General features: G+C 70.8%; 51 protein-coding genes (2 of these 51 cut by a window edge). 20 read left to right on the forward strand and 31 right to left on the reverse strand.

Features of this window, described 5'->3' with window-relative positions; translation table 11 throughout:
- From Ate02nite_RS29215 to Ate02nite_RS29225, 3 genes are all read left to right on the forward strand, one after another.
- Positions 1-746 carry the 3' portion of a glycosyltransferase gene (locus Ate02nite_RS29215; protein WP_203811042.1) on the forward strand. It extends 232 nt beyond the left edge of the window, so only the last 746 of its 978 coding nucleotides appear in the window; its start codon lies off the left edge, out of view; the stop codon is at positions 744-746.
- Positions 743-1,543, forward strand: coding sequence for a glycosyltransferase family 2 protein (locus tag Ate02nite_RS29220; RefSeq protein WP_203811043.1), 801 nt, complete (start codon positions 743-745; stop codon positions 1,541-1,543). Before Ate02nite_RS29215 ends, Ate02nite_RS29220 begins: the two co-directional genes overlap by 4 nt.
- Before the next feature lie 94 nt (positions 1,544-1,637).
- A complete protein-coding gene (locus Ate02nite_RS29225) occupies positions 1,638-3,839 on the forward strand; it encodes a putative bifunctional diguanylate cyclase/phosphodiesterase (protein ID WP_203811044.1) in 2,202 nt (733 codons plus the stop codon).
- Here Ate02nite_RS29225 and Ate02nite_RS29230 read toward each other — a convergent pair whose 3' ends face one another.
- The 5 genes from Ate02nite_RS29230 to Ate02nite_RS29250 form a co-directional block, all read right to left on the reverse strand.
- Complete coding sequence (locus tag Ate02nite_RS29230) at positions 3,840-4,820, reverse strand: aldo/keto reductase (RefSeq protein WP_203811045.1); 981 nt, start codon at positions 4,818-4,820, stop codon at positions 3,840-3,842.
- A gap of 69 nt (positions 4,821-4,889) precedes the next feature.
- Positions 4,890-6,677 (reverse strand): protein-arginine deiminase family protein, encoded by a 1,788-nt coding sequence (locus Ate02nite_RS29235; RefSeq protein WP_203811046.1) that lies wholly within the window; start codon positions 6,675-6,677, stop codon positions 4,890-4,892.
- 57 nt (positions 6,678-6,734) lie between these two features.
- Entirely contained in the window at positions 6,735-7,754 is a 1,020-nt protein-coding gene (locus tag Ate02nite_RS29240) for a LacI family DNA-binding transcriptional regulator (protein WP_203811047.1), read from the reverse strand.
- A 19-nt stretch (positions 7,755-7,773) separates the two neighbouring features.
- Positions 7,774-9,237: a glycoside hydrolase family 43 protein gene (locus Ate02nite_RS29245; protein ID WP_203811048.1), complete on the reverse strand. Its 1,464-nt coding sequence runs from the start codon at positions 9,235-9,237 to the stop codon at positions 7,774-7,776.
- Positions 9,234-10,877, reverse strand: a complete 1,644-nt coding sequence (locus tag Ate02nite_RS29250) for a type 2 periplasmic-binding domain-containing protein (RefSeq protein WP_203811049.1) — start codon at positions 10,875-10,877, stop codon at positions 9,234-9,236. Before Ate02nite_RS29250 ends, Ate02nite_RS29245 begins: the two co-directional genes overlap by 4 nt.
- Positions 10,878-11,086: 209 nt before the next feature.
- Between Ate02nite_RS29250 and Ate02nite_RS29255 the strand changes: the two genes are divergently transcribed.
- On the forward strand, positions 11,087-13,087 hold the full coding sequence (locus Ate02nite_RS29255) for a cellulase family glycosylhydrolase (RefSeq protein WP_203811050.1): 2,001 nt from the start codon (positions 11,087-11,089) through the stop codon (positions 13,085-13,087).
- Between the two features lie 44 nt (positions 13,088-13,131).
- Here Ate02nite_RS29255 and Ate02nite_RS29260 read toward each other — a convergent pair whose 3' ends face one another.
- Positions 13,132-13,284, reverse strand: a complete 153-nt coding sequence (locus Ate02nite_RS29260; RefSeq protein WP_203811051.1) for a PNPOx family protein — start codon at positions 13,282-13,284, stop codon at positions 13,132-13,134.
- Positions 13,285-13,392: 108 nt separating this feature from the next.
- Here Ate02nite_RS29260 and Ate02nite_RS29265 point away from each other — a divergent pair, with 108 nt between their 5' ends.
- Both Ate02nite_RS29265 and Ate02nite_RS29270 read left to right on the forward strand, forming a co-directional pair.
- On the forward strand, positions 13,393-14,043 hold the full coding sequence (locus tag Ate02nite_RS29265) for an SDR family oxidoreductase (RefSeq protein ID WP_203811052.1): 651 nt from the start codon (positions 13,393-13,395) through the stop codon (positions 14,041-14,043).
- A gap of 59 nt (positions 14,044-14,102) precedes the next feature.
- A complete protein-coding gene (locus tag Ate02nite_RS29270) occupies positions 14,103-14,966 on the forward strand; it encodes a TIGR03620 family F420-dependent LLM class oxidoreductase (protein WP_203811053.1) in 864 nt (287 codons plus the stop codon).
- A gap of 42 nt (positions 14,967-15,008) precedes the next feature.
- Here Ate02nite_RS29270 and Ate02nite_RS29275 read toward each other — a convergent pair whose 3' ends face one another.
- From Ate02nite_RS29275 to Ate02nite_RS29285, 3 genes are all read right to left on the reverse strand, one after another.
- Entirely contained in the window at positions 15,009-15,203 is a 195-nt protein-coding gene (locus Ate02nite_RS29275) for a hypothetical protein (protein ID WP_203811054.1), read from the reverse strand.
- 100 nt (positions 15,204-15,303) lie between these two features.
- The gene (locus Ate02nite_RS29280) at positions 15,304-16,185 is read right to left on the reverse strand and encodes an aldo/keto reductase (protein ID WP_203811055.1); all 882 of its coding nucleotides are present in this window, start codon (positions 16,183-16,185) and stop codon (positions 15,304-15,306) included.
- A 66-nt stretch (positions 16,186-16,251) separates the two neighbouring features.
- Complete coding sequence (locus Ate02nite_RS29285; RefSeq protein WP_203811056.1) at positions 16,252-17,637, reverse strand: MFS transporter; 1,386 nt, start codon at positions 17,635-17,637, stop codon at positions 16,252-16,254.
- Between the two features lie 100 nt (positions 17,638-17,737).
- Here Ate02nite_RS29285 and Ate02nite_RS29290 point away from each other — a divergent pair, with 100 nt between their 5' ends.
- Both Ate02nite_RS29290 and Ate02nite_RS29295 read left to right on the forward strand, forming a co-directional pair.
- Positions 17,738-18,649, forward strand: a complete 912-nt coding sequence (locus Ate02nite_RS29290) for a helix-turn-helix transcriptional regulator (protein ID WP_203811057.1) — start codon at positions 17,738-17,740, stop codon at positions 18,647-18,649.
- Between the two features lie 56 nt (positions 18,650-18,705).
- Positions 18,706-19,566, forward strand: a complete 861-nt coding sequence (locus Ate02nite_RS29295) for a tetratricopeptide repeat protein (RefSeq protein WP_203811058.1) — start codon at positions 18,706-18,708, stop codon at positions 19,564-19,566.
- A 14-nt stretch (positions 19,567-19,580) separates the two neighbouring features.
- On the opposite strand, the gene Ate02nite_RS29300 is transcribed toward Ate02nite_RS29295, so the two are convergent.
- From Ate02nite_RS29300 to Ate02nite_RS29335, 8 genes are all read right to left on the reverse strand, one after another.
- Positions 19,581-20,264, reverse strand: a complete 684-nt coding sequence (locus Ate02nite_RS29300; protein ID WP_203811059.1) for a flavodoxin — start codon at positions 20,262-20,264, stop codon at positions 19,581-19,583.
- 22 nt (positions 20,265-20,286) lie between these two features.
- A complete protein-coding gene (locus tag Ate02nite_RS29305) occupies positions 20,287-20,454 on the reverse strand; it encodes a hypothetical protein (RefSeq protein ID WP_203811060.1) in 168 nt (55 codons plus the stop codon).
- Positions 20,455-20,572: 118 nt separating this feature from the next.
- Positions 20,573-21,784: a sensor histidine kinase gene (locus Ate02nite_RS29310; RefSeq protein ID WP_203811061.1), complete on the reverse strand. Its 1,212-nt coding sequence runs from the start codon at positions 21,782-21,784 to the stop codon at positions 20,573-20,575.
- Positions 21,781-22,464, reverse strand: coding sequence for a response regulator transcription factor (locus Ate02nite_RS29315; RefSeq protein WP_203811062.1), 684 nt, complete (start codon positions 22,462-22,464; stop codon positions 21,781-21,783). Before Ate02nite_RS29315 ends, Ate02nite_RS29310 begins: the two co-directional genes overlap by 4 nt.
- Before the next feature lie 7 nt (positions 22,465-22,471).
- Positions 22,472-23,344 carry a S1C family serine protease gene (locus Ate02nite_RS29320; RefSeq protein WP_438871266.1) on the reverse strand — a complete coding sequence of 291 codons (873 nt, stop codon included), beginning with the start codon at positions 23,342-23,344 and terminating at the stop codon, positions 22,472-22,474.
- A 70-nt stretch (positions 23,345-23,414) separates the two neighbouring features.
- Positions 23,415-24,368 (reverse strand): VWA domain-containing protein, encoded by a 954-nt coding sequence (locus tag Ate02nite_RS29325; RefSeq protein WP_203811064.1) that lies wholly within the window; start codon positions 24,366-24,368, stop codon positions 23,415-23,417.
- Positions 24,365-25,330, reverse strand: a complete 966-nt coding sequence (locus Ate02nite_RS29330; protein WP_203811065.1) for a DUF58 domain-containing protein — start codon at positions 25,328-25,330, stop codon at positions 24,365-24,367. Before Ate02nite_RS29330 ends, Ate02nite_RS29325 begins: the two co-directional genes overlap by 4 nt.
- A complete protein-coding gene (locus Ate02nite_RS29335) occupies positions 25,327-26,343 on the reverse strand; it encodes an AAA family ATPase (RefSeq protein ID WP_203811066.1) in 1,017 nt (338 codons plus the stop codon). The genes Ate02nite_RS29330 and Ate02nite_RS29335 overlap by 4 nt, the downstream gene beginning before the upstream one ends.
- A gap of 242 nt (positions 26,344-26,585) precedes the next feature.
- On the opposite strand from Ate02nite_RS29335, the gene Ate02nite_RS29340 reads away from it, so the two are divergent.
- A complete protein-coding gene (locus tag Ate02nite_RS29340) occupies positions 26,586-27,377 on the forward strand; it encodes an META domain-containing protein (protein ID WP_203811067.1) in 792 nt (263 codons plus the stop codon).
- Positions 27,374-30,199, forward strand: a complete 2,826-nt coding sequence (locus tag Ate02nite_RS29345) for a TIR domain-containing protein (RefSeq protein WP_203811068.1) — start codon at positions 27,374-27,376, stop codon at positions 30,197-30,199. Before Ate02nite_RS29340 ends, Ate02nite_RS29345 begins: the two co-directional genes overlap by 4 nt.
- 44 nt (positions 30,200-30,243) lie before the next feature.
- Here Ate02nite_RS29345 and Ate02nite_RS29350 read toward each other — a convergent pair whose 3' ends face one another.
- The 9 genes from Ate02nite_RS29350 to Ate02nite_RS29390 form a co-directional block, all read right to left on the reverse strand.
- On the reverse strand, positions 30,244-31,449 hold the full coding sequence (locus Ate02nite_RS29350) for a pectate lyase (protein ID WP_203811069.1): 1,206 nt from the start codon (positions 31,447-31,449) through the stop codon (positions 30,244-30,246).
- Positions 31,450-31,599: 150 nt separating this feature from the next.
- On the reverse strand, positions 31,600-32,310 hold the full coding sequence (locus tag Ate02nite_RS29355) for a GGDEF domain-containing protein (protein WP_203811070.1): 711 nt from the start codon (positions 32,308-32,310) through the stop codon (positions 31,600-31,602).
- Entirely contained in the window at positions 32,274-32,741 is a 468-nt protein-coding gene (locus tag Ate02nite_RS29360; protein WP_203811071.1) for a hypothetical protein, read from the reverse strand. Before Ate02nite_RS29360 ends, Ate02nite_RS29355 begins: the two co-directional genes overlap by 37 nt.
- A gap of 122 nt (positions 32,742-32,863) precedes the next feature.
- Positions 32,864-33,652: a hypothetical protein gene (locus Ate02nite_RS29365; RefSeq protein ID WP_203811072.1), complete on the reverse strand. Its 789-nt coding sequence runs from the start codon at positions 33,650-33,652 to the stop codon at positions 32,864-32,866.
- Complete coding sequence (locus tag Ate02nite_RS29370; protein ID WP_203811073.1) at positions 33,649-34,140, reverse strand: hypothetical protein; 492 nt, start codon at positions 34,138-34,140, stop codon at positions 33,649-33,651. Before Ate02nite_RS29370 ends, Ate02nite_RS29365 begins: the two co-directional genes overlap by 4 nt.
- Positions 34,140-35,057 carry a hypothetical protein gene (locus tag Ate02nite_RS29375; RefSeq protein ID WP_203811074.1) on the reverse strand — a complete coding sequence of 306 codons (918 nt, stop codon included), beginning with the start codon at positions 35,055-35,057 and terminating at the stop codon, positions 34,140-34,142. The genes Ate02nite_RS29370 and Ate02nite_RS29375 overlap by 1 nt, the downstream gene beginning before the upstream one ends.
- Positions 35,058-35,061: 4 nt before the next feature.
- Positions 35,062-35,436, reverse strand: a complete 375-nt coding sequence (locus Ate02nite_RS29380; RefSeq protein WP_203811075.1) for a hypothetical protein — start codon at positions 35,434-35,436, stop codon at positions 35,062-35,064.
- 70 nt (positions 35,437-35,506) lie between these two features.
- On the reverse strand, positions 35,507-36,427 hold the full coding sequence (locus Ate02nite_RS29385; protein WP_203811076.1) for an amidohydrolase family protein: 921 nt from the start codon (positions 36,425-36,427) through the stop codon (positions 35,507-35,509).
- A 13-nt stretch (positions 36,428-36,440) separates the two neighbouring features.
- Positions 36,441-37,100 (reverse strand): GntR family transcriptional regulator, encoded by a 660-nt coding sequence (locus tag Ate02nite_RS29390; RefSeq protein ID WP_203811077.1) that lies wholly within the window; start codon positions 37,098-37,100, stop codon positions 36,441-36,443.
- 112 nt (positions 37,101-37,212) lie between these two features.
- On the opposite strand from Ate02nite_RS29390, the gene Ate02nite_RS29395 reads away from it, so the two are divergent.
- The 5 genes from Ate02nite_RS29395 to Ate02nite_RS29415 all read left to right on the forward strand — a co-directional run bounded on the left by Ate02nite_RS29395 (position 37,213) and on the right by Ate02nite_RS29415 (position 41,241).
- A complete protein-coding gene (locus Ate02nite_RS29395; protein WP_203811078.1) occupies positions 37,213-37,401 on the forward strand; it encodes a hypothetical protein in 189 nt (62 codons plus the stop codon).
- Positions 37,398-38,495 carry a VOC family protein gene (locus Ate02nite_RS29400; protein WP_203811079.1) on the forward strand — a complete coding sequence of 366 codons (1,098 nt, stop codon included), beginning with the start codon at positions 37,398-37,400 and terminating at the stop codon, positions 38,493-38,495. Before Ate02nite_RS29395 ends, Ate02nite_RS29400 begins: the two co-directional genes overlap by 4 nt.
- A gap of 76 nt (positions 38,496-38,571) precedes the next feature.
- Positions 38,572-39,513: a fumarylacetoacetate hydrolase family protein gene (locus tag Ate02nite_RS29405; RefSeq protein ID WP_203811080.1), complete on the forward strand. Its 942-nt coding sequence runs from the start codon at positions 38,572-38,574 to the stop codon at positions 39,511-39,513.
- Positions 39,513-40,955, forward strand: a complete 1,443-nt coding sequence (gene mhpA, locus Ate02nite_RS29410; protein ID WP_203811081.1) for a bifunctional 3-(3-hydroxy-phenyl)propionate/3-hydroxycinnamic acid hydroxylase MhpA — start codon at positions 39,513-39,515, stop codon at positions 40,953-40,955. Before Ate02nite_RS29405 ends, mhpA begins: the two co-directional genes overlap by 1 nt.
- Positions 40,956-40,992: 37 nt before the next feature.
- Positions 40,993-41,241 (forward strand): AMP-binding enzyme, encoded by a 249-nt coding sequence (locus tag Ate02nite_RS29415; RefSeq protein ID WP_438871265.1) that lies wholly within the window; start codon positions 40,993-40,995, stop codon positions 41,239-41,241.
- A 793-nt stretch (positions 41,242-42,034) separates the two neighbouring features.
- Here the strand turns inward: Ate02nite_RS29415 and Ate02nite_RS29420 are convergent.
- The gene (locus Ate02nite_RS29420) at positions 42,035-45,838 is read right to left on the reverse strand and encodes an SGNH/GDSL hydrolase family protein (RefSeq protein WP_203811083.1); all 3,804 of its coding nucleotides are present in this window, start codon (positions 45,836-45,838) and stop codon (positions 42,035-42,037) included.
- A gap of 232 nt (positions 45,839-46,070) precedes the next feature.
- Between Ate02nite_RS29420 and Ate02nite_RS29425 the strand changes: the two genes are divergently transcribed.
- Both Ate02nite_RS29425 and Ate02nite_RS29430 read left to right on the forward strand, forming a co-directional pair.
- Entirely contained in the window at positions 46,071-46,763 is a 693-nt protein-coding gene (locus Ate02nite_RS29425) for a serine/threonine protein kinase (RefSeq protein WP_239147783.1), read from the forward strand.
- Positions 46,753-48,216, forward strand: coding sequence for a serine/threonine-protein kinase (locus tag Ate02nite_RS29430; protein ID WP_203811084.1), 1,464 nt, complete (start codon positions 46,753-46,755; stop codon positions 48,214-48,216). The genes Ate02nite_RS29425 and Ate02nite_RS29430 overlap by 11 nt, the downstream gene beginning before the upstream one ends.
- Before the next feature lie 2 nt (positions 48,217-48,218).
- On the opposite strand, the gene Ate02nite_RS29435 is transcribed toward Ate02nite_RS29430, so the two are convergent.
- On the reverse strand, positions 48,219-48,803 hold the full coding sequence (locus Ate02nite_RS29435) for a hypothetical protein (protein WP_203811085.1): 585 nt from the start codon (positions 48,801-48,803) through the stop codon (positions 48,219-48,221).
- 177 nt (positions 48,804-48,980) lie between these two features.
- On the opposite strand from Ate02nite_RS29435, the gene Ate02nite_RS29440 reads away from it, so the two are divergent.
- A complete protein-coding gene (locus Ate02nite_RS29440; protein ID WP_203811086.1) occupies positions 48,981-51,608 on the forward strand; it encodes a CHAT domain-containing protein in 2,628 nt (875 codons plus the stop codon).
- Complete coding sequence (locus Ate02nite_RS29445; RefSeq protein WP_203811087.1) at positions 51,605-52,363, forward strand: hypothetical protein; 759 nt, start codon at positions 51,605-51,607, stop codon at positions 52,361-52,363. Before Ate02nite_RS29440 ends, Ate02nite_RS29445 begins: the two co-directional genes overlap by 4 nt.
- 3 nt (positions 52,364-52,366) lie before the next feature.
- Here the strand turns inward: Ate02nite_RS29445 and Ate02nite_RS29450 are convergent, their stop codons facing one another.
- From Ate02nite_RS29450 to Ate02nite_RS29460, 3 genes are all read right to left on the reverse strand, one after another.
- Positions 52,367-54,559, reverse strand: a complete 2,193-nt coding sequence (locus tag Ate02nite_RS29450) for a CATRA conflict system CASPASE/TPR repeat-associated protein (RefSeq protein ID WP_203811088.1) — start codon at positions 54,557-54,559, stop codon at positions 52,367-52,369.
- A complete protein-coding gene (locus Ate02nite_RS29455; RefSeq protein ID WP_203811089.1) occupies positions 54,537-54,878 on the reverse strand; it encodes a CATRA system-associated protein in 342 nt (113 codons plus the stop codon). Before Ate02nite_RS29455 ends, Ate02nite_RS29450 begins: the two co-directional genes overlap by 23 nt.
- 80 nt (positions 54,879-54,958) lie before the next feature.
- Positions 54,959-55,228 carry a hypothetical protein gene (locus tag Ate02nite_RS29460; protein WP_203811090.1) on the reverse strand — a complete coding sequence of 90 codons (270 nt, stop codon included), beginning with the start codon at positions 55,226-55,228 and terminating at the stop codon, positions 54,959-54,961.
- Positions 55,229-55,278: 50 nt separating this feature from the next.
- Between Ate02nite_RS29460 and Ate02nite_RS29465 the strand changes: the two genes are divergently transcribed.
- A protein-coding gene (locus tag Ate02nite_RS29465; RefSeq protein ID WP_203811091.1) for a CHAT domain-containing protein crosses the window boundary here: on the forward strand, positions 55,279-56,604 show its 5' portion. Its footprint extends 1,179 nt past the window's final position; only the first 1,326 of its 2,505 coding nucleotides appear in the window; its start codon is at positions 55,279-55,281; its stop codon lies off the right edge, out of view.

Consider the following 56,604-nt stretch of genomic DNA (forward strand, 5'->3'; position numbering starts at 1 on the left):
CGCCGCTCGGCCACGGCGGGCATGCCCGCCGGCTCGCCGCCATCGCGGGCGCGATCGCGGCCCGGCGCTTCGACCGGTTCGTCGTGGACGTGTCGGTCGAGGTAGCCCTTCTGGTGCGGCTGCTCGGCGTCCCGACTGTCGTGGTCACCCAGCCCGGCGATCGCAATGACCCCCCGCATCGGCTCGCGTACGCGACGGCGGCGCGGGTGCTGGCCCCGTGGCCCGCGGGCGTGCACCGATCCCCGGCGACGCACCTGGTCGAGGTCGGCGGCATCTCGCGGTTCGACGGCCGTACCCGTGCGGTCGAACCGGACCCCGGCACCGTGCTCGTGCTGGGCGGCGGCGTGCCCGACGAAGACCTCGCCGGCGCGGCCGCCGCGACCCCCGGGATCCGCTGGCAGTACGCGGGCCGTTCGGCGTCGACCTGGATCGAGGACCCCTGGGAAGCGCTGCAGCGGGCCGAGGTCGTCGTCACCGCCGCAGGACAGAACAGTGTCGCGGACATCGCCGCCGCCGGCGCCCGGGCGGTCGTCGTGCCGCAGCCTCGGCCGTTCGACGAGCAGGCGGCGACCGGCCGCATCCTCACCGAGCGCCGCCTCGCCGTGGTCGAGCCGTCGTGGCCCGATGACCAGGCGTGGCCCGGGTTGCTCGACCGGGCCCGCGCCCTGCGGCCCGACTGGGCGCAGTGGCGGGTCAGCGGCGCCGCGCAACGGGCCGCCGCAGCGATTGCCGAGGTAGTCGCATGATCACCGTCATCACTCTCTGCTCGGCGGCCCGGCTCGACCACGTGCGCCGGCAGCAAGAGTTGCTGGCGACCGAGCCGGTACGCCGCATCCTGGTCTGGCTCGACGCCGGCCCGCCGCCGTCCTCCCTGCCGGAATTCGCCGGTGCCGACCTGGTGCACGTGCCACCCGGCCGGCAGGGCCTCCGGCTCGCCGCCGGACGCAATCGCGGTGCGCTCGCCGCCGGCGCCGGCCTACTGGTCTTCCTCGACGCCGACTGCCTCCCCGGCCCGCAGCTGCTCGCGCGGTACCGCGTCGCGGCGGCCGCGCACCCGGGCGCCCTGCTGTGCGGCCCCGTCACCTATCTGCCGGAGGGGGTCCGGCCGGACCGGGACGCGCTGCCGGCCTGGACCGCGCCGCACGCGGCCCGGCCGACCCCGCCGGACGGCGAGAACGTCGTCGCCGGACCGGACGACCATCGGCTGTTCTGGTCGCTCTCCTTCGCGGTGACCGCGGAGACCTGGGGCACGCTCGGCGGCTTCCACGAGCTCTACGAGGGGTACGGCGGTGAGGACACCGACCTCGCCTGGACCGCGCGGAAGGCCGCCGTCCCCCTCGTCTGGGTCGGCGGTGCGCACGCCTACCACCAGTACCACCCGACCTCCTCGCCGCCTTGGCAGCACCTCGACGACATCCTGCGCAACGGCCGCCTGTTCGCCGACCGGTGGGGATTCTGGCCGATGCAGGGCTGGCTCGACGCGTTCGCCACCGCGGGCGCCATCGAACGAACACGAGCGGGGTGGCAGCGCCCGGCGGCCTGATGGGCCACTTCGGACCGATCACATCTTGAACACGACCACCGGAGCGTGTGAGACTGCGCCGCGTGAGACTGTGGTGACGAGCCAGCAACGACAGGTGTCCGCGCTGGTCGCGTTGTGCCTCGCGGCCGGCGTGCCGATTTTCCTGTTGTCGGGCACCGCGGTCGCGCCGTACACGCAATTGGGCAGCAGCCTTCTCGCCTGCCTGGCCGCCATCCCCTGTCTCGCCGCGGCCCGCAGGGGCGACGGCGACGCGCGTCCCGGCTGGCGCCTGCTCGCCGCCGGGTGCCTGAGCTGGGGCCTGGGCAACTTCTACTGGTCGTGGAACGAACTGGTCGTGCACGCGGAGGTGCTGTTCCCCTCCCTGGCCGACGTCGGCTACCTGCTGTTCCCGCTGCTGGCCACGATCGGGCTGTGGCTGATCGCCGGCTGGACGTCGATCGGGTCCCGGCTGACCGTGCTGCTCGACGGCCTCATCGTCGGCTGCGCCCTGTTCGTGATCGGCTGGTCGCTGACGGTCCGTGAGGTCTGGGAGGCCGGCTCCGACTCGGCGCTCGCGTTCGTCGTGTCGATGGCCTACCCGGTCTTCGACATCGTGCTGGCGACCGTCGTGGTGCTGCTCGCCGCCCGCACCCGGCGCGGCAGCCGCCACATCGGCCTGCTGCTGCTGTTGGGCCTGGCCGGGATGACCGTCAGCGACGTGCTGTTCGCCCTGGACACCTCGGCCGGCACCTATTCCTCCGGGCAGAACTCGGACGCCGGCTGGTTCATCGCGTTCGCCGCCTGCGCGGCGGCAGGCTGGCTGGCCACCCGGCAGCCGATGACGTTCGACCACACCGGAGTGATGGCCCGCTGGCAGACCGTCCTGCCGTACGCCCCGTTCGGGCTCGCGGCGTTCGTGGTCGCCGGCCAGACCCTGCTCGGGGTCGGCGTCGACGCGCCCGAGGCGGTCTCGCTGATGATCGGGTTCGTCCTCATCCTGCTGCGGCAGCTGTCCACTCTGCTGCACAACTCGACACTGACCCGCACCCTGCGCTACCAGGCGTACCACGACCCGCTGACCGGGCTGGCCAACCGCGCGCTGTTCATGGAACGGCTCGAGGGCGCGCTCGGCGCCGGGCAGTCGGTCGCGATCGTCTACCTCGACGTCGACGACTTCAAGATGATCAACGACTCGCTCGGGCACGACGCCGGCGACATCGTGCTGCGCACCGTGGGCGAGCGGCTGCGCGCCTGCTTCGCCGGGCCGGACACCATCGCCCGGTTCGGCGGCGACGAGTTCGCCGTGCTCACCGGCCGCGTCCACGACCTGCCCGCGCAGGCCCAGTGGCTGCTCGGCCTGCTGCACGAGCCGGTCGAGGTCGGCGCCCGCACGGTTCGGCTGGGCGCGAGCATCGGCGTCGCCCTCTCCGACGGCTCGGCCGGCTCGGAGGACCTGCGCAAGAACGTCGACCTGGCCATGTACGCGGCGAAGGCGCAGGGCAAGGACGGGTACGCGATGTTCGCGCCGTCGATGCGGGACGGCTTCGACCGGGAGGTGATGTGGCGTACCGAATTGCAGCAGGCCCTGGCCGACCGCACGCTGCACGTCGCCTACCAGCCGATCGTCGCCCTGGGCGAACGCCGCGTGGCGGGCGTCGAGGCGCTGGCCCGCTGGCAGCACCCGCAGCACGGCATCGTGGCACCGGACGAGTTCATCCCGGTCGCCGAGCGGGCCGGCCTGATCGCGGAGCTCGGCCTGCTCGTGCTGCGCCGGGCGTGCGCCGAGTTCGCCGCGTGGCCGGGATCGCAGTCGACGTACCTGTCGGTCAACGTGTCACCGTCGCAGATGCTCGACGCCTCGTTCCCGTCGAAGGTCGCCGCGACGCTGTACGAGGTCGGGCTGCGACCGACGCAGCTGGTGCTCGAGGTGACCGAGAACGCGCTGGCCGACGAGTCCGAGGTGATCGGCACGCTGCGGCGCCTGCGCGAGTTCGGCATCCGGATCGCCATCGACGACTTCGGCACCGGTTACGCGTCCCTGCGCTACCTGCACCGCTTCCCCGCCGACATCGTCAAGATCGACCGCACGTACGTCCAGGACATCGCCCGCGATCCGGCCGCCGTCCACATTCTCGGCACCCTGTGGCAGCTGTTCGGCGCCCTCGGCCTCACCGCCGTCGCCGAGGGCATCGAAGACCCGGCCCAGGCCGCGATGCTTGTCGAGCTGGGCTGCGAGGTAGGCCAGGGTTTCCTGTACGGACACCCGGGCCCGCTCAACTCCATCACCGTCGAACTCGCCCCCGCGGAACGGACGTGATCAGCGGTCGACGGCCGACATGTTGGCCTCGTCGTGCCGGGCCCCGGCCGCCGGCTCGAGCGCGTCCAGACGCTTGAGCTGGTCGTCGGTCAGCTCGACGGCGTCGGCGGCGGTGTTCTCCTCGACGCGGGCGACCCGCCTGGTGCCGGGGATCGGGACGATGTCGTCGCCCCGGGTGAGCAGCCACGCCAGGGCGGTCTGGGCCGGGGTGGCGCCGATCTCCGCGCCGATGGCCGTGACCTCGTCGACGATGGCCAGATTGCGGCGGAAGTTCTCCCCGGTGAACCGGGGGTTGGTCGTGCGCCAGTCGTCGTCGGCGAAGTCCTCGACCGTACGGATCTGCCCGGTCAGCAGGCCGTGCCCGAGCGGCGAGTACGGGACGAAGCCGATGCCGAGCTCGCGCAGCAGCGGCAGGATCTCGGCCTCCACGTCGCGGGTCCACAGCGAGTATTCGGTCTGCAGAGCCGAGACCGGCTGTACGGCGTGGGCCCGGCGGATGGTGTCCGGCGACGCCTCGGACAGGCCGAAGTGCAGCACCTTGCCCTGCTTGATCAGCTCGGCCACCGCGCCCGCGGTCTCCTCGATCGGCGTGTTCCGGTCGACCCGGTGCTGGTAGTACAGGTCGATGTGGTCGGTGCCGAGCCGCTTGAGCGACCCTTCGACGGCGGTCCGGATGTTGCCGGCGGTGCTGTCGTTCACCCCGGGCCCGCCGTTGGCGTGCGAGACGAGACCGAACTTGGTGGCGATCTTCACCTGGTCGCGGCGGCCCTTGACCGCCGCGCCGACGATCTCCTCGCTGAGGAACGGGCCGTAGATCTCCGCCGTGTCGATGTGGGTCACCCCCAGCTCCAGCGCGCGGTGGATGGTGCGGGCCGACTCGGCGTGGTCGAGCCGGCCCTCACTGGTGTAGACGCCGGCCATGGTCATCGCGCCGAGGCCGATCCGGGACACGTTCAGGCTGCCGAGGTGTGCGTTCTTCATATCGCTAGCCAACCGCCGTTCGCGGGTGGGGAGAAGTCACTGCTGAAGGGTGTACCGGCAGCCCACCACTCAGGCGGGGTACGCCCGGAACGTGTTGGTGGCGCAGTGGATCTCGCCCTCGGAAAGGTGCTCGTCGAGCAGGTCGTCGGCGTAGGTCACCTGGTAGCCGAGCCGGCCCAGTGCCTTGTCGAATGCGGCGGCGAAGACGTCCGTACCGTTCAGCAGCGGACCGTAGGGCTTGGGGGCGACGTAGCGGGTGTTGCTGACGACCAGGCCGTTGATGAGGTTGGGGATCTCGGCCGAGGCCGCGCGCAGAGCGTTCAGCGCCACCTCGTCGCCGGCCTGCTGGGTCATGAACCAGTCCAGGTTGCGGGCGGTGAACAGCATCGGGATCCGTACGACCCGGTCCGGGCCGAGGCCGAGCCTGGCCAGGTTCTCGGTGATCTTGGCGGCCGCGATCCGGTTGGTGTCGACGAACTGCTCGTCCGCCTGGAACTCGGCGATGGTGCGCTTGTCCAGCAGGAACTCGCTGTCCCCGGCGTCGGGCAAGCCCGGGTGCAGCACCTGGCCGGCCGAGGTGACCTTGGTGAGCAGATCCAGGCCGGCCTGCGGGTCCGCGACGATCGCCTGCCATCCGCCGGCGGCCGGCAGGAACTGGACGAACTCGTCGAGGTGGCCGACGGCCAGGAAACCGGTGTCGACCATGACCACGTCCTGGGCGCCCTGCGACCGCAGGAAGGTGACGATCTCGGCGGACGGCGTACCGCCCATGACGATGGTCCCGTGCGGATGGCCGGGCGTCGGGGGCATGGTTTCCAGGTTGCCCATCGAGTCGTAGGTGCTGTCGTCGAGGGTGCCCACCCCGGCCGGCACCCCCGGAACGTGCGCGACGGCCACGTCCGGGCCCTTGAGGTCGGTGTAGGTGACGCGGGCCGCCTGCCGGTGCAGGTCGCTGACCGACGGCAGCAGCACCCGCATGCCGTGCGGGCGCCCGTCGAGGCCGGGCATCACCTGGTAGAGGGGCTCGAACAGGTCCTGCGTCCACTTGTCGTCGCCGGTCTTCAGACTGGTCAGCGGAACGTTCTTCGGTAGCACGGCCGCAACTGTCTGGCGCCAGGCCGGGCCGGCGGTCAGCACCCGCTCCAGCTTCTGGGTGTTGAGCTGGGTGAGTGCGGGTGCGGCGTGCATGCGTACGGCATGGGTGGTGTTCTTGCCGTTGGCGCTCACGCCCAGCGTGACCACCGCGGTGCCGTCCCAGATCGTGCGGTCCCGGACCACGTCGCGGCCTTCGACCCCGAGCTGGACGCCCGTGCGCAGCTCGGCGGCGGTCAGCGTGGTCGCCACCTCCCACCGGGCGCGTTTGACGAAGACCCGGATGTTGCCGGTGACGCTGATCCGGCCGGTGGCCGACGACGGCGCGCCCGGCCACGGGGTCACCCGCAGCCGGGCCAGGTCCTGCTCGTCGGCAGCGCCGTTGACGACCTCGTCGGCGGCGTCGTTGCAGGCGGCCATCTGCCGGTCGGCCAGGTTCTGCTCGAGCCGGTGCGACTGCCGCAACACCACGAACTTCGCCTCGGCCCCGGCCGGGTCCTGGTCGTAGTCCTTCATCAGGTCGTCCTTGGCCTGCTGGAACCGGGCATCGTTGGCCGCTTCCCGGGCTACCGCGTCCTTGGTGATCTTCCGGGCGGCCGGCCGGCAGCGGCCGGCGTCGTCGTCGATGTTGGCGAGGAAGACCCCGCCGGGGGTGACCAGACTCAGGTTCGCGTCGGCCGACTCACCGGCGAACGCCGCCAGCGGCACCGCCGCGAGAGTCAGACCGACCGCGCCGACCAATCCGAAAATCGTGCGTCTTCTCATGGCCGCGATCTTGGCCAGGAACTGTCAGAAACCCGTGAGGCGGCCGTAGTGGTCCGGTCAGCGCCGGCGCGAAGCCGGCGGGGCGGTGCTGTTGCGGACGGTGAGGGTGGTGGCCAGTTCGAGGCGGGGCTGCCGGGCCTTCTCGCCGCGGCCCAGGGTGAGGGCCAGCTCGGTGGCGGCCTGGGCCATGTCGAACAGGGGCTGGTGCACGGTGGTGAGCGGCGGGTCGGCCAGGCTGGTGATGGGCAGATCGTCGAAGCCGACCACGCTCAGGTCGGCGGGGATCCGCAGGCCGAGGGAGCGGGCGGCCTGATAGACGCCGAGGGCCTGCAGGTCGTTGCAACAGAAGACGGCGGTCGGGCGGTCCGGGCGGCGCAGCAGGTCGAGGGCGGCGGCCTGGCCGTGGTCGCGGGTCAGTTCGGTGGGCACGATCAGGCTCGGGTCGATCGGCAGGCCGGCCGCCTCGATGGCGGAGCGGTACCCGTCCAGGCGGGCCCGGCAGCACAGGATCGCGTCCGGGCCACCGATCATGGCGATCCGCCGGTGGCCGAGCTCGATCAGGTGCCGGGTGGCCGAGCGGCCGCCGCTCCAGTTGGTGGCGCCCACGAAGGGAACGTCATCGGGCAGTTCGCCGGTGGGGTCGAAGACCACGAACGGGATGCCGCGGGCGCGCAGCTGGTCGCGTTCGCCGTCGGACAGCTGGGCGACGCTGACCAGGCAGGCCGGCCGGCGGGCCAGGGTGTCGTCGATCCAGTAGCGGATCGTGCTGCTCTGCGGGCCGAACTCGGTGAGAATGACGCCGATGCCCTGCTCCCGGGCGACCCGCTGTACGCCGCGGATGATCTCCAGGCCCCACTGGTGTTCGAGCTGGTCGAAGACGAGTTCCATGGTGTTGTTGCGGGTGACCACGGGTTTGCGGTAGCCGTACTCGCTGATCAGGGCCTCGACCCGGGAGCGGGTGTCGGCGGCGACGCCGGCCCGGCCGTTGATGACCTTGGAGACGGTGGGGACGGACACCCCGGCCGACTCGGCGATGAACGAGATGGTCACCGGCGTGTGCGATGCGGTCCCTGACACCGAGGCCCCCTATCCGACGTCAGGCAAGGATAGACGGCGAGTAATCGAACCAGTCGAAGGCGACGGTCCCGGCGGTGGCGTACATCCCGATGACCCGGCCGGTGAAGCCGCCGGCCACCTCGGTGGACAGGTATCGGCCGTCGAGCTCGGCGAGCACCTCGAACTCGCCGCCGGGATGCTCGATGCCCAGCCGGACGGTGTCCGGGCCGGCGAGCGGGTCCCAGTCGCCGGACGGGGTCGCGATCACGTCGATCCGCAGGCATGAAGCCGACGCCGGAACCGTGGCGACGGTGGTCCGCACCGAGCCGATCCGGGCGAGCACCCGGGTCTCGCCGTCGCCGGTCTCGACCTCGTAGTGGTGGCGCTCGTCCAGCCGTACGGCCAGACCGCCGACGCCCCCGGCGGCGTCGATCGCCGCCCGCACCCGGCAGGAATGGTGTTGCTGGCGGCGGCCGACAAAGGCGTCCTCGAGGGACTCGCCGCGTGCGTGCAGGACCAGGTAGCCGGGCTTGTCGGTCAGCGACAGCCCGGGCCGCGACCGTACCGAGATCCACTCCGGCCCGAGGGTGCCGGCGTCGAAGTCGTCGCGGGCCGGCGCGGCCGGGAACGGCCGCAGCGGCCACGGCGGATCGGCCATCACCGGGGTGACCGCGCCGATCACCGGCCAGTCGTCGGTCCAGGTGACCGGCGCCAGGAAGGTCTCCCGGCCGAGCACGTGCCAGCCGGGGGTGCCGCCCCGCGGCCGGGCCCCGAGGAAGACCACCCACCAGGACCCGTCCGGTGCCTGGACGAGGTCGCCGTGCCCGGTGTTCTGGATCGGCCGATGGGTGCCGCGATGGGTCAGGATCGGGTTGGCCGGGCACGGTTCGAAAGGTCCGTCCGGGGCGGGACCACGGGCGATCGAGATGGCGTGCCCGCGTTCGGTGCCGCCTTCGGCGATCATCAGGTACCAGTACTCGCCGATCCGATAGAGGTGCGGCGCCTCGGGCGCCTGCGCGTCCGCGCCGCCGGACCACAACCGCCGCGGCTCACCGACGGTCTGCCCGGTCGCCAGGTCGAGACGGACCTGCCAGATCCCCCAGTACGTGCACCAGCAGTTGCCCTCGTCGTCCCAGGTCAGGTCGGGGTCGATGCCCTCGACGCCGGTGATCCGGACCGGATCGGACCAGGGGCCGGCCGGATCGTCGGCGGTGCAGAGCAGATTGCCGCCGCCGGGGGCCACGTTCGTGACGATCAGCCAGAAGCGGCCGTCGTGGTGGCGCAGCGTCGGCGCGTACAGGCCGCCGGAGGCCGGCGTCGAGGGCGGCAGGTCCGGCTCCAGCGCGTTACCGATCTGCTCCCAGTGCACCAGGTCGCGGCTGTGCAGGATGGGCACGCCCGGCCAGTACTCGAAGCTGGAGCAGGCCAGGTAATAGTCCTCCCCCACCCGGCAGACACTCGGATCGGGGAAAAATCCAGAGATAACCGGATTACCGTACGTCATTGGCCGGTCCCGTTCTTGTCCCGAATTCCCTCGTAGAACTTCCGCATCTCGTCCCCGCCCTGCTTGCGCCACGCGTTGACCGCGTCGGTGAAGGCACTGATCGGTTGGCGACCGGTGCGCACGTCTTTCATCGTGTCATCGACCTGCTGGCCGATCGACGCGTACTGCGCCGGCTCGGTCACGTTCATGGCGAAGAACATCGGCTTGACCGCGCACTTGACCGCCCGCGCCTGCCAGGCCGCGTAGTCCTTGGCGACCTGGGTGAAGCCGTTCTTGACCAGGGTCACCTGCGGCCCCGAGGCCAGGAACTGGAAGCTGGTGGCCACGTCCTTCGCGCCGCGCTCGGTCAGCACCGGATTGCCCGCGCTGATCGTGTGGTCCAGACCCGAGGCGCCGAAATTCACCAGCAGAAATTCCTTCGAGCCGTACGGCGCGGCCAGGAAGTTGGCGATCGCGAGGCACTCCTGGACCTGGGCCGCGGACAGGTTGCGGTTGAGGTAGCTGAACCAGCCGGAACCCGGGCCGAGCTGGATGAGAGGCGTACCGCCGGTGGCGTCGAAGACGTCGAAGAGCTGCCGGTCGTAGCCGGGGTTGGCGGCGGTTCCGCCCTTGGCGTCGTCGCCGTCCATCGCCCCGGTGCCGCCGGCGCTGATCGCGACCTTGCCGGCCCAGAACCGTTGCTGGCCGTTCCCGGTGTTGCCGGCGAGGGCATCGGGATGCACGTACCCGGCCTGGGCGAGCTTCGCCGCGAAACTGAGCGCCTCGGTCATCTCCGGCAGCTCGTACTGATGCAGCAGCTTCCCGCTCGGGTCGGCGTTCCAGGTGCTGACCACCCGGAACGGGAACAGCAGGAACGGCCAGAGGTCGTCGAACGCCCAGCGGCCGGCCTTGGCGTCGGTGAGCTCCCTACCCAGGCTCAGCAGGTCGTCAGCGGACCGCACTCGCGCGTCGACCAGATCCCGGCGGTAGAAGAGGTAACCGGGGAAGTTGTTGGGCGACGAGTACGACGGAATCCCGTACAGCTTGCCGTTCCACACCCCGGCCTGCCACGCCGCGGTGGGGATGGCGGCGAGGTTCGGGTACTTCGCGATCTTGTCGCCGGCCAGGTAGGGGGTGAGGTCGGCGAACCGCTCGACGGCGGAGCCCATGTTCAGTTTCTGGTTGGCCCAGGACGGGATCTGCGTCCAGTCCGGCAGCCTGTCCGAGGCGAACAGCGGGGGCAGCGTCTCCACGTAGGAGTTGCCGTCGGCCGGCTGCATGGTCAGGGTCGCGCCGAGCGCGGCGTTCACCGCGTCGTAGTACGAGTTGCCGTTCGACGGCGGGATGGCACCCCAGAGCGGCGTCCGGGTGGAGTAGGTGCCGCCGGATCCGGGCGGGCCGCTGACGGTCGCGACGGGATCGGCCGGGTATTGCAGGAACGCCGGGTCGGAGGCCGCGCCGTGCGTGCCGGCGACGCCGGGGATGTCGGGCTTGATCGACTGACCGGGCCGGTATTGCGGGAGCGCCCGGCGTAGTTGATCCGCACCCGTGGTCCCCAGCTGTTCGGCGCGGTCATCAGCGCCACACCCGGCGGCGCCGGCGATGGCGACCGCCGCGACACCACCGAGGAGTCCGCGCCGAGAGATGCCTTCTACGGTCATGGCTCAGAAACTTTCTCTAGGTGGATAGATAGTTTCTGGCCGTGACCGTAGTGATGCTGGTCGATGACGTCAACCGATAGAGATATTGACGCTTATCGACGTGGAGCGTAGCTTCCGTCGCAAGAAAGTTTCTCTGCGCTGTGGTGGAACCGGGCAGCGTCATCGCCGGCGGAGGGCGCCGCCGCTCACCTTCCGACATGAGGTTTGTCATGATCTTGCAGCGCAGAATTCTTGTCCTCGGCGCCGTCGCGGCCCTGCTCGCCGGCGGAGTCGCCACCGCGACAAGCGCCCAGGCGGCCGCCGGATGCCGAGTCACGTACGCGGTCCCGTCCCAGTGGCAGGGTGGCTTCACCGCCAACGTCGCCGTCACCAACCTCGGCGACCCGGTCAACGGCTGGAACCTGACCTGGGCGTTCGGCGCCGGGCAACGGGTCACCCAGGCCTGGAACGCCACCGTCACCGCCGCCGGCAGCCAGGTAACCGCGGCCAACGCCAGCTACAACCCGGCCATCGCCACCGGCGCGACCGTCTCCTTCGGCTTCAACGGCTCCTGGACCGGCAGCAACCCGGCCCCGGCCGCGTTCACCCTCAACGGCGTGGCCTGCACCGGAACGGCTTCAACACCGCAACCCGCCGGCCCCGCCGAAACCGTCGCCGCGATGCAGCCCGGCTGGAACCTCGGCAACACCCTGGACGCCATCCCCGACGAGACCGCCTGGGGCAACCCGCTGACCACGCAGGCCCTGCTTCACCACGTACGGTCGCAGGGCTTCAACAGCATCCGGCTCCCGATCACCTGGAGCAACCACCACGGCGCCGCACCCGCGTACACGATCGACGCCGCCTGGCTCGCCCGGGTGCGCCAGATCGTGGACTGGTCACTCGCCGAGGGCTTCTACGTGATGATCAACCTGCATCACGACTCCTGGCAGTGGCTCAACGCCTATCCCCCGGACACGGCTCGCTACGGCGCCCTGTGGACCCAGATCAGCAGCACCTTCCGCGACTACTCGCCCAAACTCGTCTTCGAGAGCATCAACGAACCCCAATTCGCCGGCACCTCCGGCGACGACCAGAACTACCAGGTGCTCGACCAGCTCAACACCCAGTTCGTGCACCTCGTCCGGGCCTCGGGCGGCGGCAACGCCACCCGGCTGCTCGTCCTGCCCACCCTGTACACCAACGCCGACCAGGGCCGGCTCGACGCGCTGAACGCCACCTTCGACCACCTCGACGACCCCAACCTCGCCGCGACCGTCCACTTCTACGGATACTGGCCGTTCAGCGTCAACATCGCCGGCGGCACCACCTACGACACAGCCGTCGAACAGGACCTGACCGGCACCTTCGACCGCGTCCGCGACTCGTTCACCGCCCGCGGCATCCCGGTCATCATCGGCGAGTGGGCGCTGCTCAACTGGGACCACAACCGGCCCGGCCTGATCGAACGCGGCGAGTTCCTGAAATTCCTCGAAGCGGTCGGCTATCACGCCCGCACCCGCGGCCTGACCACCATGCTCTGGGACGCCGGCCAGTTCCTCGACCGCACCACCCTGACCTGGCGCGACCAGGGCGTCTACGACATCATGCGGGCCAGCTGGACGACCCGCTCCGGCACCGCCGCCCGCGACCAGATCTACCTGCCCCGCACCGGCACGATCACCGCCAAAACCCTGACGATCAACCCCAACGGCACAACCCTCCAGGGCGTACGCCAAGGGAGCACCGATCTGGTCGCCGGCACCGACTACACCGCCTCCGGCACCACCCTGACGCTGACCGCGAGCGCGCTGACCCGGATGGCCGGCAACCGCGCCTACGGCGTCAACGCCACCCTGACGGCCCGGTTCTCGGCCGGGGCGCCCTGGCCGATCAGCATCATCACGTCCGACCCGCCGACTCAGGCCGCCGCCACCGGAACCACCGCTTCCCTGGTCGTCCCGACCCAGTTCCAGGGCGACCAGCTGCAGACCATGGAGGCCGTCTACGCCGACGGCACTCCCGCCGGGCCGGCCACCTGGACCCCGTACAAGGCGTTCTGGGACAACTTCATCCCTGGCTACACCGACAACACGATCACCCTGACCTCGACCTTCTTCGCCGAGGTGAACGACGGCCCGGTCACGCTGACCTTCCATTACTGGAGCGGCGCCACGACCATCTACAAGCTCACCAAATCCGGAAGCACCGTGACCGGCGCTCCGGCCTGACGAACCCGACGCTCCCCGGCCGCCCACTGACGGCCGGGGAGCGTTTACTCGCCGCCGTCAGCGCGGGACAGCTCCAGGACCGGGATGGTCCGGATGCCCGCGGTCTTGCGCTCGTACTCGGCGAAGCCCGGGTATCGGCGCGCCTGCTCGCCGTACGCCTGGTCGCGTTCGTCGCCCTTCACCTCGCGTGCCGTCACTACGGCTTATCGTCCTAGGAACCTGGGTCAGTGGCTCCACCTTCGTCGCGGGAGAGGGGTAATGACAGCATCTCCCTCGGCTGCCGGCCGGGCTCGTAGCGTGAGGACATGGACAACCGCAGCGAGGTACGCGACTTTCTGACCTCCCGCCGCGGCAAGGTCACTCCCGAGCAGGTGGGCCTCGCCGACGGCGCCCTCGCCATCGAGGCCGACGTCACCGACCGGGACGCCCTGGTCGCGGCGGCCGAGCAGGTTCAGAAGGAACTCGGCGGCGCCGACGTCCTGATCAACAACGCCGGGGTCATGCTGCTCGGCCCGTTCTCCTCCGAGCAGCGCGACGACTACCGCACCATGATCGAGGCCAACCTCCTCGGCGCGATCACCACCACCGAGGTGTTCCTCGACCAGATCAAGGACGGCGGCGGCGACATCATCAACATCTCCTCGGTCGCCGGCCGCACCGCCCGCGCCGGCAACGGCGTCTACGCCGCCACCAAGTGGGGCCTCAACGGCTGGTCCGAGTCGCTGCGCCAGGAGGTGCTCCCGGACGTCCGGGTCACCCTGGTCGAGCCCGGCGTGGTCGCCACCGAACTGCCCAACCACATCACCCACGCGGCGACCCGGGACGGCGTGCAGAAGATGTACGACGCGGCCACCGTCACACCCGAGGAGATCGCCGAGGTCATCGCCTTCATCCTGGCCCGCCCCCGGCACCTGGTCATCAACGAGATCCTGCTCCGCCCGGCAACCCAGCCCTGATCCGCGCCCGGGGTCCGGCTCGGCCGGACCCCGCCGATCATGGGTCGTAGTGTTCGGGTATGGCTCAACGACTCGTCAGCGTCTGGCAACCGTTCTTCCTCGGCAGCGAGAACCCGAAGGCGGCCGTTGCCGCCGCGGTCGAGTTGGAGGAGCTCGGTTACTCCCGGATCTGGTTCTCCGCCGGCTTCGGCCAGGACGTCCCGCAGCGCTTCCGCGAGATCCTCGACGGGACCGAGCGCATCGGGGTCGCCCCCGGGATCGTGTCGATCTGGCACTCGTCCCCGGCCGAGGCGGCGGCGTTCACCGAGAACGCGCAGCAGGCTCACCCCGGCCGGTTCCTGCTCGGCCTCGGCACCAGCCATGCCGTACTGGTGGAGGGCGACGGCACCGCATACCGCAAGCCGTACACGAAGATGGTCGAGTACCTGGACGCTCTGGACGCGACCGGGCTCGCCCCCGAGAGGCGCATCCTGGCCGCGCTCGGCCCCCGCATGCTGGAGCTCTCGCGCGACCGGGCGGCCGGCGCCCACCCGTACTTCATCCCGGCCGAACACACCGCCGAGGCCCGCGCGGCACTCGGCCCGGACCGGCTGCTCGCCCCCGAGGTCGCCGTCGTCCTCGACGCCGACCCGGCCACCGCCCGAGCCACCGCCCGGCAGTACACCAGCGGCTACCTGTCCTTGCCGAACTACACCAACAACCTGCGCCGCTTCGGCTGGACCGACGACGACTTCGCCACCGGCGGCAGCGACCGCCTGGTCGACGCCATCATTCCCTGGGGTACGCCCGAGCAGGTCGCGGCCGGGCTGGAGAAGCATTACCGGGCCGGCGCCGACGAGGTAGCGATCCAGGTACTCAACGGCGGCGACAAAACCACTTTCCCCAGCGAGGCGTTCCGCGCCCTGGCCGAAGTGCTGATCTGACCGTGAACGGCCGCCGCCGGTAGGCCGGCGGCGGCCGTGCGCTCAGCAGGCCGGGGTCAGGCGGTAGACCAGACCGGCCGCGTCGTCGCTCAGGTAGATCGCACCGTCCGGTCCGGGTATCGCGTCCACGCTGCGGCCCCACCGGGTGCCGTCCGCGTTCTGGAATCCGGTGACCAGTGCCTGGGGCGCAGTGAGAGTGCGAACACCGGACCGGATGCTCCGTAAAGAGATAGGCATGGCCGCACCTTTCATCGAAGTGGGTCTATGCCTTGACGTTAGTCAAAGTGCTTGCCGCCCTGGGAGACCCTGCCAGTGACCCCCTCGCCGATCGGCCGGGTCAGGCCTCGGGGATCGGGCGGCCGAAGGCTTCGAGGGTGACGGCGTCCGGCTCGGGGCCGCCGCGCTTGCCGGTGTCCAGGGCGTCGATCGCGGCCAGCTGCTCCCCGGTCAGTTCGAAGTCGAAGACGTCGAAGTTCTCGGCGATCCGGGCCGGTTTCGTCGACTTCGGGATGGCCGAACGACCCTGCTGCACGTGCCAGCGCAGCATCACCTGCGCGGGCGATTTGCCGTACGCCTTCGCGATCTCGCCGATCACCGGGTCCTCGAGCGTGCTGCTGTGTCCGCTGTCGCGGTAGAAGGTGATGCCGCCGATCGGCGCCCACGCCTGCGACAGGATGCCGTGCTTCGCACCGAAGGCCTGCACCTCGCGCTGCTGGAAGTACGGGTGCACCTCGATCTGGTTCACCGCGGGCACCACCGTCGCCGCGTCGAGCAGCGCGGTCAGGTGCTCGACCATGAAGTTGCTGACCCCGATCGCGCGGACCTTGCCGTCGGCCAGCAGCGTCTCCAGGGCCCGGTAGGCCTGGAGCGTCTTGCCGAACTCCGACGGCAGCGCCTGGTGCAGGATCAACAGGTCGATCTGCTCCACGCCGAGCTTCTTCGCGCTCTTGGAGAATCCGTGCAGCGTTTCGTCGTACCCGTAGTCGCTGATCCAGATTTTGGTTTCGAGGAAGACCGGGGCGGCGCCGGACTTCGCGATCGCCTCGCCGACCTCGCGTTCGTTGCCGTAGGCGGCAGCGGTGTCGATGTGCCGGTAGCCGGTCGACAGCGCGGCCTCGACGGCCGAGCGGGTCTCGTCCGGTGGCGTCTGGAACACGCCGAACCCGATGGCCGGCAGCTCGACACCGTTGTTGAGGGTCAGATTCGGGATGGTAGGCATGCGGATTCCTCTCAGTTGCCGGTGGACATACCCCGTCCGACTCCAGCAAACATCGGTGCGCCCGGCTCAGGGAGCTTCTCCGGAAAGGGGTACCGACAGGGTCTCCCGGCCAGTGATCCGCAGCACCAGACTGACGCCGGCGGTGAGCAGGACGAGGATCGCGGTGACGGTGAGGCTGATCTGCAGGCCGGACCGGAAGGTTGCCTGGGAGGCGACGACGGCGCCGAAGGCGGCTACGCCGAGCGAACCACCCATCTGCCGGAAGGTGTTGAACACGCCGCCGGCGGTGCCGGCCCGATGGTGCGGGACGCTGTCGAGGATCAGCGCGGTGGTCGGCGGTACGGTGAACGAGCCACCCACGCCGACCGGCACCATGACCGCGGCGACCAGCAACAACGGGGCGTCGGCCGGGAGCAGCACCAGGCCGGCCAGACCCGCCGCCATCAGCAGCTGTCCCCCGACGATCGGCACCGCCGGGCCGAATCGGGCGGCGGTGCGGGCCGCGACCGGGCTGAGCAGCGCGACGAGACCGGTCATCGGCAGGAACAGCAGCCCGGTGACGAACGGTGAAGCACCGCGCGACTGCTGGAAATAGAGCGACTGCAGGAAGACGACGCCGTAGAACCCGGCCATGTTGAGAAAACCGACGGCCAGCGCGACGCTGACAGTGCGGGAGCGGAACAGGTCCAGCGGCACCATGGGGTGCCGGCCACGTGCCTGGGCGATGAGGAAGATCGCGCCGGCCAGGAAGGCAACGACGAACGGAATGACCCCGGCGCCCTCGATGATGCCGTAGGTCAAGGCGCCCAGCGCGAGCACGGCGGCGATCTGCCCGGTCCAGTCGAACGGCACCACATTTCGCGGCGAGTCGGCGGTTCCGCGCAGCACCAGCCCGGCGACGAGACCGACCGGCAGGTTCAGGAAGAAGATCAACCGCCAGTCGAGCTGGGTCAGCGCGCCGCCGAGCACCGGCCCGGCCGCCGCCGCGATCGACCCACCCATCGCCCAATAGGCGATCGCCCGAGCACGGGCCTTGCTGTCGTGATAGGCAGCCCGGATCAGCGCCAGCGAGGTCGGCGTGACCAGCGCGGCGCCGACCCCCTGCACCACCCGCGCCGCGATCAACCCGCCCAGACCGGGCGCAAAACCACAAACCATAGAGGCCACCACAAAGATCAACATCCCGATCCCGTACGTCCTCCGCGCCCCGATCCGATCCGACAGCGTCCCGGCGAACAGCAGCAGCGCGGAGAACATCAGCGTGTAGCCGGTGACGATCCACTGCAGCGCGGAGAGGCGGCCGCCGAGGTCACGGGCGATGTCGGGGAGGGCGACGTTGACGACCTGGGTGTCGAGGGTGACGACCGCGAAGCCCAGCATGGCAACTGCCAGCGACGCACGGGGTCGCTGGGCCGCCACCGGTCGCGTGGTGGTGGGGTCGAGCAGGGTCATGTTTCCACCGAACGCCCGGTCGGGGCCGGCCGGGAGACACCACCTAAAGGGGTACCGGCAGGGACCCCTTCAGCTGCGCCGAGGTGCCTAGCCTGGATCCATGGACAACCGCAGCGAGGTCCGCGCGTCCCTCACCTCACGCCGGGCGAAGGTCAGCCCGGAGCTGGCCGGCATCCCCGCCTACGGCAGCCGCCGGGTCGCCGGGCTGCGCCGCGGTGAGGTGGCCGCGATCGCCGGGGTCAGCGTGGAGTACTACACCCGCCTGGAACGCGGCAACCTCGCCGGTGCCTCCGACAGTGTCCTGGAGGCCGTGGCCCGCGCGCTGCAGCTCGACGACATCGAGATCGAGCACCTGCACCACCTGGCCCGCGCCGCCGGCCCCACACCGGCCCGCGCCCGCGCTCGCGCCGACCGGGCGCCCGAGGTGCGGCCGGCGATCCGCCGGGTGCTCAACTCGATGACCGGGGTGCCCGCCTTTCTGCGCAACCACCGCTTCGACATCCTGGCCGCCAACCCACTCGGCATGGCCCTCTACTCACCCATCTTCGCGGCGAGCCCGGCGCCGCCGGTCAACTCGATGAGGTTCAACTTCCTCGACCCGCACGCCCAGGCCTTCTACCCCGACTGGGCCCAGGTGGCCCGCTCCGCCGTCGCCGCGCTGCGCATCGCCGCCGCCCAGAACCCGCACGACAAGCAGCTGATGAACCTGATCGGCGAGCTCTCCATGCGCAGCGAGCCCTTCCGCAGCTGGTGGGCCGCCCAGGACGTCTATTCGCACCGGCACGGCTCGAAACGCATCCGGCACCCCGCCATCGGCGAGCTGGAGCTCGCGTTCGAGGCGCTGGAGCTGCCCGGCGACGAATCCTTGACCATCGTGACCTACACCGCCGAGCCGGGCACACCGTCCGGCGACGGCCTGGAACTGCTCGCCGCCTGGGCCGCGACCCATGCTTCCCAGGAGGCCAGATCCACCACCGCGATGTCCGACGGCGCGCCGACCCGCACCAGCTGAGTGTCGCGGGGCCCACAGCTCGCGGGCCGGCTACCACGTGAGGCACCATCAAGATCGTGGAGACGACCTCAGCTCAGTTGCTGCGCATGGCGCACGCGACCTCCGACGTCGACGAGCTGCTCGACATCGGGTGCGACCTCGCGGACAACGACGAGCTTGCCGGCGCGGAGTACTGCTTCCGGCGGGCCTCGGACCTCGGCGATGCCGCTGCTGCCTTCAACCTCGGCAACAGCCTGAAGGGCCAGAAACGCTTTCATGAAGCCGTGGACGCCTACGAGCTTGCTCTCGAGCGCGGCGAAACCGATGCGTGGCTGAACCTGGGCCTGGTGCTGCACGAACTCGGTGACCTGGCCGGCGAGATACGCGCGTACGAGCAAGCCGAGCGGGCCGGTGACCGCAACGGCGCCCTGGGGCTTGCCTTCTGCTGGCGGGAACAGGGTGAGCGCGACGCGGCCTTCGAGGCAGTCGAACGCGCCTGTGCCGCTGGCAACGAGGTGGCCGCTGCGGTGCTGGCCTGCTGGCGGTGGGACGAGAGCCTCGACCCTTCCCTCGAACCTGACCTGCGGGCCGGAGCGGAGCTGTTTCCTTCGGCCCGCGCAGACCTCGGCTCCCTGCTGGTGAACACCGGGCGGGTTGAAGAGGGTCGCCTCGTGTTCCTGCGTGGCATGGAGTTGGGCGAAACCGACAGCATGGTTCCGCTGGGGAACCTCTACGCCGATGTCCTCGGGGACGACACCGCCGCGGAAGCCGCCTACCGCGCCGGCGCGGAGCTCGGCGACACGCACGCACATCACAACCTCGGAGTCCTGCTGCAGAGCCACGGTGACCTGGCCGGTGCCGAGCGGCATTTCCGTCAGGCCGCGGAGGGTGGGGACACGCTGGCCGAGGCGGCGTTGCGAGACCTGCTCGGAGACTGAGCGTGCGGGTCTGATCAGCGGGTGAGCAGGCCGGTGCGGCGTAGCCAGGCTTCGACGCCGGGTTCGGCGTCGGCGACCTCCTCGCCGCGGACGGCGAGACCTTCCCCCAGCTTGGCGCCGGGACAGGAGGCGGCATAGTCGCGCTCGGTGTTTCCGAGACCGCTCATGGCGTACGTCGTGAGGGGGTGAATGGTCTTGCCGTTGAAGTTGAGGCCCGCCACGAGCGTTGTCATGATCATCGGGGCCCGGACGTTCCAGATCGGGCTGCCCAGCAGGATCGTGTCGTAGCTGTCGATCGAGGTCAGCGGGTTGGCAATCGCCGGGCGGGCGTCCTCGTTCTGCTCGCGCACGTTGCGCGCGACGGTCGGTTCGTAGTCGTCGGGGTAGGGGTCGGCGGCCTCGACGCGATGCACGTCGCAGCCGATGAGCCGGCTGATCATCCCGGCCACCACCTCGGTGTTCCCGACGGTGAGGCGCTTGCGGCCGCCGTTGAAGTAGTTCTCCCCGGCGCGGGAGAAGTAGGCCAGCAGCACCCGGCTACCGCCGGACGAGGAGGAAGCGGGAGCGCTACGCGACGCGCTCCCGGCCGGCGTGGAGGCCGACGACGGGGAAGCCGCCGGCGAATCGGTGCAGGCGCTGAGCACGGCGCCGGCTCCGCCGAGCAGGGCGGCTCGTAGCACCGCGCGACGTGGATGCATGGTCACCATGATCCACAAGTCGCTACAGGTACGGGCAGTCGTAGAAGGCGGGGAGCGGGCCCTCGATGACCAGCGCTCCGCGTGCCCCTGTCGCCTGAGGCTGGGTGGGTGCAGCGGCAAGCCATCCCAGTGCCATCAGCGCGACCGACAGGGCCAGCATCAGTCTCGTCCCGTTGGTCAGAAGCGTCACGAGTCACCTTCCTTCGTGTCGGTATCGAGCAAACCTCATCCGCAGGCGGCTCGGGAGTCTCTGCTGTGAGTAGTACTGACAGGGCACCCCTCGAACGCGCGTTTCAGACTTGTGCGCGTCAGCGCGAATCCGGTCGAGGCCACGGGTTGGCGGTCGGTGGCGGCTGGTCCCCGGCTCGGTCGGTAGAGGGCAGCCAGAGCACGAAGGTGCTTCCCTGGCCGAGTGTTGAGTAGGCCGCGACCTGGCCGCCGTGCGATTCGGTGATCTGGCGGACGATCGCCAGCCCCAGTCCGGTGCGGCGTTCCTTGTTTCTACCCGCGCCGCCGCTCGTGCTCCTGCGCCAGAACCGGTCGAAGACCTTCGGTAGGTCGTCGGCGGAGATGCCCGGGCCCTCATCGGCGACGGCCACCCACAACCAGGTGCCGGTCCGGCCGGTCGCGACGGTCACCGTTGACCCATCAGGAGCCAGGCGTACGGCGTTGGAGACCAGATTTCCGACGGCCCGGCGCAGGGCGTCGGCATCGCCGATCAGGCGCAGCCCGCCGGTGGTGGCGTACCGCAGCTGCAACGGCCGGTCGGGCAGGAACCACTCCTCGCCGGCCTCGCGGGCGATAGCGGTCAGGTCGGCCTCGGTGTCGGTGAGCGTGTCAGCATCCCGCCGGGCGGTGGCCAGCAGGTCTTCGACCAGGCGGGACATGCGGGTGGTGGCGCGGTCGATCACTTCCACCGAGCGGGTCCGTTCCGCCTCGGTGGCGTCGGGGGCGGTCAGCGTGGCGTCGAGGTGGGTGCGGATGATGGCGAGCGGGCTGCGCAGTTCGTGCGAGGCGTCGTCGATGAGTTGGCGCTGGGAGCGGAACGCCTGGTCGAGGCGGTCGAGCATGGAGTCGATGGTGTCGGCCAGGTCACGCAGCTCGTCGTGCGGACCGTCGAGACGGATGCGCCGGGTCAGATCGGTGGCCTGGATCTCCCGGGCGGTGCGGGTGATCGCCCCGACCGGTCGTAGCACCCGGCCGGAGAGGATCCAGCCGACGGCCAGGCTGACCACGAACAGACCACCGAGGGCGATCAGTGAATACGTACGCAAGGTCTGCAGGGTGTTGTAGTTGATCGCGGCTTCGATCTCACTGACCTCGGCGACCGTGGTGGTGCCCACGTACCGCCAGTTCTCGTAGATCTTCGCGGTGCGCTCGTTGATCGGCTGCGCTGAGGTGGTCCGCTCGACCGCGAAATAGGTGATGCCCAGCGCCGCCCCGCCCAGCGCGAACAGCAGCGTCGAGTAGACGACGGTCAACCGGAACCGGATCGACCGGACAATCTCCGGGCGCCTCACGACCGGCTCCCGGTCAACCGGTAGCCGCTGCCCACCACCGTCTCGATCGAGCCCTCGCCCAGCTTGCGGCGCAGCGTCCCGACGGTGACCCGGACGGTCTGGGTGAACGGGTCGGCGTTGGCGTCCCACACGTGTTCGAGCAACTCCTCGCCGGAGACGACCCGGCCGGGCCGGGTCATCAGGTATTCCAGGACGCCGAACTCCTTCCGGGTCAGGGTCACCGGGACACCCCGGACGGAGACCTCGTGCCGGGCCACGTCGAGCACGATGTCCCCGAGGGTGAGGCGGGCCGTGGTGCCGCTGGTGTCGCGGCGCAGCAGGGCCCGGATCCGGGCCAGCAGCTCGGCGAGGTGGAACGGTTTGACCAGATAGTCGTCGGCGCCGTCGTCGAGTCCGCGGACCCGGTCGGTGAGGTCGCCGCGGGCGGTCAGCATGAGTACCCGCAGGTCGTCGTCGCCGGGGGTGGCGATCTCGCCGGTGCGCAACGACCGGCAGAGACTGAACCCGTCGCCGTCGGGCAGGTTGACGTCGAGCAGCATCAGGTCGTACTCGTTGACCGTGAGCTGTTCGTAAGCGCCGGCGACGTCGCCGGCGAGATCCACGGCATAGCCGGCCCGGCCGAGACCCACCCGCAGGCCCTCGGCCAGGTCTTCCTCGTCCTCCACCACCAGCAGTCGCATGATTCGACTATCCCCGCGCGATGATGCCATCGGCGACCCACTCGGCCCGCTCGATCGGGACGGCGAAGCCGATGCCGATCGAGCCGCCGCCCTCCATGGTGGCGATCGCGGTGTTCACCCCGACAACCTCGCCGCGCGCGTTGACCAGCGGACCGCCCGAATTGCCGGGGTTGATGGAGGCGTCGGTCTGCACCGCGGTCTGCCGGGCGGAACCGCCCAGGCGGACCTGACGGTCGAGGGCGCTGACGATGCCGGCCGTGACCGTGCCCGACAACCCCAGCGGGGAGCCGACGGCCAGGACCGATTCACCGACCCGGGTACGGCCCGGGTCGGCGAACGCGAGGGGGCGCAGCGCCGCCGACGGGGTCACCCGCAGTACCGCGATGTCGTTGCCCGGGTCGGTGCCGATCAGCTCGGCATCGAGGCGCCGCCCGTCCGCACCGACGATGGTCACCGCGCCGCCGGCCGCTACGACGTGGTTGTTGGTGACGATGTGGCCGCGGCTGTCGAAGACGAAGCCGGATCCGGAGGCGCCGCCGGAGGAGGTACGGACCTGCACGGATACGACGCCGGGGAGGACGCGGGCGGCCGAGGTGACCAGGTCGGCGTCGGAGGTGGCGGCGACGGCGCCGGCCGTCGGGGCGTCGGCGCGGCCGCCGAGATAGCCGGCCGCCCCGCCCGCCCCGGCGGACAGCCCGACCACCGCGAGCCCGGCGACCAGCAGCATCGGCCACCGCCGAGCCACCGTTGGTGCTCCTGACGTTGGCGCCCCTAACGTTGGTTGCCCGAACGTTAGTGGCTCTAACGTTGGTGACCCTAACGTTGGCGCGGCTAACGTTCGTTGCCCGAACGTTGGGGTGCCTAACGTTTGTGTGGCCAACGGTGGGGGGACGAACTCTGGTCCGCGCGGTGTGGTGCCCAGGCCGGGAGTTGGCATCGTGGGTGTCCTTTCAGGGCAGACGGGCGAACCAGAACAGCGACGCCAGCGCGGCCAGCAGCGCCAGCACCAAACCGGCACCGATGAAGCGGGCCGACACGTCCTGCGTCTCGGTGCGGTGGCCGACCGAGGTACCGATGTCGGCGTACGCGTCGCGCAACTCGTCGGCGCTGCCGGCTTCGAAGTAGTTGCCGCCGGTGGCGTCCGCGACCGCCTGCAGCGTCTGGCCGTCGACCGGCACGGGAGTGTTGCCCCAGACCACCCCGGCGGCGGTGCCGAAGGAGATGCTGTCCACCGGCACGCCGAGCTCGGCGGCCAGTCCGGCGGCCAGGTCCGGGTCCTGTCCGGAGGTGTTGGCGCCGTCCGAGAGCACCACCACCCGGGCCGGCGGGATGTCCTCGCCGGCCTCGGCGTCCAGGCTGCGGATGGACTCCAGCGAGGTGGCGATCGCCTCGCCGATGGCGGTGCCGCCGCCGGGTCCGGCCACCCCCTCGGCCAGCCGGTCGATGCCGGCGTCGACCGCGGCCCGGTCGGTGACCGGCGGGACCAGGACCGAGGCGGTTCCGCTGAAGGCGACCAGTCCGACGTTGAACTGCTCGGGCAGGCCGGCCACGAACTCGTGGGCGGCCGACTTGGCCGCGGCGAGCCGGTCGGGGGCCACGTCGGTGGCGCCCATCGAGCCGGACACGTCGACCGCCACCAGCACGGTCGCCCGGTCCCGGGGCACCTGCACCTCGGCCTGCGGGCGGGCGAAACCGACCACCAGCAGGGCGAGCATGCCCAGGAACAGGCTGGCCGGCAGGTGCCGGCGCCAGCCGGGACGCTTCGGCGCGACCCGGCCCAGCAGCTTGAGGTTGGTGAATCGGACGGCGTATCGGCTGCGGCGGCGCTGCGCGATCACGTACGCGACGATCAACGCGGCGACCCCGGCCAGCAGCCACAGCCGTTCCGGTGAGAGCCAGTTCATCCGCGGGCACCTCCGATGCGGGAAACAGAAGCGAGGCGGCGCTGCGCCCGGACGTGCCGGACGATGTCGGCCACCCAGTCACGGTCGGTGCGCAGCCGTAGGTGGGCGGCGCCGGAACGGCGTACGGCTGCGGTGATCGTGTCTTGTTGTTGTTGAGCGGCGGCCGCGTAACGCTCCCTCAGCCGGCGGCTGGCGGTGGGCACCTCCCGGCGGCGGCCGGTCTCCGGGTCGACCAGGGTGAGCAGGCCGACGTCGGGCAGTTCCTGCTCGCGCGGGTCGCCGACCTGGACGACCAGCACCTGGTGCCGGGTGGCCAGCCGGCGCAGCGGCCGTTCCCAGGCCGGGGCGGCCGGCCCGAGGCCGTCCTCGTCGAGGCCGTCGAGGAAGTCGGAGACGACCACCATCAGTCCCCGCCGCCCGGTAGCCGCGTTGAGGCCCTCGACCGCGGCCGCCAGTGGGGGCGGACCACCGGCACTCGCCCGCGGTGCGCTGACCAGGGTCCGGAGGATGGCCAGCAGGTGCGGGCGGCCACCGCGCGCCGGGAAACGCCGGACGCCATCAACGGTGAGCACGTGGGCGCCGAGCCGATTCCCGGCGCCGGTGGTGAGGAAACCGACCGCGCCCACGGCGGCGATCGCCAGCTCCCGCTTCTCGAACTCGGCGGTGCCGAAGTCCATGCTGGCGGTGGCGTCGACCAGCACCGAGGTGGAAAGTTCCCGGTCGGCGTCGACGGTGCGTACGTGCGGGACGGCGGTGCGGGCGGTCACCGACCAGTCCATCCGCCGGACCTCGTCCTCGCCCGGCTGATATTCCCGGCTGCCGGCCGGTTCGCTGCCCGGTCCGGGCAGCAGCCCGAGGTACGAGCCGTGCAGCAGCCCGTCCAGCCGTCGGGTGATCATCAGTTCCAGCCGGCGCAGGCGGCGTTCGGGAGTCAGCTCGTTCAGCGAGGCGCCGCCCATCATGCCGCCACCCCCAGGCCCGGACCGTGCTCCTGGGCCGGCGCGATCACCGGCAGCGGCACGGCGTCGACGACGCGCCGCACGATGCTCTCGGCCGGCACGTCGTCGGCGACCGCGTCGAAGGAGAGCACGAGCCGGTGCGCGAGCACGTCCGGCGCGAGGTCCACGATGTCGGCCGGCAGCACGTAACCGCGGCCGCGCAGCAGGGCCAGCGCCCGGGCGGCGGCGACCAGGCCGAGGGTGGCGCGCGGGCTGGCCCCGTACGCCAACTGGCCGGCGATGTCCGGAAGGCCGGCCGCGGCGGGATCGCGGGTGGCCACCACGAGCCGCACGACGTACTCGGCGAGGGCGTGGTGGATGAAGACGTCCCGGGCGCGAGCCTGCAGGGCGGCGAGCTTCGCGGTGTCCAGCACCGGGCCGGCGGTGGGCCGGGACGTGCCCATCCGATAGAGGATGGCCAGTTCTTCCTGCTCGCTCGGGTAGTCGACGATCACTCGCATCAGGAAGCGGTCCCGCTGCGCCTCGGGCAGCTGGTAGACGCCTTCGCTCTCGATCGGGTTCTGAGTGGCCAGGACCAGGAAAGGATGGGGTACGGGGTGGGTGCGGCCGCCGATCGAGACGTGCCCTTCCGCCATCACCTCCAGCAGCGCCGACTGCACCTTGGCCGGCGCCCGGTTGATCTCGTCGGCCAGCACCAGGTTCGCCATCACCGGGCCGAGCTCGACGTCGAAGCTTTCCCGGCTGGCCCGGTAGATCCGGGTGCCGAGGATGTCCGACGGCACCAGATCCGGCGTGAACTGGATGCGATGGAACGTGCCGCCCACGGCGATCGCGAGGGTTTCCGCGGCCAGCGTCTTGGCCACCCCCGGCACTCCTTCGAGCAGGCAGTGCCCACCGGCCAGCAGTGCGGTCAGCAGCCGCTCGACCAGCCGGTCCTGCCCGACGATCACCTTCTTCACCTCGAACAGCGTCTGTTCGAGCAACCGCGCGTCAGCGTCTGCGGCAATGTCAGTCATGACTCTCCTCGGTGACGACGGGGGGCGGACGCCCGAGCCCGGGGGTTGGCGTCGAGCGCCCGCCCTGGCCACCCATCACACCGGGAAGCACCGAAAACAAGCCGAAGGCCAGACTTTCGCCGGGCTTTCGTCCCCGGCCGATGTCCTGGGTAGCCTTTCCGAGTGACCCGCGACGATCGCTTTTCGCGATTTGGAGTCGACGGCCCGATTATGTATGCCGTTCCCTAGATTGAGGATTTCGGGTGAGCGTCAAACCAATCAAGATCGTCACGGCAATTCTGATCATTACGGTTTCGGGCTGCACCGAACCGTCTCCGGCCAGCCCTTCGCCATCGGCCAGTCCTTCGCCGTCGGCGGAAAGCGCCCCCTACTGGCCCGCCGGACACACCTTCGTTTCCACCGCGGTCACCGGCTATTCGCTGTTGGCGGGCACCAACGTCACACTCCGCCTGACCGGGACCAAAGCGATCAGCGCCAACGCGGGCTGCAACTACGCCGACATGGATGTTCACCTCGACCAGAACCGGATCGTCACCGACGGAATCCGGCAGTCCGCCATGGGGTGCGATGATCCCCGATATCAGCAGGACAACTGGTTGATCGGTTTCTTCGAGGAAGGTCCGGAATACGAGATCAAGGACGTCGACCTGACGTTGACGGCCGGAAAGACGATCATTCGACTCGCGGATCGGACTTTGTCCAGAAACGTCTGGGAGGTCGTGGCCGGCCTGGCCGGCGGTGGCGAGACGATCGCTTACCCGTCCGGCAAAGCATCAATTACCTTCCTCGAAAACGGCGCGATCTCGGTAACCACCGGGTGCGCGACCTTGAAAGGCACCGGCAGCTTCACCGGCCGGGCTGTCACGGTCGGCCCGCTGACCCGGGCATCCCAGCCGTGCGACGCCTCGCTGACCGAGCTCGATGCGGCGATAACCCGCACCCTGCAGGGCACCGTTTCGGTGGAAGCAGAAGAATCGACGATCGAACTCATCGGACCGGACGGCACCGGGCTCGCCCTGCGAGAGCAGCAATGACCGTCGGCTATGACGTCTTCATTTCGTACAGCCACAGTGCCGACGGGCGGCTGGGCCCCGGCCTACGCGACGGCCTGCACCAGTTCGCTCGTCCCTGGCGACGGCTGCGAGCACTGCGGGTGTTCTGCGACAAGCAGAGCCTCTCGGCCAACCCGGCCGTGTGGTCCACCATCGCGACCGCGCTGGACCAGTCGCGTACCTTCGTCCTGCTCGCCTCGCCGCAAGCGGCCCAATCACCCTGGGTGAACCGCGAGGTGGAACGGTGGTTGGCGATGCGGCCGCGCCGGCCGCTGCTGATCGGGCTCACCGACGGGGAGATCGCCTGGGACGGTACGGCCGGAGACTTCGACTGGGAGCGGACGACCGCGCTGCCGGAATCCCTGCGCGCCTGGTTCGACGAGGAGCCGCTCTGGATCGATCTCCGCGACGTGCGGGCCGACCACGATCTGAACATGGCCAACCCCGCTTTCGCCGATCGGATCGCGACGCTGGCCGCGCCGCTGCACGGCCGGTCCAAGGACGAACTGGTCGGGGAGGACATCCGGCAACATCGTCGCGGCCGCCGATTCCGGCGCCTTTCCCTGGCCGGCATGGCGGTCCTCACCATCCTCGCGCTCACGGCCGGCGCCACCGCGTACCTCCAGCTGGGGCAGGCCCGGCAGCAGCGCGACCGGGCGACCGCGCAGGAGCGCGAGGCGACCGCCCGCGGGCTGGTTTTTCAAGCACAGACCCTTTCCGTACGGGATCCGGCCACCGCCTTCCGCTTGGAGCTGGCCGCGCATGCGCTGCATCCGTCGCCGGAGCATCGGGCCACGCTGGCCGCCGATCTGGAAAGCAGCCGGTTCCGGGGTGTCCGGGCCCAGGTGAACGCCGCCAAGACGATGGTCGTCCAGGGGGATCTGATGCTGGTCGGCGAGTCCCGGCAGGCGAGCCTGTGGGACCTGCGCGAGCCGGCCCGGCGGCTGGCCACCCTGCCCGCCCCCGGTGTTTTCGGGGCCAGTGTCGCGCTGTCCGCCGACGGCCGGTTGGCCCTGGTCGGCTACAGCAACTGCGATCCGGTTTGCGAGAGCTCGGCCGGCACCGCCGATCTGTGGGACGTCAGCACCCCGCGAACACCGGTAAAAACGGCCACCATGGACCCCGGTCAGGGTCCGATCGGCGCGGTCGCCCTCAGTCCCGGCGGCGAGATCGCGTTCACCGCTACCGACTACGGCTACGACGACAGCTCGCCGACGCTGTGGGACATCCGTGACCGGACTCGCCCGAGGCTGCTGACCGGCCGGCCCACCGAGACCGCGTCGGCCGCCGGGGACGGCGTGTTCAGCCCGCACGGAGCGGTCATGGCCACCGGCAGTGGCCTGTGGGACATCAGCCGCCCGGCCGTGCATCGTCCGCTGGCACAGCCCGCCGACGGTTTCGGCCCGAGCGCGCCGGCGTTCCGCAAAGATGGTGACCTGCTGGTGGCCGGCGGCGACCGGGTGACGCTGTGGGACGTCCGCGATCCCACCCGGCCACGGGTTCTGTCCAGGATCACGGACTTCGTGCACCCGATCAGCAATGTCGTCTTCCGCGGTGACGGCAAGGCGATCCTGGCGGTGAGCGAGGAGGAGCACACCGTCTTCACCTACGACGTCAGCGATCCGAGCCGCCCCGTACGGACGCTGAGCCTGACCGGGCCGGCCGGCGTGCTCGCGGCCGGCTTTGCCGACCAGGATTCCACCGTCCTCGCGCTGCAGTCCGACGGCGCCGTCATCGCCTGGGACGCGGCCGCCGCCGGCCCACCCGGCCGGACCGGCCGACCGGCGCCGGTGCTGGCCGCGGTGGGCGCCCTGACCAGCGAGGGAGGAGACGCCATCCTGCTGGCCGGGTTCTCCGGGCCGGGACGGTATCCGCCGGCGGCGCGGGCGACGATCAGCCCCGACGGCCGCACCGCCGTGGCCACCTCCGGCCCGGTCGCCGACACCGTGACGGTCTATGACGTCAGCGATCCCGTTCACCCGGCCCAGATCATCACGTTCGCCCCTCAGGTGCGGTCGATCGGCCCGATCGCCTCCCATCCCGATGGGCACACCATCCTCATCGGCGGTACCGACGACACCGGTCCGGCCGTCGTGATCTGGGACCTCGCCGACCCCCGCCGGCCGGCCAAACTCGGCACCATCCGGCGGGCGAAGGACGGCGGCCTGGACGCACTCGCGGTGTCCCCCGACGGCCGGACGGCCTTCGTCGGCGGATACGACGAGGCCGCGCTGTGGGACGTCACCGATCTCCGGCGACCCCGATCACTACCGACCAGCCCCGGCCTGGTCGCGGCCGCCCAGTCGCAGCAGGTCACCGGGGCGACGTTCAGCCCCGACGGGCATCTGCTGCTGGTCGGCGGCATCTCGCACACGACCATCGTCGACACCACCGACCGGGACCGCACCGTGGCCGCCGGCGATCTGCCCGGGGGCGTCAGCATCGTCTCCGGCGTGGCCATCAGCCGCACCGGCCAGCTCGCGGTGACCAGCGGGTTCGCCCAGCCGGGCGCGAAGGACCCGACGCCCACGGCGGTGGTGTGGCTGATCACCGACCCCACCTACCCGCGGCGGATCGCGGAGGTACCCACCCAGGCGGCCGTCGCCTTCGCCGCCGACGGCCGCACCCTGGTCACCGAGAACAACGCCGGACTGCCGCTCTACTGGGACATCACCCGACCGGCGGCGATCGCTGAGGACCCGATCGCGTACGGATGCCGCCTGGTTGCCGGGCCGCTCAACGAAGCGGAGTGGCGGCGCTTCGTGCCGGCGCTGCCCTACCGGACCTCCTGCCCCGGCCGCTGAGGAAAGGGGCGCCCACCCGATCGGTGAGCGCCCCGCAGAAGTGCCTACTTGTAGGTGATGTCGCTCTTGTTCACCTTGCAGTTGGCCGTGTTCCAGCCTTCGCCGAGGTAACTCGGCTCGCTGCCCTTGGCGACGCCCTTGTACATGCCGCAGACCACCGCGCCGGAGTTGACGGTGACGCGGGTGATGGTGGCGGTGTCGCCCCAGTTGGTGTTGATGCCGACGACGTAGTCGACGCCGGTCAGCAGCACGTTGTCGACCACGACGTGGCGCTGGTAGGAGTTGGTGCAGTTGCCGCAGCCGCGGTAGAGCTTGCCGGCACCGTTGAGGTAGAAGCCGGAGATGTTGACGGTGCCGTTGCCGTTGTGCTGGAACGTCTTGTCGCTGCCGTTCTTCGCGCCACCGCCGATGACGTAACTGGTGCCACCGTTGGTCTGCAGGAAGGTGGCGGCGTCCTCGCCGATGTCGTTCCACCACACGTTGCGGATGGTGCAGGTGCCCAGGCAGTGCACGCCGTCGCCGGCGGGCGAGCCGAGGATGACGTTCTGCAGGGTGCCGCCGTTGGCGATCTCGAACATCGGGTCCTGGGACTCGCTCTGCGAGCCGTCACCGATGCAGCAGTACGTCTTCATGCCACCGTCGAAGGTCCCGGAGACGGAGACCGTGCCGGAGATCGACACCGAACCGGCCGAGGACGGCCACGAGCCGGTCGGCGTGCCCGGGTTGCTGGTCGGGCTGGTGGTGGGGCTGGTCGTCGCCGTCGGGCTGGTGGTCGGCGTCGTGCTGCCGCTGGAGTACGTCTCGAACTCGGCGATCCGCGGCGCGGCGGACGCGCCGGTGATGTCGAACGTGATCTTCTTCAGCGACGTCGAGGCGAACGAGATGGTGCTCGGGGTGCCGCTGCCGCTGGCCAGGACGCCGCCGGTGTCGTAGTTGAGCAGTCGCCAGGCGGTGATCGAGCCGCCGCCCGAGGCCACCCGGATGACGGCGCTGGAGACCGTGGTGGCACTGCTCCATTTCACCGAGACATAGCCGGTCGCGCTGGCCGGCGCCCAGTAGGTGCTGGTGCTGCCGTCCTTGACGTTGCCGTAACTGGTGCCGCTGGCCTTGCTGGAACCGTCGGCGCCGCCGCTGAGGCTCAGGTTGTCAGCCGCCGACGCGTAGGACAGCGGCAGCGCCACCGTGATAGCGGCGACCGCGACGGCGGTGGCGCCTCCGGCGATCCATCGTAGAGAGCGTGGTCGTTTCATCTCTTTCTCACCTCGATGTCGAGAGCGTGTCCTGTGGAGGGCTGTCCACAGGAAAGCGCTTTCCTGGAGAATAGAGATGTGTCAATGCGATGACAAGAAGATGTCCGAAACATGTGTGATGTGTGTTACACGAAGCGAGAAAGATTCTGATCAGCGGATGCTGGAGACGTAGACGCGGTTGCGACCGGCCGCCTTGGCGGCGTACAGGGCGACGTCGGCCCGGGCCAGCAGCTCCTCGGCGGTCTCGCTGCCGTTCCACTGCGCGGCCCCGGCCGAGAAGGTCTGGCCCAGGGGGTTGACGGCCTGGAGCCGTTCGATGATGCGGTCGGCGTCGGCGAGCTTGGACTGGTCGAAGATCGCCCCGAACTCCTCCCCGCCGTAACGGGCCAGGAGGTCCTCCGGGCGCAACTGGCCGCGCCAGGCGGCGGCCGCGCTGCTGAGCAGGTTGTCGCCGCCCTGATGGCCGTGCTCGTCGTTGTACTTCTTGAAGTGGTCGAGGTCGAGGATGGCAACGACGACGGGGCTGCCGTGGCGGCGCGCGGCCGCGATGCGGCGGGACAGCTCGAGGTCCCATGCCCGCCGGTTGGGAAGCGCGGTGAGGGCGTCGATGTGCGCCACCGCGTCGAGCTGGCGGGCCTTGTCGTGCACCTGGCTGACCAGGTCGAACATGCGCAGTGCGACAAGAGCGAACAGAGTGATGCAGCCGAGGCCGGCGGCGAACCAGTCGACCTTTCCGTGTTGAAGAACGCCTTGGATGATCAGCAGGGCCGGAGCGCCCATGCAAGCGAGGTTGACCAGCAGCACGCGTTGCGGGGACATCTCCGTCACGGGACGCAGCGGGTGGCCGGTGAGAGCGCGCATCCGCGCACGATGAGCAGCAGGGCCGCCGCTTCCAGCGGGTAGATGGTGATGAACACCGGAAACGCGACGGCGGTAGCGCCGGCCCACCAGATGCCGTAACCGGCGACGGTGACCAGGCCGGCGGCCGCGAGCATCAGCCACGGCCACCGCGGCCGAGGCTTGTTGACCAGGACGCCGATGACGATGCCGGCGCTGAACAGCAACGGCATGGCGAGCGTCAGGATTCCGCCGATCGGCCCGTCCGCCGTGGTCAGCATCTGACCACCGCAGAACAGCAGGCCCACGCCGAGCCAGGTCAGCCACAGCCGGGCGGCCCTCGTCCGCACCGCGCCGTGGTGTTCCGGCCCGGCGTCGGGCGCGGTCGGCGTGGTCCGGATGACCGCGACGTCGACCGGTTCGTCGGAGTCGGTGCGACCCAGCACGGCGTGCATCTACGCCCCTTTCGTTCCGTCGGCCTTCACCATGGTCGGCAGGTGCACCCTGCGGCCAAACCGTCGGACCGGTTCCGCAACCAGATCACTACCTGCCCGGCCGCGACGGCAGCCCTCGGCGATCAGTTGGCGAGCTGGTTGGCGATGTCTTCGGCGGGGCGCTGCAGGTCGCAGTAGGGGTAGACCTCGGTGCGGGTGTCATCGGCGGCCGGCAGCAGACGCCCCGGGCTGGTGACGTGGGGGCCGGTGGCGCAGCCGTTGGCGGACCCGTCCAGCACGCCGCCGACGATCGTGCCGGACTGGTTGCGCAGCACCGTCGCCACGCCGCGCCAGGCCAGCGGCCGGCAGGTCGGCGAGGCCGTCGTGTAACTGATCTTCAGGTAGCCGGAGTAGTCGGCGTTGGGGTGCTCGGTGCGCACGTCGGTCGTGGTGACCGGGAGGACACCGCGGCCGGCCTCGTCGGGCGTGAGCCAGGTCGTCTCACCTAGGCGCACCTCGACCGCCGTCGCGGAGTGCGGTGCGGCCAGGACCCGGGTGTCGCCGACCCCGATGCGCTGGCCAGGCCGGAGGATCGGGATCTCCTGGGTGTTCAGCGGGGACGGGATGTCCTCGATCGGTTTGCCGTTGTTGCTGAAGCCGAACGTCACGCGGGTGCGGTAGGCGACCGACGTACTCGTGTTCTCCACGATCGCGCCGAAGCTGGCGCCGGAGTTGAGGTTGGTGAAGCCCTGTTCGACCACCTTCAGCCCGCCGGCCGCCGGGCCGCGGGGTTTGTCCGGCGCCGCCGCCGGCACCGCGCAGGCGGCCGGGGTGTCGGTGAAGCGGGCGTGCACCCAGGCGAAGGCGCCCAACGCGGCGAGGGCCAGGGCCAGCACGCCCGCGATGATCCCGAACGGGCCCGATCGCTTCATCGATAGATGCGTTCTTTGAGCTCGGCGACCTGCCCGGTGTAGTCCTCGATCAGCGCGGCCGCCGCGACGCGTACGCCGTCGGCGCACTCGTCCTCGGACAGCCGGGAGACCGTGCCGGGCGCGAGTTTCACCGTGACGTTGCGCAGCCCGTCGCCGATGAGCTGGATGCGCCCGTCGGCGGACGCACCCTGCCCGACGATCTTCTCGCGGGCCTCGTAGAACTCGCGGTCCTGCCAGTTGTCGATGCCGGGCTCGATCACGATGTGCTCGTCGAGCGTCTGGCGGTAGGCCCGCAGCCAGTTGGCGAACAGCAGCCGGGCCAGGGCGCCGAGGTAGTGCTCGACATCGGAGTCGCTGAGCTGGCGGTAGTTGGCGCCCGACCCGAAGTCGATCCGGATCTGATCACGGCGGGACAGCTCGGCGGAGATCTGGGTGCCCGGAACCTGGACCTGGAACCGGATGGCGTCGATCCGCTCGGCGTGCGTCATCAGTCGTGACCGCCCAGGTACGCGCTGCTGGTCACGTTGGCCGCGGTGGCGTCGGCCAGGTGCGGCCGGGCCGAGACGAAGAGGTCCTTACGACCCCCGACATCGCCCTCGAGCGCGTCGACCGTGACGTTGATCAGTTTCTCCGTATCCCGGAACTGGTCGGCGACCTTCTCCAGCCCGGTCCACATCGCATTGACGATCTGGATCGCGGTGTTCCCGGTCTTGTTGTCCTTGATGCCCTCCGGCACTTTAGCGGCCGCGGTCGACGCGACGGCGTCGACGGTCGCCAGCACCAGCGGCGCGGCCAGCCCGTCGGTCACCGCGGTCACCGCGACGCCGCCGATGGTGGCGACCGCGGCGATCACCGTGAAGTCGAACGTCCACTTGTTCGGGTCGCAGCACGGGTCGTTGTCGAGCGCGGCCATCGTCGCCTCGGCGATCCCGTCGAGGTCCTTACGGGCCGCCGCCCAGAGCGCCTGGGTGGCGTGCAGCGTCGACTTCAACATCGAGACCAGGATGAACTGGTTCTGCAGGATCAGCGGGAACGGGTCGAGAAAGTACTTCTTGAACGCGTTGGCCGCGTCCCCGTCCCACCCCAGCAGCAGACCACCGGCCGTGGTGATCTTCGAGAACTCGACGTTGGCCGGGTAGATGTCCTTCTTGTTGACCGGATCGGAGCTGTTCTGCCCGGGAGACAGGTCGGTCATCACCCGCTGCAACCGCGCGATGGAGGCATCAAAACCCGCAGGATCAGGCAGACCGGCGTACGCCTCATAGCGCTCCGGAATATCGGAGAAGTAGCCTTCCGGCCCGCTGAAGGCGGCGAATGCCGGGTCGTTCTCCTTTTTCATGATCGCCCGGTTGACCGCTTTCGTCTTGATGCTCCAGGCGTGTTCCATCAGCTGGTCGTAACTCATGACGTCACTTCACCGGCGCCGGGGTGGCCGCACCCAGCTGGGCGGTCTTCTCGTCGAACGCCCGCTTGGCCTCGGTGTCGGTGTCGGTGTAGTGATCGATCGCGAGGTTGAGGGCACGAGACGTGTCCTCCAGGCTGTCGACGGTGTCGTTGAGGAACCGCAACGTCGTGGCGTGCAGCCCGTGCCAACCCTCGAAGATCGGGCTGGTGCCACCACCGAACGCACTCGGCCGGCGCATCAGGGCGTCGACCGACGCCCCGGCCGACGAGAGATTGGTCGACGCGTCGGTGAAGACGTTCGCCACCGAGGGCAGATCATCATTCGCCACCGTGGACAGCCAATAGAGATCAACCCCGAGCTCAGCGCCCCTGTCCGGCATCGCCCGTCCTCCCCCGCATCGATGTACGTGGCAGTGTAGCCAGCATCGACCAGGCGAATGGGCCCCGAAATTACCTGCGGGTAAGCCGGGGAAGCAGCCGAGTGGCGTTGGTTCGCTGGGCCTCGGCGTCCAGCAGCGGAGTGCTGTCGAGGGCGCCGGCCAGCTGCTTCACCAGCTGCTCCGGGGTGAACGGCCAGTCGCTGCCGTAGAGCAACCGGTCGGGGCCGGCCAGGGCCAGCAGCGACGGGAGCTGATGCGGTAGCGGCATTCCGGCGAGATCGAAGTAGAGCCGCCGCAGCTGGGCCCGGACGTCGACGCCCTGGGCCGCGGCGAAGGTGGCGATCCGGTCGGCGACCGAGGCCAGGACGCCACCGCCGTGCGGGACGACGACCGTGACCCGGGGATGCCGTTGCAGCGTTCCGCTCAGGAGCAGGTCGCTGACCGCGCGGGCGGTGTCGATCGGGAACTCCAGCATCGGCCGGGGGCGGCCCCGGGCCACCAGCTCCCAGCCGGGCGGGGAGGTCGGATGCAGGACCACCAGCGCGGAGCGTTCGTCGAGCGCGTCCCAGACCGGCTCGAACACCGGATCACCCGGGTACACGCCGGCGGCGTTGCTTTCCAGGACCACCCCGTCGAGGCCGAGCTCGTCGTAGGAGAAGGCGATCTCGTCGATCGCCCCGGCGACGTCCGGCAGCGGGAGCGAGGCCAGCACCGCGAATCGGTCCGGGTGGTCGGCCACCAGGCCGGCCCCGAACCGATTGACCGTACGGGCGAGAGCGCGCGCAGGCACATCGTCGCCGAAGTGCACGCCGGGCGAGGAGATCGAGAGCAGCGCGGTGGCGATGTCCAGTCCGTCCATCGTCGCCAGCGCCGCGTCGACACTCCAGGCCGGGATCGCCGGCATCCCGTCGGGGTGGCTGTGCCCGGCGGCGGAGGCGGCCGCCCGGTAGAAGTCCGGGATGAAGTGCGCGTGCATGTCGATGCGGCCCATGTGCCCTCCGGAGTCAGTTGTTGTCGATCTCCGCCAGCGCGGCGTAGCGCAGCAGCGCGTCGGTGGTGTGCTGAATGTGCGCGGCCAGCGCGGTGGCCACGCCGGCGGCGTCGCGGGCCACGGCCAACTCCAGCAGGCGGCGGTGCTCGCCCGCGATGTCGCGGTCGTCGTCGTGGGCGAGCGCGTGCGACCAGATCCGGTAGAGCTCGCTGGCGTCGCGCAGCCCGTTGGCGATGGCCGCCAGCCGCGGGCTGCCGCAGCCGGCCACCAGCGCCTGATGGAAGGCCTGGTGGGCGCGGATCCAGTCCTCGCCCAGCGGGGTGCGGGCCAGCGTGTGATGGGCGGCCACCAGGGCGGCCTCCCAGGCCAGGTCGCCGCGTTCGACCGACCGCCGGGCGGCGAGTGTCTCGACGTCGATGCGGGTGTTGGTCAGGTCGGTCAGATCCGCCGGGCTGAGCGCCACCACGCTGAAGCCGCGCTGCGGGTGGGCGACGACGAGGCCCTGCTCGGCCAGCCGGCTCAGGGCCTCGCGCACGACCGACAGGCTGGCGGTGTAGCGCTGGCCGAGCCCGGCGAGCTTGAGCTTGGAGCCGGGATCGAACCGGCCGGCGAGCAGATCGGCTCGGAGCTGGTCGAACACCGCGTTACTGCGGGTGCTGGCGTCGATGGTCACCGGTGCACCGTACCCGATCCTCGGAATTCTTGAATAATTTCGAAAATATGTTGCTTCGTCGACGATTCGCGTGCCAACCTCGGGTTCGGTTCACCCCCGAGGAGGTTTCGACATGATCCTGCAGGCGAACTACTCCTGGGTCGACGGTGACATCCTCAATGGCGCGATGTCCCAGGAGGACGCCGACCGGGCGATGTCGCTCCTGGCCCACGGCACCTACCGGAAGGTCGACGCGGGTCACGTGATCAACCTGGACAAGCCGCAGGAGTTCATCACCGCCCTGGAAGGTTTCTTCCGATGACCGCGTACCACAGCGAAGTCGGTGGTCTGCACCGCGAACACCCGGGGCGCAACAACGACCCGGTGATCAAAGTGGTGGAGCTGGCCTGGCTGGAGTTCGTCAAACCCGACCTGGACCGGGCCGAGAAGTTCGCGACCGACTTCGGCTTCCAGGTCGCCGAGCGCTCCCCCGACGTACTCAAGCTGCGTGGCACCTGGTCGGCCGCGCCCTGTCTGGTGATCCGCCGCGGCCCGCGGCCGGGATTCGTCGGCCCGGTCTTCCTCGCCGAGTCGGTCGCCGACGTCGAGCGGCTCGCCCGCAAGAGCGGCGTCGCCACCACGGCCACGGCCGGCGGCACGGCGGTGCGGCTGCGTGATCCCAGCGGGTTCCCGGTTCAGGTCGTGGCCGGGCTCTCCGCGCTGGCCGCGGTGCCGGAACGGGACAGCCACCGGTTCAACTTCGGCGCCGAGCCGATCCGCGTCAACGCCACCCAGCGCACGCCGGAGGGGCCGGCGCAGGTGCAGAAGCTCGGCCACGTCGTGCTGGAGACCACCCGGTTCCGCGCGACGCTGGACTGGTACCTGGAAAACCTCGGCATGATCGTCTCGGACTTCCTCTACCTGGACGGCCTGCGCGACCGCGGGCCGACGATGGCCTTCATCCGCTGCGACCTGGGTTCGGTGCCCTCCGACCACCACACCCTCGCCATGCATCTGGGCATGCACACCGGCTACGTCCACTCCGCCTACCAGCTCACCGACCTGGACGCGGTGGCGGTGGGCGGGGAGTTCCTGCGCGATCAGGGCTACCGGCGGGTCTGGGGCATCGGCCGGCACATCCAGGGCAGCCAGATCTTCGACTACTGGCACGATCCGGACCGGATGATGTTCGAGCACTACGCCGACGGCGACGTCTTCGACTGCACCGTCGAGCCGGGCTGGGCCACCATGAACGCCAGCGGCCTGTCCCAGTGGGGGCCGCCGGTAAGCCGGGACTTCCTCGGGGCCAAGCCGAGCCCGGCACTGGCCCGGGCCCTGGTGAAGGCGCTGGCCGACGGCGGCAACGAGTTCGACCTCGACGTCGCCCGCGCACTGATGAAGGCGATGAGCGCATGAGCGAGCGTAGCGAGCGAATCGGCAAGCTCAGTGTGGAATTTGCTCTTGGCAGCTCGGAGCGAAGCGAGGAGCTGGCATGAGTGTCAACGTCGCCCGCACGGCCGGCGGTTGGTGGGTTGAGGCGGCGGGCCGTCTCACCCGGATCGCGACCTCGGCCGCCACCACCCGCGAGTTGCTTGCCGACCGCGCCGCGGTCGAGGCGGCGGCCGCGTCCCCCGACCCGGACGGACCGGCGGCCGGCGCCGAGGTGCTGCTGTCGCCGGTCACCACGCCGGCCCGGGTCGTGGCGCAGATGGTCAACTACCGCTCGCACTCGCTGGACTCCGGGTTCGACCCGGACCGGGTACCGGCCGCGTTCTTCCGCAAGGCCTCGGGTTCGGTCAGCGGGCCGGGCGCGGACATCGTCCGGCCCGAACACGTCGGGTTCCTCGACTACGAGGTCGAGCTCGGTCTCGTCATCGCCCGGCGGCTCGAGATCGGCACCGTCGTCGATCCTGGACTGCTCCCCCGATACGTCGCCGGGCTGGTGGTCACCAACGACGTCAGCGCCCGCGACGTGCAACTGACCAAGACGCAGTTCTACGAGGCCAAGTCGTACCCGACGTTCACCCCGGTCGGCCCTTATCTCACCCTGGTCGACGCCGACGACCTCGCCGTACTCGACGAGGTTCGCCTGACGCTGTCGGTCAACGGCGTGCAGCGCCAGGACAGTACCGTGGCCGACATGCTGGTCAAGCCGGCCGCGGCGCTCACCGCGCTGGCCCGGTTCCAGACCATGGAGGCCGGCGATCTGCTGCTCACCGGCACGCCCGGTGGCACCGCGCTCAAGGCGCCGCCGCCGCTGGTGAACCGGCTCGCCGGCCTGCTCTCGCCGGCCAAGCGCCTGGAGATCTTCTTCAAGCGGCAGGCCACCAACCCCCGCTACCTGCAGGACGGCGACGTCGTCGCGGCCTCGATCACGCTGCCGGGTCGCGGGCTCGACCTCGGCACGCAGACCAACGTCGTCCGGGCGAAGTGATGGGCCCGTTCGACGTACTCGTCGTCGGAGCCGGCCCGACCGGTCTCACCCTGGCCACCCTGCTGGCCCGGCAGGGCCGGAGCGTCTGCGTCGTCGAACGGCACCCCGACGTCTATCCGCTGCCCCGGGCGGTGCACCTGGACGGCGAGGTCTTCCGCATCCTGCACGAGGTCGGGATCGGCGACGCGTTCGCCGAGGTCAGCCGGGCCACCCGCGGGCTGCAGCTGGTCGACGCCCGCCACCGGGTGCTCGCCCGGTTCGAGCGGGACGCGGCGACCGCGACCGGGCTGCCCGAGGCCAACCTCTTCGACCAGCCCGAACTGGAGAAGCTGCTGCGCAAGAACCTGGCCGAGTTCCCGGCGGTCACCCTGCTCAGCGGGTGCGAGGTCACCGATCTCAGGCAGGACGCCGACCGGGTCACGGCCACCGTCGGCCCCGGCCGCCAGGTCACCGCGGCCTATTCCGTGGGCTGCGACGGTGCCAACAGCCTGGTACGCCGGGTCCTCGGTTCGGCCCAGCGCCCGCTCGGTTTCGAACAACGGTGGCTCGTGGTCGACGTACGCTCCTCGGTGGAATTCGATGCCTGGGACGGCGTGCACCAGGTCTGCGACCCGAAACGCGCGGCGACCTACATGCGGATCGGGCGGGACCGCTACCGCTTCGAGATCCGCCTGCGCGACGACGAGGGCCCGGCCGACTTCGCCACGCTGGCCCGGCTGCGCGTGCTCATCGACCCGTGGGCCGGCGCCGCCCGCGACGACCAGCTGGAGATCCTGCGCGCCACCGAGTACACCTTCCGCGCCTGCATCGCCGAGACCTGGCGGGACCGCCGCATCCTCATCGCCGGCGACGCCGCGCACCTGACGCCGCCGTTCATCGGCCAGGGCATGTGTGCCGGACTGCGCGACGCGATGAACCTGGCCTGGAAGCTCACCGCTGTGCTCGACGGCCAGGCCTCCGCCACGCTGCTGGACAGCTACCAGGCCGAACGGCGGCCGCACGCCGAGCGCCTCATCAAGCTCGCCGTCATCCTCGGACGGGCGATGACCGGCGGCGGGGCGGCGGCCGCCGTGGCTCGGCGCGCGGTGCTGGCCGTGGTCCGGCACGTGCCCGCCGTCGCCGCCAAGGTCCTCGACGCCACCTCACCCCGGCTCGAGGGGCCGCTTGTCGACAAGCGGCTGGCCGGCAAGGCCCGCGGCACGCTGCTGCCGTTGGTGCGGGTCGGCCCGGTCCTCGTCGACCGTCTTCTGGGACCCGGGTTCTCCGTCGTGGCGATCACCGGCACCGATCTTCCGGAGGGAGTGACCAGGGTGTTCGTTGATCCCGCCGATCAGCTGGGGGTTTGGCTCGACCGGCTCGACGCGTCCTGGGCGCTGATCCGCCCGGATCGCACCGTGCACGCCGTCGGCCGGTCGACCGCCGCGCTCGGATTTGCCGCATGACCGCCTCGAACTCGTCGTCACCCGACCGATGCCGTCGATGCCGGTCGGGCTGTGGAACTGGGTGCCACTGTTCGTCGTGCTGGCCGAGGGCGTCGAACTCGACCAGGCCCTCAAGGACCGGATCACCTCGGCCATCCGCACCCAGGCCTCACCCCGCCACGTGCCGGACGCGATCATCCCGGTTCCGGCCATCCCGCACACCCGCACCGGCAAGAAGCTCGAGGTCCCGATCAAGCGCCTGCTCCAGGGAGCGACGATCGACCAGGCGGTAGCCCGCGACGGCTGAACCCGGTGGGGGCCACATCGGTCGCCGTGCCGGAACGCAGACTGCCCACTCTCGCCAGGGGTGGGTGTCCGGAACAGGCGGCTTCGCCGGTAAAGAAAGATCCCTTATCCGTACGCGCGCCGGACCACTCCCGTAGCACTCGGTCCCGCTGAGCGGGACTCACCCTCCGCGCGCCCGCTACGGGCGGTCCCGACCCAAGACCCCCAACCCCACCGCCCCGCCAGCGGGTGCCGGCGGTCCCCGCCGACCAGGACAAACATCAGCCTGTTCGACGGTTTGCTCTGCTTACCCATACGCGCTGCTCTGCGCGCCTCGGGTAAGCGCCAGGCTGGCCGCTCCAGGCGGCAGGGCGTTTTGCGTTTTTTGCCCCCGCCGTGCTGACCGGTTCCGCGTCCGGATCTTCCCGGCCCCGCTCCGGCTCGCAGACGCTGAAGACTTACCGCTCGGAGCGAACAGCAGAGCCGCAAGATCGCGCCGGCTCTCACCAGCAGGCACCGATATATCCGGCATATCAGGTCCTCTGGCGGGCGGTGTCTGGTGCGCGGGCGGCCCGGTTCCCGTGGTGTGCGCCCGGCCTGAAACGGGCCTGAGCTCGCGCGCTTACCAGAGGTACGCAGAGCAGCGCGTATTGGTGAGCAAAGCAAGCCTCCAAGGGTGGGTTTTCGGTTGCGCGATTGGCGCGGCACGCGCCGGTGTTGCACTCTGGTCGCGCGGTGGCGGCGGTCGGGGGGAATTGCGGTTGTCCACGGCGTCGCGCGTACCGCAAAGGGTTTTTGAATCTCGCGGTCCTGATCTACAGGCCCATTTGGCGCAGGGTGGCGTTTGCCGCGTCGGCGTAGTGGGTGGTGCCGGCGAGCTTTGGGTGGAAGGACTCGTTGACGTCGGACCGGATGCCGTGGATGGTTTCTGGGCTGCCGCAGATTGCCTGGCCGGTGAAGTAGCTGGTCGGGTTGCCGAAGTAGACCGGTGTTCCGGCGGCGCGCAGGTCGTCCGCGACGCCCTTCATCATCGGGGCCACTACGTCGGTGGACATCTGGTTGATCCACGGCGCTTCGTCGGTTCCGATGCCGATTACGCATTGACCGTCGTTCTCGAACAGTCGCGGATAGCCCATCAGCATGATCTTGGCGTTCGGGGCCCGTTTGTGGATTTCCTGCAGGGTCTGCGTGATCGAGGCCTTGACCGGGCCGTTTATCGATCGGGGCACCGAGACCGAGAGCGGATCGGACTCGCCGCTCAGGTGGGCGTCCTGGCACGCCTTGAGGCCGGCCCAGAACAGGCATTCCATAATGACGTCCTTGAATCGGGCGTCGTTGCCGCCGATCGACAGCATCACCAGGGTGGTGTTCTCGTCCAGGTAGCCCTTGTCGATCTGCGAGACCTCGCCCCACTGGCCGCCCGACCATTTCCCGAGCGCGTTCTCGATGGGTTGCCCGTCGTCGTTGCTGTGCCGCGGATTGATGTTGAACGTCTCCGCGATCGAGCACGCGTGGAATTGGAAGTCCAGGGTGTTGTCCCAGCGGTCGGCCCGGGTGCCGAGCTGCTCGTTGGCATTGTCGGCCAGCACGGCCTTGCGCGGCCAGGACAGCTTCGACCGGTGGCACTTGTTCCGGACGTGGCCCTCGTCGACGTTCGACTCCCGGTAGTAGTCGAGGCTGGCGGTGTCGGCGGCGCCCTCGCCGGACGTGTAGGAGTCACCCAGCGCCACCACGAAGTCGGCCGGTTTCGCCGCGAGCGGCTGGATCGCCACCGCGTCCCAGGCGATGTCGTCGTCGCCGGTCCCGTCCCAGGTCTCGTTGGAGAGCCTGATGGTCGGCCGGCCGGCGAACTGCATGACGCCGAGCGACTTCCAGTCGTTGTGCTGCGTGTTCTGCAGGGCGTACCGGGTCTTGACCCGGCCGTCACCGAGCCCGATCGCGTACGCCGCCTGCTGGGTGTGCGCACCGACGTCCGGCATGTGCACCAGGACGCGCGCCCAGCCGGTGTACGCGTTGGTGAACGTCCAGGTTCCGGTGACCTTCAGCTTGCCGCCCAGGTTGTACGGGGCAACGGTGTGCGTGAACCAGGCGTGCCCGCCGAAACCGACGCCGATCTGATGAGTGTCCACCTTGGAGGGATAGCGTCCTTGGTAGTCGGCGGCGAACTCGAAGGCGAAAGTTCCCGCGTTCGGCCCGAAGTTGGCGCCGCATGGTCGCTGGCCGGTCTGGATCGGGGCCACCGTGGCCGGTACGTCGTCGACCACCACCGACCCGGCCGGTAGCCCGGACCGGTCGCAGTGCGGAGTGGAGTTGATGCCGTCCGGCTGTTCCCCGTACGTGGCGTCGAAGCGCAGCAGTTCGTGCCCGCAAGCCCCGCCGGCGCAGTCGTTGAACGTCACCGGCGAATGCCACCAGCATTTGAGGTCGTACTGCAGGTATTGGTTGAGGTGGCTGCACGGCCCGGCCTTCTCACCAAGTACCTCGTCGGCGTTCGGGGTGTATTGGCCGGAGAGGTCGCAGTGGTTGCCGGCCACCGTGCAGAACGTGCCGATCGACGGCTTGGCCTTGTCCCGGTTGCCGTTCGACGTCCACCAGGCGGCCCGGAAGCCCGGCCCGTCCGAGGTCGCGATCGAGTACGCCGCGAACCCGATGACCTTCTCCGGGTACGGCCACTTGCCGGGGTTGGCCGCGTCCGAGCCGTTCGCGCCGAAGAACCCGCGGTTCACCGGATAGCGCGGGTTCACCGGGTTGTTCAGCCAGCCCAGCCCCCACGCGCCGTCGTTCTCAGCCGCTTTCGACTGCGGATGCAGTCCGCTGTTGTACGCCCAGACCGCGAAGAACCAGTTCTCCAGGTGCTGCGGATCGCCGTTGCTGTGCACGATCCCGACCGCCCGGGTCTGATTCCACTTGTCCTGCAGGATCCGCAACCCGGCCGCGATGTTGGTGGCGTAGTCGACCGCGGCCGCCCGCTGCTGAAACGGGGTGAGCGCGACTTCATCGGGCCGGAGGTGCCCGGGCTTGCGCATACCGTCGGTGATCTGGGTGACGCCGTATCCGCAGTCCGCCTCGGAGAAGTCGATGTCCCAGTCGTTCGACTCGTCCTCGTCATAGATGTCGCGGCCGTAGTAGTTGCCGATCAGCGGGTTTCCCGGCACGCCCGGCAGGGAGTGGCCGGACGCCTGCCACAGGTTGGACTCCTGGGACATGACGCCGAGGAAGATCTGTACCGGGACGCGGCCGCCGCCGGTGAGCTCGAGCCGCGGGAACAGGCCCTGCGGCGACCAGGACGAGCTCATGTGCGCCTGGTGCCAGTTGGCCTCGCGGGTCAGGGTCAGGTTGCCCACCACGGCCTGGTCGGCGGCCCACTCCACCTGCCGCGGGGTCGGCTGCTCGACCTGGGTGTCCGGGTCGTTGCGGGGGATCGCGCAGGTCGCGTCGGCGTCGACCGGGTCGGTATCGGCGGCGACGGCCGTCAAAGCCCCGCCGGTGCGGGCCAGCCCGCTCAGCGGGTGCGGTGCTGAGCCCTCGGCGATCCGGGCCGAGGGTCGCTCGCCGGGCCGGGCGGTGGTTCGGAAGGTGCGGCCGGTGCTCGCCACCCGCGCCGTGTAGGTCGTCGCCGCGGTGGCCCGGGTGAGCTGGGCGGTCCAGGCGGCGCTGCCCGGGGTGGCGGTCCGGTCGGCGTCGATGCTGAACCCACCCAGCGATGAGGTCGCCAGCGGAACGGTGCCGTCGACGACCCGTACGGCCGAAGGAAGCGCCGCACGACGGGTCAGTGACCCGGTCAGCTGAACCGAGCCGTGCGCGCCGGACCGCACGTCGACCGAGCGCAGCGGCCCGTCGGCGAGCAGCGTGGAGCGCTGCAACGCACCGGTCGCCGGCACCCGCCGGATCTCGCCCCGCTCGCCCGCCGCGTCCAGGTAGACCACGCCCCCGGCCTGGTCGGGGGTGATCCGGGACGGCGTCGAGGCGGTCCGGGCGAGCGTGTCGAGGCGGCCGTCCGGACGTACCGCGACGAGCCGGCCGGCGGCCGCCGCGACGATCCGCCCGGACGCCGGCACCGCCGAGGTGATCTGACCGGCGACGTCGACCGGCTCGCTCGCCGTACCGCGGACGGTGTCCACCGTGACCAGCCGGGTCCGCGCCGCGCTGCCGTCCGCGCTGTCGTCCTCGCCGCGGGACTGGGTGATCACGGCCTGCTCCCCCGCGCCGCAGCCGGGGCTGAAGTAGGCCAGCGAGGAACGCACCGGCACCTTGTCGACCGCTCCGGTGGCCAGGTCGACCACGGCGGTGAGGCCGCCCCGCTCGGCCAGCACCGGCGAGTTGGTCCAGGCCCGCGGCGCGTAGACGACGACCGCCCGGTCGCCGGAGCCGGTCACGCAGACATTGCCGATCCAGCGGTCGGTCTCGACGCCGGGCTCGCTCAGCGACGCGACCGTCCGCCAGGCGTACCCGTCCTGTTCGGAGGCGGCCAGAAGGTGAAAGCCGTCCTGGTCGCCTTGGCCGAGCACCACGACATCGGCCTCGGCGTCGGCGCGGACGGGTTCGGCCCGCGCCGGTACGGCCGCGCCGCCCAGCACCAGGGACATGACCGACAGGATCAGCATCGCGGGGCGCAGCATCCGGCACCTCTCACAGGTAGCTCGCGGCTTTCGGCGAGGCACTCCCGAGAATCGGGCGCCGCGCCGGTTCGCGGCACCTACGAGGTCGAATATTGACGCTTTTCAACATTGCCGATACTTTGGCGGCGCACTGCGCCGGCTGGACTCAGGGGGACGGTTGCACACGCTGATCATCGAGCTGCCGGGCGATGAGCGCGTACCGCGGTTGCTGCGTCTGGCACCCGGAGAATCGGTGCGATTCGGCCGCGGCGCTCCCGACACTCCGGTCGATTTCGCCCTCGACGACCCGGCGGTGGCCCGGCTGGCCGGCGAGGTGACGGCCGCCGAGGACTACTGGGCGCTCACCAACTACAGCCGCACCGCCACGTACGTGGTGGAGAACCCCGAGGGTGCGGGCGAGCACGTCAAGGTGACGCCCGGGCGGGTCGGGGCGCCCGTACCGTTCGAGATCTCCCGCGTGGTCCTGCCCGGCCGGCCCGCCCCGGTCCATTTCCGGATCTTCGCCCCGTCGCACGCCCACCTCGATCCGCACCGCACCGGGCCGGGCGACGGCAGCGGCACCCTGTCCGCGTTCCCGCTCGACCAGACCGCGAAGTACTTCCTGGTCCTGGTGGCCCTCTGCGAACGGCGGCTGCGCGACGAGTCGGTGGTGGCCATCCCGTCGGTGCCGTCGGTGGTCGAACGGCTCCGCCCGCTGCCGTCCTGCCGCGACCTGACCGCCGACGCGGTCAACTTCCACGTCGACTATCTGGCCCGGGAGAAGCTGCGGATCCGCAACGCCGCCGGCGAACGCGCCGCCGACCCCGGCGGATTCCGGCGCGAGGCGGTCGTCTCGCTCGCGCTCCGTTTCGATCTCGTACGCGAGGAGCACCTGGAACTTCTCCCCTCCCGTCTTACCCGGCGAGCGTCGGTGCATGGGGACTGACGTCTCGACCGCCGGCTGGGCGGTCTCGGTGCCGCTCGGGTACCGGGCCGGCCGATGGGTCGTCACCGAGCCGATCGCCACCGGGCAGTGGGGCAGCGTGTACGCCGCGGCCGGGGGCGATGCCGAGGTGGCGCTCAAGTTCCTGCCCACCGGCACGGTGACCCCGCGTCAGGTCGGCCACCTGCGGGAGATGGCCGAGCGGGAGGCCCGCGGGCACGCCCGGCTGACCGGCCACCGGCTGATCCGCTCCCTCGAGGTGCTGACCCTGGACGACCCGGCCCACCCCGAACTCGACGGGGCCGTCGTCATCGTGCTGGAGCGGGCCGCCGCGTCGCTGGCCGACCGGTTACGGCAGGCGGCCGGGCAGCCGGTGCCGGACGCGCCGCGGTTGCTGGCCGAAACCTGCGAGGGCCTGGTCGAGCTGCACTCGGCCGGCTGGGTGCACGGCGACCTGAAACCCGACAACATCCTGGTCATGCCGGACGGCTCGGTGCGGCTCTCCGACTTCGGCCTGGCGGTCGAGCTGGAGGGCACCCACGGTTACCTGCCCCCGGTCGGCTCCTCCGACTACGTACCACCCGAACGCTCGGAGGAAGCGCTGGGTGAGCGCGGTCTTGCGGTACGCGCGAGCGCCGACATCTGGGCCTTCGGCATCACCGCGTGCCAGCTGCTCAGCGGCCGATCGCCGTTCGACGGGGCGACCGCCCGGGCCCGTGCGCTGGCCGCCGACCGGTACGCGGCCGGCCAGGGCGAGCTGATCCTGCGCGGGCTACCGGGCGGGTGGCGGCCGATCGTCCGGGACTGCCTGGCCCCCACCCACGCCCAGCGCCAGGCGCACGACGCCACCGAGGTGCTGGCCCGGATCCGCGAGCTGGACGGACCGCCGGCCCGCACCCGCTCCCGGCTCGCCATTCCGGCCGTCCTGCTCCTGATGCTGATCGCCACCCTGTTCGCGGTGACCGGATCCGAGCGGCCGAACACCGACGAATACCGCCCCGACCTGCTACGTACCGGGGCCGGCATCCCTCCGCAGTACCGCCGGCTGATCGTCGCGGCCGCCCAGAGCTGCAACGAGCCCGGCGTCTCCCCGGTGCTGATCGCCGCGATGCTGCAGGCCGAGAGCGACTTCGACGCCGGACTCAGCGATCCGGCCAAGGACGAGTACGGCATCGCCCGCTGGACGCCGAGCGTGCTGCGCTTCTACCTGCCCGAGGGCCAGCGCGCGGTGGTGCCGGCGCCGCCGTTCTCCCCCAGCATGTCGATCGCGGCGATGGGCCGCTATCTCTGTTTCCTGGCACCCCGGCTGGCGGGCATCCCCGGCGACCCGGCCCTGCTGCTGGCCGGGTCGTACCGCACCTCAGCCACGACGATCGTCAAAGCCAACGGCATTCCCACCCGCCTTGACCCGTACGTCGGCCGGGTGAGGCAAAACATGGGCCGTTACCAGCCGTAGCCTCAGTCGTTGTCGCAGCGGTTCAGGTTGGGCCAGTTGGCGATCTCCGGCCCTTCGAGGCACCAGTCCTCGATGGACTGAAGCGGCGAGTACGCCGAGGCACCGTGCGCCACCACGACTCCCTTGGCGCCCTTGACGTCGACGTAACCCTTGGCGCCCTTGACGTAGCAGCCCGAGTTGTCGGAGCAGAGGCTCTCCGGCCCGTCCTGACCCGTGTTGTTGTAGATGGTGAAGGTCTCACCGGGGTCGATCGTCACCCCGGAGAAGTACGTCTCGTAGCTGTCCAGGTGTGCCTGCGAGGACATGTAGTTGTACCAGCGCTGCCAGCTGGCAGTCACGGTCTGTGTGCCCGTCCCGTAGTTATGGATGGCGATACCCGTGATCACGGTCGGCGCGATGTTCCACGCACAGGCCCAATATTTGATCTTGTAGGCATCGATGTAAACGGACGTGCCGCAGTCCCCGCTGGAGTTGAACGGCCCGAAATCCGGCTCCGTGGTAGCGAAGGCGGGGCCGACATTCACCCCGGCCACCGCCACCACGGTGGCCGCCACCACGGCAAGCACGCGACGCACTGTCGATCGCACAGCAACTCCCTTCCCAGCGCACCGGCCGAACGCACGGCGCGAACCCATGCTGGCCGCCCCGCCGCCCGCGCAACACCTACGGCGACATAGGGACGGGGTGGGGACACTCACCTTGCCCGGATCGGGTCGGCCGAACGGAGCATTCCCCGGGGTGCGGGCGGAAATCATGCTTTCCGCATGGTCGCCGGGAGGTCGGCTCGGGTCCGCCGGCACATCGCGGCGGGTGACCGCCATCGCGCGGCCGAGGAGTACGCGGACGCACGCGCCGAGTACGGTCGTGCACTCGCCCTCATCGAGCGGGCGCGCGGGTGGTGGCAGTCCCCACTGACGCAGCTGCGCTGGGTGCGGGCCGCCGCCGACGGGCTGACCGTGCTCGGCGAGATCGAGCTCGAACGCGGCCGCCCGGACCTGGCCCGCGGCTGTCTGGAGGAGGCCATGCGACGCTACGCCGAGGTGTCCTACCACGAGTCCGACGATGTCTCGATCGTGCTGAACAACCTCGGCGTGACCTACGAGCGGCTCGGCATGTTCGCCGAGTCGGACCGCGTCCTGCACCAGGCCCTGGAGATCGACAAGCGAATCGGCCGGAGCCCGGACGCCATCGCGACAAGCCTCAACAACATCGCGATCAATCACCAGGCGGCCGGTTACCCCGGCGATGCCGTCCTGGCCATCGAACGCGCCGCGTCCCTCGCCGGCCTGGCGGCGGGAACGGTCCAGCAGCTGGCCGAGGAACGGTCGTTCCACCTGATGGCCCAGGGGCAGTTCAGCGACGCTCTGGTAAGCCTGAACCAGCAGTTCGCCGTGGCGCCACCGGATTCGGTGGTGGCGGCGCACATCGCCGGGAACCTCGCTCAGGCGTACGCGAACCTGCAGCAACCGGTGGAAGCACAACGCTGGCAGCGACGCGCGATCGCGATCCGCCGCCGGCGGCAGCCCGATTCGCTGCCGCTGGCCATCGCCCTGCACAACCTGGCCGACTCGCTGGCCGGCGCCGGCGCAGCCGACGAGGCCGGGCCGCTGCTCGACGAGGCGATCGGTCTGGCCGAGGCCATCGCCCCGCATGGCGCCGAGCTCGCCGCCATGCGCGCCTCGCGCGCCTGGCAACTGCTCGAGGCCGACGACCCGGCCGCCGCGGTGGGGGTCGGCGAGCGTGCGCTGGCGGACGCGCGGACCGCCGGGCGGCAGAGCACCGGGCTACGTATGGCGCTCGCCATCGCCTACGACCAGCTCGGACAGCCGGATCGGGCGTGCGCGATGCTGGAGACGGCCCGGGACGTCTGCGAACGGATCTCCCCGGTGCTGCCGGAACTGCGCTGGGTGCAGATCACGCTGGGCCGGTTCCGGCTCGACCAGGGGGCGGTCGGCGAGGCGGCGCACTGCTTCGACCGGGCGATCGCGGTGGCCGAGACCATGCGGCCCGGTTCGGCCGACGAACCGGGGCTCGGCCTGCTGTTCGGCACCGCCCGGTCCGCGTACCACGGCCGGATCGAGGCGGCCTGGCGAAACGGCACCGCCGCGGACGCGGCGGTCGCGTTCCATGCGGCGGAGAGCTTCCGGGCCCGGGCCCTCGCCGAGATGCTCACCGACACCGCGCCGGCCCGGCCGCTGGTGGGTGCGGCCGCCGAGGTCGTGGCCGAGCTGGAGGATACCCGGCGCCGGCTCGGCGCCCTCTACCGCCGGATAGAGGCGGCGCCCGGCGCCGCACTCGACGGGATACGGGACCGGCTGGAGGAAAAGGCCGAACTTCTGCGGGTACGCCTGCGAGCGCTCGATCCCCGGACGGCCGATCGGGACTACCCGAAGCCGTGCACCGTCGCCGAGGTGCAGTGCTGCCTCGACGACTCGACCACGGTGGCCGTCTACGAGGTCACCGACGACGGCGTGTTCCTGTTCGCCGTACGGAAGGGGAGCTTCGCCTTCACCCGCCTGGACGCCGACGTGGACGCCATCGCGGCGGCCGTCGACGAGGTCAGCGCCGCCTGTCATGACGGGGAGAGCAGCGCCCCGGCCGAGGCACTCGGCCGGCTCGGCGAATGGCTGCTGCGGCCGATCGCCGATCAGCTCGGCAACCTCGCGGTGTGCGCCGGCGAGATGCTGGCCATGCTGCCGTTCGAGGCGCTGGAGCTGGACGGCGTGCCGCTGGCCGAACGGTCGGTGGTGTGGTCGATTCCGTCGGCCACCATCCTGGGCCGGTTCGGCGCCGACCGCCGCGGCCGACGGCCGGAGCGACCGTTCGCCGGGTTCGCGGTGGCCGACGCACCGGGCCAGGTCCCACTGCCCGGCTCGCTGCGCGAGGTGGAGGTGGCAGCCGACATCCTGGCCGGCGAACCGCCGCTGACCGGCTCGGACGTCACCGTCGACGCGATCCGGGAACGCGCGGCCGGCGCCCGGTACGTGCACTTCGCGATGCACGGTGTGATCCGCGACGGACGGCCGCTGTACTCGGGTTTCCCGCTCACCGGCGAGCGCTTTCTGTACGCGTACGAGTTGGCGGATTTTGATCTCTGCTCGGATCTTGTGGTCTGTTCCGCCTGTGACACCGCCAAGGGTGAGCCGCGAGCCGGAGAGGGCACGGTCGGCCTGGCGTATGCGCTGTTCGCGGCGGGTACGCGCGCGGTTCTGGTGAGCCGGTGGCCGATCGGCGACACGATCGCGCCCAAGTACATGCGCCGGCTCTACCGGCGGCTCGCGGCCGGCGAACCGGTGGAACGGGCGGCTCACGGGGCCGCTCTGGATCTGCGCCGAACCCAGTCTCATCCGCGGGAATGGGCCGGCCTCACCCTGATCGGACTCGGCGCATGATCACCGTGGATCGCCCGGCTGAGCGGCGCACCGCCCGGTTGCAGTTCCTGGTTCAGGCGGTGTTCGCCGCGGTGCTGCTCTACCTGGCCACCGACTACTTCTGGTGGCTGATCGGGCCGCTGCTGCTGGTCCTGCTGTACCGCAGCTGGGCCGTGGAGCGGCTTTCCCCGCGGCTGGAGCAGTACTACGGGCATGCGGTGGTCTCCGGGGCGGCCGATCGGATGGCCGCCGAGTTCGCCGGGGACGACTGGCTGCGCGACTCGTGGGCGAGGGCCGGGGTGCCGGTGTCCGGGCTGCTGGCGCAGCCGCCCGGCCGGATCGCCGCGCGAATGGCGAAGCTTCGCACGGCCGGTCCCGCGCCGCGGAGCGTGTCCACGGCCGTGCTGGTGCTCAACCGCGTGGGCACCGTGCTGCTCGGCCTGGCGCTCGGCGGCGCCCTCGCGGTAACCGGCCGGCATCTGACCTGGCCGGCCTGGGCCGCCCTGGTTCTGGTGGTGGTGTCCCGGGTGGGGGTGGCGGTGGGCAACCGTCGACAGACCGCGCGGGTCGTCGACGTGATGCGGTCCCGGCCGCGCGAGGAGCTGGCGGCGCTCCTGGCGCCGCCGTGGGGACATCGGCGGGCGGCCATGGCGGTCGAGCTCGACCGGCTGCTCGGCCCCGGACCACTACCGCACCGACCTCCCGAACCGCGGATCGTCGAGCTGCTGCTGGCCGGCTCGATCGTGCTCGGTGTCATGACCGGATGGCTGCTCTGACGCTCAGAGCAGACCGCCGAAGCGTCCCCCGTCGAGCCAACCGTCACCGACGGTGTCGACCGGGTAGCCCACGTTCCGCAGACGCTGCGCGATCCGGTACTGGAACAGGATGCGCGCGGCCTCGGTGTCGGCACTGAGGCGCACGGTGTCCCGGCGGCCCAGGTCCCCGGCCCCGTCCAACCGGCCGATCTGGGCCAGCAGCGTCCGGTCCGGCTGCCGTTCCAGCGCCCGGACCGCCCGGGCCCGGGCGTGCGATTCCCCGTCGTTCAGGTCCTCGGGAGTGAGCACGACGAGAATGCCCGGCCCGGCGGCGAAGCCTTCGTCGAGCACCTCATCGGTGCGAGGCGCCAGTTTGCCGGTGCCCTTCACGGCCTCCTCCCAGTCAAGAGGGCGCAGGTCCATCGCGCGCAGCAGCTCGACGACGTCCTTCCGCGGGCGCGGGCCCGGGCCGTGGATGACGAGGATGTCGCGAGCCGTCCCCGGAACTGGGCCGCGGTTCCCGGTCGACGACGACAGGGCCACGCCTCCGGCCCACAACCAGGCCTGTCCACGGTAGGACTTGACACTGATGTGGAGCAGCTCGAACTCCTCCGGCCCCAGACCCGGATAGCCCTCGCCCACGACATCCTCGTAAAGCCGGTCGGCGACGCCCACCACCAGGTCCGCGTCGGGATGCTCGACAACCACACCGCGCAACGCCGCACTGTCCAGCACTCGGCCGATCCGGATGATGGGCTGGCCGAGGAACCCGGTCGCACCCACGCGGAACTGCCCGGACCCGACCGACAGCCGCAGCCGGATCCGGTCCTCCGGATGCCCGGCGTTGTCCGCGGCCAGTTGTGCCCGCCAGCCGTGCAGCAGCTGCGGCAGGGCTACCTGCGACGACACCGACGCCGGGAGGACGGCGATCACGCCGTCACCGCTGTCCTGCCGATCGGTCTGGTTCAGCTCGAGCCCGAGGCCGGCCAGGACCCGCTCGACCATGCCGCCGAGACGTTGCTGTACCGCCTCCTGCATCGGCGTCGAGCGGGAGCTGTAGCTCACCACGTCGACGTTGAAGGCGACGCGGTGCTCGACAGGCGCCTCGGTCACCGGGGGCACCGGCGCCCGCTGCGCCGGCGGCGGCGTCCGCAGCACCGGCGGTAATGGCGTCCCCAGGATGAGCCGGATGCTCTCCGCCTGCTCCCGGGTGGCCGCCATCAGCGCGGTGTCCCGGCCGAGCTGGTCGATCAGCCAGTCGGCTAGCCCGGCGTCGCCCGGCAGCGCCTCGGGCAGCGATCGGGCCATGTTGGATCGGGCGATGTCAGCGCTCTCCCGCATCTGCCGCAGCGCCCTGATCGAGCCGACCACCTCGGCCTCGGCCGCGGTCAGCCCGGCGGCACGTTCCGGCACCTCACCCTCGCGCTCCGGGTCGCGCAGCAGCTCGGCGAGCTCGTCAGCGCGGCCGTTCGTCAGCTCCCGCAATCGGGCGAGCGCCCGGCCGTCGCCGAGCACCCGGGCGAAGTAGCGCAGCTTCGCGGCATGCATCAGGTACCGGCCGATCGGCGGCAGGGCGGTCCCGCCATCGCTCCAGGTGAACCGGCTGATCTCGACGTCCTGGTCCAGGCCGGCCAGCAGCACCAGCCGGCGGTTCGGGTGGACGCCGGCCGCCGCCGTCTCCCACGCGGCGAACCCGTGCAGCGGGTAGCCGTGCTCCCACCAGGAGTCGGCGTCGTCGTCCTGCCGGGGCACCTCGGCCCGCAGGTCGACCGCCGTGACGTCACCGGTCTTGGCGAGGTAGACGACCGCGCCGCCGAGCGCGGCCGCACCGCCACCCAGATTGCCCCACCAACGGGTGAACTCGTACCAGCCGGGCGGAGCCGCAGCGGCGAGCCGGGGCCGGGCCCGCGGGGCGGCGCCGGGGGCGGCGATGGCGAAGGAGAAGTTCAGGATGTCGTGCTCGCGGCGAGCGATCGCCTGATAGCCGACGGCCGGATCCTGCAGTCCGGCCAGTGCGCCGTCCGGGCTGCTCGCCGGGTCGTCCGGTAGTTCGCCGGGCAGGTCCGCCTCGACGATCGGCTGCGTCATCCCGAGCTGGCGGCGGCAGTTCTCCCACAGGGTGCGGACGCCGGCCAGGCCGGCCGCGGCGTCCGGCCCGTCGAGCGGAGCGAACAGGTGCGCGACGAACTCCGGCTCAACGAGGTTGCTGGCGGCCACGATCGTCCTCCGGGGCGTTCCGGCGTTCCGGCGTGAGCTTGTGGACCAGCGTGTTACGCAGGTCCAGGACCGGCTGCGGGACCCCGGTGACGGTCTTGCCGCCGATCCGCAGGATCCGGACCGGTCCGCTGATCTCCAGCTCGGCGACCGCCTGGCGCAGCTCGTCGGCGTCGCGGGCACCCAGTGCCGCGTCGATCCGGCCGAGAATCGCGGCGACGTGCTCCCAGCGCTGCGTGCTCATCTCCCACAGCACGAGGTCCTGCAGCACGTCGACGGCATCCTGGACGGTCTCGTAGTCCCAGCTGCCCGGTAAATCCATGATGGGGACCTTAACCATTGCGGGGCGGCCCCGCTCTCGGTCGAAACCACTAGCCGTTCCGGCTGACGGTCACGCCCCGGTCACCGTGAAGGCACCCCAGAAGAAAGGGTGCGCGAACCGGGTCGACCGGTCGCCCACCAGGTCCGGGTATCGGGCCCGCAGCTCGGTTCGCCGGCGCGCGCCTGTGCGGTCCGCAGGATGCGGGCGGAGGGGGCGTACCGGAAGTCGTTGCGGTCGGCCATCCCGGCCTGCCACAGCCATCCGGCGAGACGTTCGATGCGGCTGCCGTCCTCCTGGCTCTCCAGGCCCTCCACCTCGGCGCCCACAGCGTCCCGGGTCAGCTGCGGCACCGGCTGTACGGCCCACTCATTCCGCGTCCGGTTCGTGATGAACTCTGCGGGTGAGCTCGGTGGACGACGAGGCGCTGGCCATCTGGCGGACCGCCGCCGCCCACGTCGACCGGCACGAACTCGCGACGGCGGAACGGCTCCTCACCCCGTACGCGTCCCGGGATGACCTCTCCCCCGCGGTGGGCGGCCGGATCCTGCTGGAATGGGCGTGGTTGCGGGCCGCCGGCGGACGGCCGGACGAGGCCGCCGCGGCCTACCAGCGGGTGATCGCTCTCGGCGAACCGGCCGACCTGGTCTCGGAGGCACTCCTGGAGGCCGGCATCCTGGCCCGCAACCGAGGCCGGCTCGCCGAGGCGGACCGGTTCCTGACGGCGGCGGCGACCGTGGCGACCACGCAGCGGGACTGGTTGCGCGTCGGGCAGACGCTCGCCCAGCGGGTCGTGGTCGCCCACCTCGGCTATCGCTTCCTGGACGGCCGTGAACTGCTCACCGAGCTGGCCGGGGTGCTCAACCGCTGCCCGCCGTCGGACCGCACCGACCAGCTGCGCGCCGACCTCTGCCATCAGGGGGCCGTGTCGGCCCGCATCAGCCGCGACTTCGACCGGGCACGGGAGCTGCTGGCCGAGGCCCGCGAGCGGTACTCGGCGCTGGGCCGGCGGATCGGGGTGGCCAACGCCGACCGGGAACTGGGCGCCGTGCTCGACCAGATCGGCGACGAGGAGGGCGCCCGGCGGGCGTACGGCGGCGCGTTCGTCGCGTACCTCCGGGCCGGTCGCGCCCTCGGCGCGGCCCACGCCGCCCGGCGACTCGGCCAGTTGCGGCTGCTCGCGGTCCCGGAGGATCCGGCCGCCGCGCCCTACGCCCGGCGCCGGTTCCACCAGGCACTGCGTCTCGGCGACGGCGAGCCCGGCAACCGGATGCTGTGCGAGCTGTTCCTGGCCCGGCTCGACCGGCTGACCGGCGACCTCGGCGCCGCCGAGACCCGGCTCGCCGGCCTGCCCTACGGCACCGGCCCGCAGGCCGCCCGCGACCTGTCCCAGGCCGCGGTGGAATGGGCCATGATCGCCCGGGATCGGGGCGACCGGGCGACCGCCGTCGAGATGCTCGGCCAGGCGCTGCGCCCGCTCGATGAGGACGCCGATCCGAGCGCCGCGTCGATCGCCCACTACCAGCTGGCCTATCAGCTCATCCTCGACGAACGGGTCGACGAGGCCCGCGACCATGCGGTGGCCGCGTTCCAGCTCGCCGAGCGGGCCGGGCGGCGGCTCAGCTCCCCGGCCGACCGGGAGACGTTCTACCGCGACCAGCGGCAGGCGTACATCCTGGCCATGCACTGCGCCGCCCGGGCCGGCGACGGGATGAGCGCGTTCGCGGTG

This window comes from Paractinoplanes tereljensis, from assembly GCF_016862435.1.
GTDB classification, from domain to species: Bacteria; Actinomycetota; Actinomycetes; order Mycobacteriales; family Micromonosporaceae; genus Actinoplanes; species Actinoplanes tereljensis.

What these genes read in the sequence shown, in the direction of transcription:
- mhpA (WP_203811081.1), top strand. Translation starts at nt 39,513, where the DNA reads ATGGGCCCGTTCGACGTACTCGTCGTCGGAGCCGGCCCGACCGGTCTC.
- Ate02nite_RS29350 (WP_203811069.1), bottom strand. Translation starts at nt 31,449, where the DNA reads ATGAAACGACCACGCTCTCTACGATGGATCGCCGGAGGCGCCACCGCC.
- Ate02nite_RS29330 (WP_203811065.1), bottom strand. Translation starts at nt 25,330, where the DNA reads ATGATGGGCGGCGCCTCGCTGAACGAGCTGACTCCCGAACGCCGCCTG.
- Ate02nite_RS29265 (WP_203811052.1), top strand. Translation starts at nt 13,393, where the DNA reads ATGGACAACCGCAGCGAGGTACGCGACTTTCTGACCTCCCGCCGCGGC.
- Ate02nite_RS29300 (WP_203811059.1), bottom strand. Translation starts at nt 20,264, where the DNA reads ATGCATCCACGTCGCGCGGTGCTACGAGCCGCCCTGCTCGGCGGAGCC.
- Ate02nite_RS29445 (WP_203811087.1), top strand. Translation starts at nt 51,605, where the DNA reads ATGATCACCGTGGATCGCCCGGCTGAGCGGCGCACCGCCCGGTTGCAG.
- Ate02nite_RS29355 (WP_203811070.1), bottom strand. Translation starts at nt 32,310, where the DNA reads ATGCGCGCTCTCACCGGCCACCCGCTGCGTCCCGTGACGGAGATGTCC.
- Ate02nite_RS29275 (WP_203811054.1), bottom strand. Translation starts at nt 15,203, where the DNA reads ATGCCTATCTCTTTACGGAGCATCCGGTCCGGTGTTCGCACTCTCACT.
- Ate02nite_RS29400 (WP_203811079.1), top strand. Translation starts at nt 37,398, where the DNA reads ATGACCGCGTACCACAGCGAAGTCGGTGGTCTGCACCGCGAACACCCG.
- Ate02nite_RS29360 (WP_203811071.1), bottom strand. Translation starts at nt 32,741, where the DNA reads ATGCACGCCGTGCTGGGTCGCACCGACTCCGACGAACCGGTCGACGTC.
- Ate02nite_RS29405 (WP_203811080.1), top strand. Translation starts at nt 38,572, where the DNA reads ATGAGTGTCAACGTCGCCCGCACGGCCGGCGGTTGGTGGGTTGAGGCG.
- Ate02nite_RS29325 (WP_203811064.1), bottom strand. Translation starts at nt 24,368, where the DNA reads ATGAACTGGCTCTCACCGGAACGGCTGTGGCTGCTGGCCGGGGTCGCC.
- Ate02nite_RS29380 (WP_203811075.1), bottom strand. Translation starts at nt 35,436, where the DNA reads ATGCCGGACAGGGGCGCTGAGCTCGGGGTTGATCTCTATTGGCTGTCC.
- Ate02nite_RS29430 (WP_203811084.1), top strand. Translation starts at nt 46,753, where the DNA reads ATGGGGACTGACGTCTCGACCGCCGGCTGGGCGGTCTCGGTGCCGCTC.
- Ate02nite_RS29270 (WP_203811053.1), top strand. Translation starts at nt 14,103, where the DNA reads ATGGCTCAACGACTCGTCAGCGTCTGGCAACCGTTCTTCCTCGGCAGC.
- Ate02nite_RS29230 (WP_203811045.1), bottom strand. Translation starts at nt 4,820, where the DNA reads ATGAAGAACGCACACCTCGGCAGCCTGAACGTGTCCCGGATCGGCCTC.
- Ate02nite_RS29285 (WP_203811056.1), bottom strand. Translation starts at nt 17,637, where the DNA reads ATGACCCTGCTCGACCCCACCACCACGCGACCGGTGGCGGCCCAGCGA.
- Ate02nite_RS29415 (WP_438871265.1), top strand. Translation starts at nt 40,993, where the DNA reads ATGCCGGTCGGGCTGTGGAACTGGGTGCCACTGTTCGTCGTGCTGGCC.
- Ate02nite_RS29220 (WP_203811043.1), top strand. Translation starts at nt 743, where the DNA reads ATGATCACCGTCATCACTCTCTGCTCGGCGGCCCGGCTCGACCACGTG.
- Ate02nite_RS29370 (WP_203811073.1), bottom strand. Translation starts at nt 34,140, where the DNA reads ATGACGCACGCCGAGCGGATCGACGCCATCCGGTTCCAGGTCCAGGTT.
- Ate02nite_RS29345 (WP_203811068.1), top strand. Translation starts at nt 27,374, where the DNA reads ATGACCGTCGGCTATGACGTCTTCATTTCGTACAGCCACAGTGCCGAC.
- Ate02nite_RS29245 (WP_203811048.1), bottom strand. Translation starts at nt 9,237, where the DNA reads ATGACGTACGGTAATCCGGTTATCTCTGGATTTTTCCCCGATCCGAGT.
- Ate02nite_RS29375 (WP_203811074.1), bottom strand. Translation starts at nt 35,057, where the DNA reads ATGAGTTACGACCAGCTGATGGAACACGCCTGGAGCATCAAGACGAAA.
- Ate02nite_RS29365 (WP_203811072.1), bottom strand. Translation starts at nt 33,652, where the DNA reads ATGAAGCGATCGGGCCCGTTCGGGATCATCGCGGGCGTGCTGGCCCTG.
- Ate02nite_RS29395 (WP_203811078.1), top strand. Translation starts at nt 37,213, where the DNA reads ATGATCCTGCAGGCGAACTACTCCTGGGTCGACGGTGACATCCTCAAT.
- Ate02nite_RS29280 (WP_203811055.1), bottom strand. Translation starts at nt 16,185, where the DNA reads ATGCCTACCATCCCGAATCTGACCCTCAACAACGGTGTCGAGCTGCCG.
- Ate02nite_RS29455 (WP_203811089.1), bottom strand. Translation starts at nt 54,878, where the DNA reads ATGGATTTACCGGGCAGCTGGGACTACGAGACCGTCCAGGATGCCGTC.
- Ate02nite_RS29420 (WP_203811083.1), bottom strand. Translation starts at nt 45,838, where the DNA reads ATGCTGCGCCCCGCGATGCTGATCCTGTCGGTCATGTCCCTGGTGCTG.
- Ate02nite_RS29385 (WP_203811076.1), bottom strand. Translation starts at nt 36,427, where the DNA reads ATGGGCCGCATCGACATGCACGCGCACTTCATCCCGGACTTCTACCGG.
- Ate02nite_RS29335 (WP_203811066.1), bottom strand. Translation starts at nt 26,343, where the DNA reads ATGACTGACATTGCCGCAGACGCTGACGCGCGGTTGCTCGAACAGACG.
- Ate02nite_RS29290 (WP_203811057.1), top strand. Translation starts at nt 17,738, where the DNA reads ATGGACAACCGCAGCGAGGTCCGCGCGTCCCTCACCTCACGCCGGGCG.
- Ate02nite_RS29235 (WP_203811046.1), bottom strand. Translation starts at nt 6,677, where the DNA reads ATGAGAAGACGCACGATTTTCGGATTGGTCGGCGCGGTCGGTCTGACT.
- Ate02nite_RS29250 (WP_203811049.1), bottom strand. Translation starts at nt 10,877, where the DNA reads ATGACCGTAGAAGGCATCTCTCGGCGCGGACTCCTCGGTGGTGTCGCG.
- Ate02nite_RS29315 (WP_203811062.1), bottom strand. Translation starts at nt 22,464, where the DNA reads ATGCGACTGCTGGTGGTGGAGGACGAGGAAGACCTGGCCGAGGGCCTG.
- Ate02nite_RS29440 (WP_203811086.1), top strand. Translation starts at nt 48,981, where the DNA reads ATGGTCGCCGGGAGGTCGGCTCGGGTCCGCCGGCACATCGCGGCGGGT.
- Ate02nite_RS29255 (WP_203811050.1), top strand. Translation starts at nt 11,087, where the DNA reads ATGATCTTGCAGCGCAGAATTCTTGTCCTCGGCGCCGTCGCGGCCCTG.